Raw genomic sequence first — 52,704 nt, 5'->3', positions numbered from 1 at the left:
GAACATGAACATGTTGATGAAGTCGAGATAGAGACGCAGTGCGCCCATGATCGCCGACTTGCCGAGCCACTCGCTGTCGCCGTGGCGGGCATGTTCAATGTACTCGTTCTTGATCGACTGCGTGTCATACGCGGTCAGGCCCGCGAAGATCAGCACACCCAGCACCGACACCGCGAAGTAGATCGCGGGGCTTTGCAGGAAGATGTTGACCAGCGAGGCCACGACGAGCCCGATCACACCCATCATCAGGAAGGTGCCCCAACCCGACAGATCTTTCTTCGTGGTGTAGCCCCAGAGCGAGAGGCCCGCGAAGGAGATCGAGGTGATCAGGAACACCTGCGCGATGGAAATGCCGGTGAAGGCAACGAAGATCCAGCTAAGCGACAGGCCCATGATCGCCGCGAAGGCGTAGAAGAAGGTCTGTGCGCCTGCAGCGGACAGGCGATTGATGGCTGCGCCAAAGGCGAAGACCATGATCAGCGGTGCGAACATCACGATCCAGCCGAGGATGTTCGGCTGCAGAGTCTCGGGATCGCGGAAGATACCGAGAAGCTCGGGGCTGGAGCCGACGGCCCATGCCACGAGGAACGTGAGGAACATGCCTACGGACATCGTGCCGTAGACCTTGTTCATATGAGCGCGCAGGCCCTCATCGATCTGAGCCGAACGCGCACCGGCTGCGGCGCCGGTCCGAACGGTTCTGTAGTCAGCCATTAATCCCTCCGAATTGAATGATAATCCGGCAGGATCCGCCGGAGTTCTGCTCAAATATCGGCACTCTCCAGGCGCTTTTCAAGAATTTCCGGAGGCGCTTGACGGAAACAATCTGACATCTTTGCGAGCAGATCACGCGGCGGTCACGACGGCCGGGTCAGCGCATGCGCGCGGAGGCGCTCGTAATACGGCATCGCAGCCTCCGCCGTGCGCGCGAAATCGCCCTGCAGATGCGGAAGCGGCCCCTCCTGTCCCGCGAAGCCGCTCGATCGGTGAACGGCGTGGTACCAGACGGGCGCCCAGACTCCATCATAAGGCTTGGGACCGGTGGGCCAGCCGAGCATCGATTGCATAAATACGATATTCAGGCGGTCGCAGAGCAAGCGCAGGACGGCTTCAGGATTCTTCCTTATGTCGTTGGAATCGATGACAATGGGTATGTTTTTGCTCGTTTCTGAGAGTCGGTCGAACAGCTCGGCTTGTTGTACAAAGCCAATATCCGACAATTCCGCGGCCTCATACTTCGAGGCAAAGCTCGCCATGACGCGCGCGGGATGACGGATCAGGAAGACGTTGGTCACATCCTCGATCCAGTCACGTGGCATGTCCGCGATCATGTGCTGACACATATGTTTTTGATAGAACAAAGGCTTGTCGCTCGAAGTTGGAGCGACGCAGGCTGCCGCGACCTGCGCGGGATCGGTTTCTCCCGCGGCGATGATCTCGTCGCGCATGGGATGGGCGAGGCCGGTGCGCGCAAGGTAGGCCGCGTAGAACGGCTCGTCCCAAACCGCGCAATCGCCGCGTGCTGCGAAGGCGTACATCAGCGCTGTCGAGAGATTGCGCGGTCCCGACCACATCGCGATATTCATGCGCCGACCATGTCCTTGTAGGCGGCGCGGATACGCTCCGTCACAGGGCCGATTTCTCCCGTTCCGATCTTGCGTCCATCGATCTCGCTTACCGGTGTCTGCGCCCCGAAGGAGCCCGTCAGGAAGGCCTCGTCCGCAGAATAAGCCTCTACCAGGGAATAGTTTTTCTCTAGGACCGGGATGCCTTCCCTTCGGCAGATCTCGATCACCGCGGCGCGGGTGATCCCGTTCATGCAGTAATCGCCCGTCGAGGTCCAAACCTCGCCCCGCCGCACGATGAAGAAGTTGCAGGCATTCGTCGTGTTCACGAAGCCATGGATATCGAGCATCAGCGCCTCGTCCGCGCCGGCCTTCTCGGCCGCAATACATGCAAGGATGCAGTTGAGCTTCGAATGAGTGTTGAGCTTGGGATCCTGGCTCATCGGCAGGCCGCGGATATGCGGCACCGTGGCAAGCCGGATCGGACGGGGCAGAGCGGGGCGCGAATGCTCCATCACGATCACGAAGGTCGGGCCGCGCGTCGAGAGGGCGGGATGCTGGAAGGGGCGCGCCTTCACGCCGCGCGTGACCATGAGCCTTGCATGAGCATCGGTCTGCATCCCGTTGGCGTCCCGCGTCTTTTCAAGACGTGCGATCACTTCGTCGCGGCTCAGCCCGATATCGAGGTCGATGGCTTTCGCCGCCTCGAACAGTCGATCCATGTGCCTGTCGAGAAACGCCCAGCGCCCGTTGTAGAGGCGCATTCCCTCCCATACGCCGTCGCCGAGCATGAAGCCGGAATCGAAGACGGAGACCTTCGCGTCGGCTCGGGGCACCAGCCCATCATCGACCCAGATCAGCACGTTCTCGTTGCGCGCATCCTCTTCGGCCTGGTGTGTGAACGTGTCCGCCGGCATCGGATTATGCGCTTTCGGCGACCTGGATCACCACCTTGCCGGTCGATTTGCGGAGCCGCAAAAGTTCAAGCCCCTCCTCGGCGCGATCGAGCGACAGCAGGTGGCTGACATGTGGTTTGAGCTTGCCTTCGGCATACCAGCCGAAGAGCGTGCGGAGGCTCTCCGTGACCACCTCGGGGCGGAACGCAAGGTAGCCGCCCCAGTAAACCCCTAGAACTGCAAGGTTTTTCACGAGAAGATGGTTCGCCTTGATCTCCGGGATATCGCCGGATGCGAACCCGATTGGCAAGAGCCGCGCTTCGGGGTTGCAGGCGCGGAAGGCCGCCTTGAATTGATCTCCGCCGACCGGATCGTAGACCACGTCCGCGCCGCCCGCCGCTTTGACCTCTGCGCGCAGGTCTGCGGTTTCCGCGTCGATCAGAATGTCCGCACCAGCGGCTTCCGCAACGGCCAGTTTGTCGGCGCCCCGTGCCGAGGCGATGACCCTGGCGCCCATGAGCTTGCCGATCTCGACCGCCGTCAGCCCGACGCCGCCCGCGGCTCCGAGCACGAGAAGCGTCTCGCCCGGCTGCATCCTCGCGCGATGGTCGAGCGCGAGATGGCTTGTGCCATAGGCAATGAGGAAGGCGGCCGCATCGGCCGAGGGCATCGCATCCGGCAGCACAACCGCGCGGCGAGCATCGAAAACACCGTATTCCGCGAGGCCGCCATGACCGCCGAAGACCGCGACCCTGTCACCTTTCTTGAAGCCCGACACGCCGGCACCGAGTGAATCAACCGTGCCGGCAACCTCCATGCCGAGGGTGAAGGGCAGGGGCGGAGTATCCTGGTATTGTCCCGTCACCATCAACAAATCGGCGAAATTCAGCCCACAGGTTTCAACCCTGACACGAATTTCGCCGTCGGCTGGTTCGGGCGTCTCGATATCTTTCAGGATCGGCGCAGTTTTGTGGTCTTCGACAACGAGAGCTTTCATATTTGCTTTCCTTTACGGGCCTTAGCTTCGGTGATGGGGGCCGTGCCGGAATCCGTCAACAGATGACGCGACGACGTGCGTTTATGTCTCACGCAGCAATGAAATTGCAACTTTTGAAGCTTCAAATGAGTCCCCAGGTGATCTCATCTTGTTTCGGGACGGGAATTCGCTGTACATATTGCTCGCTGCGAATGTGCAAGTGTTGTGGGTTTAAAGGCCGTCTGGACCGCATCATAAGTGGTCAGGTCGGGGGTTCGAACAGCAAAAGGCAAGGTTATGACGCATCCTGTCGACGTCCATGTAGGTAAGCGGATACGCCATCGGCGTTGGCTCGTCGGCATGACGCAGCAGCAATTGGCCGAGAAGGTCGGGATCAAGTTCCAGCAGATCCAGAAATACGAGACAGGGGCAAATCGTGTCTCGGCCTCGCGTTTGTGGGATATTGCCGACGCGCTCAGCACTCCGGTGAGTTTCTTTTTCGAGGGTATGGACGGCGAAGACAGCCTCGAGGTGCCCTCGGACGCGCAGATCGCGAATTCCGTGCCGCGGGACATCCTGGGCGACAAGGAAGCGCTGGACCTGATCCGCTCCTACTACTCCATCCCCGAGCATCAGCGTCGCCGCTTGTTCGAACTGGCCCGTGTGCTTTCCGACGTGGCCTGACCCGGCCCAAACGACCAGGGGTTGATCGCGGGCGCTGAAAGGCGCAACGCTCCTTCGAGCAAGAGGAGCGGGGGATCACGTGCGCGACACGAATATCGACATGACCGAAATCGCGGCCGTCGCCGCTGAGTTGGCCGACGCGGCGCGCGCGGTGATTCTGCCGCATTTCCGTTCGGCCACCCTGGCTGCCGAGAACAAGCAAGACGGTGGCTTCGACCCCGTCACCGAAGCGGACCGCGCGGCCGAGCGCGCGATGCGGGACATTCTGGCAACGCGCAGACCTCAGGACGGCATTCTAGGTGAGGAATACGGGGCCAGCACCGGATCGAGCGGTCTGACCTGGGTGCTGGACCCGATCGACGGGACCCGTGCCTTCATCTGCGGCACACCGACATGGGGCGTGCTGATCGCGCTCTCGGACGCGGGCGGTGTGCGCTTCGGCATGATCGACCAACCCTTTACTGGCGAGAGATTCTCGGGCGGCACCGGTGGTGCGACCTGGATCGGCCGGGAGGGCGAGACGCGGACACTGGCGACGAGCGGTATCAAGGCGCTTTCGGATGCGCGGCTCATGACAACCTTCCCCGAGGTTGGGACCCTCGCGGAAGGGCGCGCCTTCGCGAAAGTGGCCTCGCAAGCCAAGCTGACGCGGTACGGAATGGATTGCTACGCCTATGCGCTTCTCGCCGCGGGGCATGTGGACCTCGTAATCGAAGCCGGGCTCAACCCCTACGACATCCAGGGACCGATCGGGGTCATCGAAGCCGCCGGCGGGGTCGTCACCGATTGGAACGGCGGGGCGGCGCATCACGGCGGGCGCGCCATCGCCGCCGCAACGCCGGAGCTGCATGCAGAGGCGCTGGCCCTCTTGCGAGACGTTGCATGAGCGAGACGCTGATCCGGAACGCGGCACATGTACTTACGATGGATGACGGCGCATGCGAATACGCGGACACCGACATCCTCGTTCGGGATGGCGTCATAGCGGAGATCGGATCGAACCTAGCGACCGGTGGCGAGATCGTCGAGGCGCGGGGCTGCCTCGTGACGCCCGGCCTCGTGAACACGCATCATCATCTCTACCAGACCCTCACGCGCGCGGTGCCGGGCGGGCAGGACGCGCTACTCTTTGGTTGGCTCAAGACACTTTATCCGATCTGGGCGCGGTTCGGCCCGGCAGAAATGCGGGTCTCGGCGTTGACCGGGTTGGCCGAACTGGCACTGTCTGGCTGTACGCTGACCTCGGATCACCTCTATCTTTTCCCGAACGGCGCGCGTCTCGATGACACGATCGACGCGGCTCGGGAGATCGGGCTGCGCTTTCACCCGACGCGCGGGGCCATGTCCATCGGGGAGAGCGCGGGCGGTCTGCCGCCCGACGGTCTCGTGGAGGAAGAGCGGGCGATCCTTGACGATTGCATCCGCGTGATCGACGCCTTTCACGACCCCAAGCAGGGCGCGATGGTGCGCGTCGGGGTCGCGCCGTGCTCTCCATTCTCTGTGAGCCGAGAGCTCATGCGCGACGCCGCCATTCTCGCGCGGGACAAGGGCGTGATGCTGCACACGCATCTCGCCGAGAACGACGAGGACATCGCCTATTCGCTCTCGCAATTCGGCTGTCGGCCCGGTCAATATGCCGAAGATCTCGGCTGGACCGGCGCGGATGTGTGGCACGCCCATTGCGTGAAGCTCGATGGCCAAGAGATTGACCTTTTTTCCAAAACCGGGACGGGCGTGGCGCATTGCCCATGTTCGAACTGCCGCCTCGGATCGGGCATCGCGCCTGTCCGCGCCATGCGGGATGCGGGTGTGAAGGTTGGGCTCGGCGTTGATGGATCGGCGTCGAACGATGCCGGCAGTCTGGTCGCGGAAGCCCGGCAAGCGATGCTTCTCCAGCGCGTCGCGCAAGGCGCGGATGCGATGAGCGCGCGCGAGGCGCTGAGGATCGCAACGCGCGGCGGCGCGGAGGTGCTCGGGCGGGACGATTGCGGCCAGATCGCGCCGGGCTACCGCGCCGATCTCGCCATCTGGGATGTATCTGGCATCGAAAGCGCGGGCAGCTGGGATCCTGCTGCGCTCTTGTTGGCAGGGCCGACCCGCGTGAGGGATCTTTTCGTCGAAGGCCGCCAGATCGTCCGCGATGGTGAGATCGCAACGCTCGATCTGCCAGTTGTCATCGAAGAGCAGACTCGCATGGCCCGCGCCTTGGCGGACGCCTCATGATCCGTTTGCTCGTGATCCTGCTGGTCGCGGCGACGCCCGCACTGGCCGATCCCGGCGTGGAGGCGCTTTCGGCGTTCCGGGTCCAGAACGGTCTGCCGGCGGTCAGGCATTCCGAGAAGTTGGACGCGATGGCCCGCGCGCATGCGCTGGACCTGTCGCGCACGGGGCGGTTCTCGCACCAGGGCTCGGACGGATCGGATATCGGCAGCCGCGCGCGGGGTGTCGGTTACGGCTATTGCCGTCTGGCCGAGAATATCGCCAAGGGTCAGCGCAGTCTCGCCGAGGTGATGCGGAGCTGGGCCAATTCGCCCGGCCATCGCCGCAACATGACGCTGCGCGACGTGACCGAGGCCGCGCTGGTGCGGACAAGCGACGATGTCTGGGTCATGGTGCTTGGCCGGCCGGGCTGTTGAAGCCTCAGATGCGACGCTCGCCCGCCACCCAGACCGAGCGCACCGCGCGGTCGTCACCCATCATGATCGTCGCGAAGACCTCGTCCCATACGGTCTCGGCCTGACGGGTCCGCTGCGCGATGGCCTCCGTGGAGGCAAGGTCGAGCACGCAGATATCCGCCTCCGCTCCGGGCGCGAGCGTGCCGATCCGCCCCTTGGCATGGAGCGCCTCGGCAGATCCTTCCGTTGCGAGCCAGAGAAGCTCGGAGGCATGAAGCGCCCGGCCGCGCAGTTGACCGATCTCGTAGGCTGCGGCCATCGTGCGCAGCATCGAGAAGGACGAGCCGCCGCCGGTATCCGTGGCCAGCCCGAACGGGATGCCGCGCGCGGTCAGCCCGCCCATGTCGAAAAGGCCGGAGCCTATGAAGGTATTCGAGGTCGGACAATGCACGAGCGCCGCGCCGGTCTCTGCGATCCGGTCGATCTCGCGGGGCGTCAGGTGGATCGCATGGCCGAAGAGGGCGCGCTCTCCAAGAAGGCCGACCGCTTCATAGGTGTCGAGATAGTCGCGTGCATCGGGAAACAGCGAGGCGACCCAGTCCACCTCATCGATCTGTTCCGAAAGATGCGTCTGCATCAGGCAATCGGGATGCGCCGTCCAGAGCGCGCCCAGTGCTTCAAGCTGGTCCTGCGACGAGGTGGGTGAGAACCGCGGCGTGATGACATAGGAGGCGCGCCCGCGTCCGTGCCAGCGCTCGATCAGCGCGCGGCTTTCGTCATAGGCACGGATCGCCGTATCGCAGAGCGCGTCGGGCGCATTGCGGTCCATGCAGGTCTTGCCCGCGTAGACGCGCATCTCGCGCCTCTCGGCTGCCTCGAAGAAGGCATCGACGCTGGCGGGATGCGAGGTGCAGAAGCTCGCTACTGTCGTCGTGCCGTGTTTCACCACGAGATCGAGATACTCGCCCGCGACAGCGGCGGCATAGGCCGGATCCTCGAGGCGCATCTCTTCGGGGAAGGTGTAGGTATTCAGCCAGTCTATCAGGCGTTTGCCCCAGCTCGCGATGATCCGCGTCTGCGGGAAATGGACATGCGCGTCGACGAAGCCCGGGCAGATGAGATCGCGGCCATAGGCCGTCTCCGTCACGTCGGGCGCGGCCTGGCGCAGCATGTCCGCGGGCCCCGTCACGGCGATCTGGTTCTCGGCGATGAGAACGCCCCAATCCTCCTCGATTCGCGCGACATCGCGCCCGTCACGCAGAGGCGCGCCGTCCCAGACCAGCACGCGCCCGGTAAGAAGATGATCTGCCTGCATTGCCGCCTTGACGCCCCCGTTTCTCGCCGCGCGACCCTATGCCGGCGAGAGGGTAAGGTAAATCTGCGCCGAGACCTGTTGCTTCTTTGAAGGCTGCCCTAATCTCCGGTGGAAACACGAGACGCGAGGAGAGCAGGATGGCAGAAGACCAGCTCGACGTGGCCCCAGAGCCGGAAAACGCCGAGAGCGACGCTTACGCGCTCGACCCCAAGACCATTTCCGCGATCCTCTACACCGTCGAGGTGCAGGATCGTGAACGGCTCGTCGAGCTGATGGAGCCTCTGCATGCCGCCGATATCGCGGACATGCTGGAGCAGATGAACGCCTACGACCGGATGCGGCTCATCCGGCTCTATGATCTCGAATTCGACGGCGAGATCCTGACCGAACTCGACGAGAGCATCCGCGAGGAGGTCATCCAGATCCTCAAGCCCGAGGTTCTGGCTGACGCCGTGCGCGAGCTCGACTCGGACGACGTGGTCGACCTTCTCGAAGACCTCGAGGACGCGCAGCGCGATTCCATTCTCGAGGCCCTCGAGGACAGTGACCGGGTCGCGGTCGAGCAATCGCTGACCTATCCCGAGTATTCCGCCGGCCGTCTCATGCAGCGCGAGGTGGTCATGGCCCCCGAGCACTGGAGCGTCGGCGAGGCGATCGACCACATGCGTGCGAACGAAGATCTGCCTGACCAGTTCTATCACATCATTCTCGTCGACCCGCGCCTCAAGCCGGTGGGCAAGGTCGCGCTCGGCAAGCTGATGTCGTCGCGGCGCGAGGTGAAGCTGGCCGACATCACCGATACGAGCTTTCACATCATCCCGGCCACGCGCGCGGAGGCGGATGTCGCCTACGCCTTCAACCAGTATCACCTGATCTCGGCCCCGGTCGTTGACGAGAACGAGCGGCTCGTGGGTGTCATCACCATCGACGACGCGATGCTCGTCCTCGAGGAAGAGAACGAGGAAGACATCCTCCGTCTCGCGGGCGTGGGCGAGGAAAGCTCGCTTTCCGACACCGCGATCCAGACGACGCGGCAGCGCTTTCCCTGGCTTGCCGTGAACCTTGCCACCGCGATCCTCGCCTCGCTGGTGATCGCGCAGTTCGAAGGCGCCATCGCGCAGGTCACGGCGCTGGCCGTGCTGATGCCGATCGTCGCCTCGATGGGCGGCAATGCGGGCACGCAGTCGCTCACCGTCGCGGTGCGCGCGCTCGCGACACGCGACCTTACCGGGTCGAACGCGGTCCGTGTCATTCGCCGCGAGGCGACCGTGGGCCTTATCATGGGCGTGGCCTTCGCGGTGGTGATGGGCATCGTCGGTGTCGTCTGGTTCGGCTCGACGCAGCTCGGCTGGGTGATCTTCGCAGCGATGATCATCAACATGGTCGCGGCGGCCCTGGCCGGGATCGGGATTCCCATCCTTCTCGAGAAGATCAAGGTAGACCCCGCGCTCGCCTCGGGCACCTTCGTGACCACAGTGACCGATGTCGTCGGCTTCTTCGCCTTCCTCGGCCTTGCGAGCCTGGTGCTGCTGTGAGCCTCGAGGACCGAAAGGCAGCGGCCCGGAAGGCCGCCTTCGCCCGTAGGAAGGCCGCGCATGCGGCGCGCGGGCCCGGCGATGCAGGGCACTTGAGCCAGGTGCTCGCCGGGTATCGCGGGGTGCCGGTGTCAGGGTATATGCCGATCCGAACCGAGATCGACCCGATGCCTTCGATGGAGGAAGCGGCCGCGCACGGCCGCGTCTGCGTTCCGGTGATCGAGGCGAAAGGCCTGCCGCTCCGCTTCGCGCGGTGGGAGCCCGGATCGGAGATGGTCGAAGGCACCTTCGGCGCACTTGTCCCGAGGGATATCGAATGGGTCGAGCCGGAGATCCTGATCGTGCCGCTTGTCGCCTTTTCGCGGCGCGGGGGGCGGCTTGGCTATGGCGGGGGGTTCTACGATCGCACGCTCGAGATGCTCCGCAGAAGCCGCGCGACGCTGGCCGTGGGCTTCGCGTTTGCCGCGCAGGAGGCGGACGATCTGCCGCTCGAGCCTACCGATCAGCCGCTCGATCTGATCGTTACCGAGCGCGAGGTCATCGAGGTCTGAGCGCCGCTCACTCCACCGGGCAGCGCTCTATCGTGCGGAGCGTGATCTCGCGGCTCGTCTCGTCCCCGCCGTAGATATAGGCTTCAACCATCAATGCACGGCTGTCGGCCTCGGCGGCGATGAACCGGTCAAGAGTGTCAGCATCGGCACCGGCGGCGATGGCCCGGTCCCGATACTGGCGGATGGCAGCTTCGGAGAGGCCGTCATCGCTTAGCGCCGTAAGGCGTGCCGCAGCGATGCCGTAGCCGGCCCAGAACGCGGCGCATTGTATGTCGGGATTATCGGAAAGACGCGGCGCACGCGCGGGAGTGTCGGAGGGTGTCGCCAGGGCAGGCGCCGCGGCGAGAAGAAGGCAGAGCGCCCCGCCTCTCACCCCATGCTCACCGAAGCAGCGCTTTCGGGCAGTTCCTCGTCGAAGCAGCGCTGGTAGAACTCGGCCACGGTTTGCCGCTCGAGCTCGTCGCACTTGTTGAGGAAGGAAAGACGGAAAGCGTATCCCATATTTCCGAAGATCTGCGCGTTCTGCGCCCAGGCGATCACCGTCCGCGGGCTCATCACCGTCGAGAGATCGCCGTTCATGAAGGCGGTGCGCGTCAGTTCGGCTACCGTCACCATCTGCCGCACCGTCCGGCGGCCCTTGTCGGTGTTGAAGGACGGGTTTTTCGACAGAACGATCTCGACCTCGGCATCGACCGGCAGGTAGTTCAGTGTCGCAACGAGGCTCCAGCGGTCCATCTGGCCCTGGTTGATCTGCTGCGTGCCGTGATACAGCCCGGTCGTATCCCCGAGGCCCACCGTGTTCGCGGTTGCGAAGATCCGGAAGTAGGGATGGGGGTGGATCACCTCGTTCTGGTCGAGCAGCGTCAGCTTGCCGTCGACTTCCAGAACACGCTGGATCACGAACATCACGTCCGCGCGGCCCGCGTCGTATTCGTCGAAGACGATCGCGGTGGGGTTCCGCAGCGCCCAGGGCAGGATGCCTTCCTGGAACTGCGTTGTCTGTTTGCCGTCGACGAGACGGATCGCGTCCTTGCCGATAAGGTCGATCCGGCTGATGTGGCTGTCGAGGTTCACGCGCACGGCGGGCCAGTTGAGACGGGCCGCGACCTGCTCGATATGGGTCGACTTGCCGGTGCCGTGATAGCCTTGGATCATCACGCGGCGATTGTGCTCGAACCCGGCCAGGATCGCGAGCGTCGTGTCGGGATCGAACTTGTAGGTGGAATCGATATCCGGCACACGATCGCTGCCGTCCGAAAAGCCATGCACGACCATATCGGTGTCGATACCGAAGGTCTCGCGTACCGAGATTTCCTCGGTCGGTTTCGCATTGATATCCATCGATCCGTCCGCCATGCTTTCCGCGTCCTCCTGATCGGCTGCGTTGCGCGTCGTGGTGCAACATATTCCGGGGAGGAGCAAGGGAAAGCGCGGCGTGATCTCGCGCTCTCCCCAATGGCAGGGGTATCGAGGCGAGTTGATGCAGGATTCAGGCGGGCCCGGGGCCTCGGCGGCCATGAGCCCACAGGACGAGATCGAAGCTTTCATCGCGCGCATCGTGATGAAGGACCGCGCGGCATTTTCCGCATTATACGACCGCACCAGCGCGAAACTCTTCGCTGTGAGCCTGCGTGTCTTGAACGATCGCGCCGAAGCCGAGGAAGCCTTGCAGGAGGCCTATCTGCGGGTGTGGCACCGCGCCGAGCTGTATCGGGCCAACGGCTACTCGCCGATGACGTGGCTCATCACGCTGACACGGAACGTCGCCATCGATCGGCGGCGCAAGAAAAAACCGTCGACGGGCGAGGCGCTCGATGCGGCGGACACGATGCCTGACCAGGGACCAGGTCCCGAAGCGCAGGCCGCTCTGAATTCAGAGGCACGCGCATTGTATGGCTGTCTCGGGGAACTGCCGCCGGACCGGGCCGAGATGGTCCAGAAGGCGTATCTGGATGGCTGGACCTATGCCGAGCTTTCCGATGCGACAGGGGTCAAATTGAATACGGTCAGAACCTGGCTGCGCCGGGCCCTGATCCAGTTGAAGGAGTGTCTCTCGCGATGAGCGACGAGCGCGACGATATCATGCCGGGCAGTCCAGAGGACGATGCCGCGCGCGCTGCCGAATATGCCTTGGGTCTTATGCCCGAGGAGGAAATCGCTGCGTTCGAGGAGCGTCTCCTGCGCGAGCCCGAGCTCGAGGCGACCGTCGTCAGCTGGACCGAGTATTTCGCGTCCCTGGCCGACGCCTTGCCGCCCGTCGCGCCACCACCGCAGCTCAAGCGCCGGATCGAGGCGCTCGCATTCGGAGAGACGAAAGATCGTCCCTGGTGGCGGAGCCTCGTTCCCTACGCACTCGGCGCGGTCGCGGCGGCCCTCTTCGGCTGGGCCGTCATCACCACCGGAATGCTGGACATGGGGGGCACGACGCCGACCTATGTGGCCGACCTCGCGGCAGAAGAAGGATCGGAGCTGCTGGTCCATGCAGGATATCTCGAGGAAAGCAACGAATTCCTGATCCGCCGCGACGGCGGCACCGTGCCAGAGGGGCGCGACAACGAGATGTGGCTTGTCCCGGATGACGGACCGCCCATCTCGCTCGGCCTTGTGCCGCGCGAGCAGGGCGTCATCGGCCGGCAAGTGCTGGCCGAAGAGCTGATCCCGCTTCTCGAGGGCGGCACGCTCGCCGTATCCGAAGAGCCGGCTGGCGGTTCGCCCGACGGCACGCCAACCGAGGTTCGCGCGGTCGGTCCCATCGTGCCTTTCACGGACACGTGACCGCCGCCTCGCCCGAGATTTTGAAACTCCGATTTTGCGCTCCACGTGGGTCAGTGTGATCCCGGCCAAAAGGTCGGGGCACATGAATGACAGGAGTTTGAAGATGACCATCAAGACCACTTTCGGAGCCCTCGCCGTCGCAGCAAGCGCAGTTGCCTTCGGCGCCAGCACCGCGTCCGCTCAGGACAACCCGACCGTTGGCGGCGCGCCGATGATGGCCGACATGACCATCGTCGAGAACGCGGTTAACTCGCCCATCCACACCACGCTTGTTGCCGCCGTACAGCAGGCTGGCCTCGTCGACACGCTGAACTCCGAAGGCCCGTTCACCGTCTTCGCGCCGACCGATGATGCTTTCGGGATGCTGTCCGAGGACAGCCTCAACGCGCTGATGATGGACGAGAACCAGGAACAGCTCGCGCAGATCCTGACCTGCCACGTCGTCGCGGCGGAAGCCTTCTCCACCGCCATCGCGGGCATGATCGCCGACGACATGGGCAACCACCCGGTCGAGACCGTTGGCGGCTGCACGCTGCAGGCGATGATGGACGGCGACGAGATCACGCTGACCGACGAGAACGGCCGCACCGCGACCGTGACCATCGCCGATGTCGACCAGTCGAACGGTGTCATTCACGTGATCGACCGTGTGCTCCTGCCGGCCGGCCAGGCAGGCTGAACCCTGTAAACGCGTCCTGAAACCCCTATATTTCAGCGCAATGGGTCCGGACCGATCTCCGGTCCGGGCCTTTTTATTCGCCGAACGATTGGAGGCCGACATGATGAGCCGACGCACTTTCATCGGAACCACTGCCGCCGCCTTGGGGCTGGGCTCGGGTGCCGCGCGGGCGCAAGAGGGCAACTTTCCCGTGACCCGCAGCGAGGCCGAATGGCGCTCCATGCTGAGCGACGCCGAATTCACCGTCATGCGCGAGGAAGGCACGGAGCGCGCCTTCAGCTCGCCGCTGCACGATCTCAAGACGCAAGGCACCTACATTTGCCGCGGCTGCGATCAGGAGCTTTATTCCTCCGAGCACAAATACGACAGCGGCACGGGCTGGCCGAGCTTTTACAAGCCGATCTCCCAGGAGGTGATCGGCACGAAGCCAGACCGGTCGCTCTTCATGACCCGGACCGAGGTTCATTGCTCGCGCTGCGGCTCGCATCTCGGCCACATCTTCGATGACGGGCCTCAACCGACGGGCAAACGTCATTGCCTGAACGGCGTCTCGCTGACATTCGTCGAAGCGTAAGGCCAAGCTGACATGAAAAAAGGCGCGCGTCCCACGGGGCGCGCGCCTTTTTCGTTGTGCCGTTGGATTACTTGAAGAAGCGGCTGTCCTTGAGCTGATCCCAGGCCCACATGACAAGCTGCAACTGCTCTTCCTGGCTGCGGTCGCCGCCGTTCATGTCCGGGTGCAGCACCTTGATAAGCGCCTTGTACGCCTTCCGCACGTCGGTCTTGGTCGCATCCTCGCGCACCTCGAGAATATCCGCCGCGCGCTTTTCCGTCGGGGGCAGGCGGCGTCCTCCCGTCTTGCCAGCCTTGCCGGGATTACGGGTCGCGTTGTCGCCCAGAACCTGGTGCGCGTCCTCGATGCCGAGCCGCGCCCAGGCGCGAGCCTCGGGATCGCGCCAATCCTTGGTGCGTCGCTCCCAGACCTTGTCGGCGCTCGACTGAGCGTTCATCTCGGCTTCCGTCTTGCCCTCGAAGAAGCTCCATTGCGCGTTGTACTCGCGCACGTGGTCCTTGCAGAACCAGTAGAAGTCATCGAGCACGTCCGGCGCTTTCGGCGCGCGGAACTTGCCCGGCTCCTGGCAGCCCTCGTGGTCGCAGACGCGGGTGGAGGTTTCGGATTCGCCTGACATGCCCCGCCGTCCGCGCGGGCTCTTTTTCTTGGCCGATTTCACGGACATGTCGAATCCGAAGGGATCTGATCTGCTCATGTTTGAACACCTTTTCGACTCGGACGGTGCAGTTTAGACAAAACCGAACCGGATCATAGGGGGCGAAGCGTATAAAAATGTCGCGGACTGAATTGATGGAAACACGCCTGCGCGAGGCGTTCGAACCGCACGAGCTTGTCGTGCGGGATGACAGTGAGCGGCACCGCGGACATGCCGGATTTCAGGAGGGTGGTGAAAGTCACTTTCATGTCGTCATCCGCTCGGAGGCGTTCAAGGGCCAGAGCCGCATCGCGCGGCACCGTGCCGTTCATCAGGCCTTGGGCGCGGATCTCGTCGGCGCGATCCACGCGCTGTCGCTCGACCTCGGCGAATAGGGCAGGGCGTCAGGCCTTCTGCGCCTCTGCCGTGTCGGTCTTGTCACCCTCTGAGGCGGTTTTTTCGTCCTCTGTCTCATCGGGGCGATCCTCGCTCGCGGGGATCAGCCGCCCGGCGCGTTCGCGCAGAAGCGCGCCAAGGCCGCCTGTCGATGTCTTTTCAGGGTCGCGCTCGCCCTTGGCGTCCGCGTCGGGCTTCTCCGGAGCGCTTGCCGCGACCTTCGCCGGGAAGAGCGGTGCGGACTCGTTCTCGTCGTCATCGTCCGGCCCTTCGATCATGGGAACGGCGAAATCCTCGGCCCGGGCGAGCCGGGGACGCCGGAACACCAGCAGAGTGCGCCATTCCGTCACGCTCGAGCCGAGCCCCGCGCGTTCTTCGGAGGGCAGCGTGTCGGCGCGGAGATACTCCCAGCCGTCTGCGCCCATCTCGTTCATGAGCTCCTCGACCGCATGGGCGAACCGCGCTTTTGCGCCCTTCACCCCCTTGGCTTTCTTGCCTTTTTCGGGGGCAGGCAGAATGCGGTATTGATAGCGGGTCATGGGATCGGGGGCTCACTTCTTCAGGTCGGTCGGAACTGTACTGTCAGGCGCCCTGGAAGGCCAGCGCTGGCGGGGAGCAGAGCGAAGACTTGCTGACCAGCAGGACGAACCGCCGGTCATCCACCTTACAGGCCGAGCTTGGCCGAGACAATCTCGTTCACGGCCTTCGGATTGGCCTTGCCGCCCGTCGCCTTCATCACCTGGCCGACGAACCAGCCCGCAAGCTTGGGGTTCTGCTTGGCCTTCTCGACCTGATCGGGATTCGCAGCGATGACCTCGTCGACCGCGGTCTCGATCGCGCCGGTATCCGTGACCTGCTTGAGGCCCTTCTCCTCGACGATGGCCGCCGGATCGCCGCCTTCGGTATAGACGATCTCGAAGACGTCCTTGGCGATCTTGCCCGAGATGTCGCCCGACTTGATGAGCTTGACGAGCCCAGCAAGTTGACCGGGAGACACGGGGCTGTCCGAAATGTCGCGATCGTCCTTCTTCAGCCGGCCGAACAGCTCGTTGATGACCCAGTTTGCCGCCATCTTGCCGTCGCCGCCCTCGGCCGCGACCTTTTCGAAGTAGACGGCATTCCGCAGTTCAGCGGTCAAGACGCCCGCATCGTATTCCGAAAGGCCGAAATCCTTGACGAACCGCGCCTTCTTGGCATCGGGCAGTTCCGGCAGGCTCTCGGCGATGCCGTCCACCCAGGCCTGCTCGATCTCGAGCGGCAGGAGGTCGGGGTCGGGGAAGTAGCGATAATCGTGTGCCTCTTCCTTGGAGCGCATCGAGCGTGTCTCGTTCTTGTCGGGATCGTAGAGGCGCGTTTCCTGCACCACTACGCCGCCGCCCTCGATAATCGCGATCTGGCGGCGGGCCTCCACGTCGATGGCCGCCTGGATGAAGCGCATGGAGTTCATGTTCTTGATCTCGCAGCGCGTGCCGAGATGGCTGAAATCCTGCGTTTCCTGGTATTTTTCGTAATCTCCGGGACGGCAGACCGATACGTTCACGTCCGCGCGCAGGTTGCCGTTCTGCATGTCGCCATTGCAGGTGCCGAGATAGCGCATGATCTGGCGCAGCTTTGCGATATAGGCCGCCGCCTCCTCCGGCCCGCGGATATCGGGGCGCGAGACGATTTCCATCAGTGCGACCCCGGTACGGTTGAGATCGACAAAGGACATCGCCGGGTCCATGTCATGGATCGACTTGCCGGCGTCCTGCTCCATGTGGATGCGCTCGATCCGCACGCGGCGGGCGATGCCGGGCTCCATGTCGACGATGACTTCGCCCTCGCCGACAAGCGGATGATAAAGTTGGGAAATCTGGTAACCCTGAGGCAAGTCGGGGTAGAAGTAATTCTTCCGGTCGAACGCCGAGGAAAGGTTGATCGCCGCCTTGAGGCCGAGGCCCGTCCGAACGGCCTGCTCGACGCAGAACTCGTTGATGACCGGCAGCATGCCCGGCATGGCCGCATCGACGAAGGAGACGTTGGAATTGGGCTCTGCGCCGAATTCGGTCGAGGCACCCGAGAAGAGCTTCGCCTTGGAGGCAACCTGGGCATGGACCTCCATGCCGATCACGAGTTCCCAATCGTGCTTTGCCCCGGCGATGACCTTGGGTTTCGGAGCCTCGAAGCTCAAATCCAGCATGAGATGCGTCCTCTGGCGGCCTTGGAATTCAGGTCTTGCGTTTAGGACAGGGCCGGGCAGGGGGCAAGAGCCGGCAGCTCTTTGCCGCCGCAAGACGCACGCGGACTTGCATCGAGGCGCGAAAGACAGGCATTCTCGCGAGCGATGCTGCTCAGAACACTCATAGCGTCATTGGCGATCAGCTGCACCGCCGGGATGGCCGCGACCTCAGATACCCTCGACCTGATGCAAAAGGCCGAGGATCTGCCGCTTTTCGTGAAGCCCGATCCCAGCCCGCAAGCGGTTGCCGCCTCGCCCCGTCCAAAGGCGCGGCGCGATCAATTGCCAACCGCGCGATGGGGCAAGACCGGGCAGCGTGCCATCTGGACACGCGCCACCTTGTCGGCCCTGAACGGCCACGCCTCGCGCCTGCCCGAGATCGTCCCGCGCGATATCGAGGAATGGTGTCCGGCCTATCCCGAGGCGAACCGCCGCGACCGCGAAGCGTTCTGGGTGGGCCTTGTCTCGACGCTGGTGAAGCATGAAAGCACCTACCGGCCGACGGTGATCGGCGGCGGCGGGCGCTGGCACGGGCTCTTGCAGATCCTGCCGTCAACCGCGCGCCTTTATAACTGCCGGGCGACGACGGGGGCGGCGCTGCTCGACGGTCCGGCGAACCTCTCCTGCGGACTGAGGATCATGGCGCGCACCGTCTCGCGGGATGGTGTCGTCAGCCAGGGGATGCGCGGTGTCGCGGCCGACTGGGGTCCCTTCCATTCGGGCAGCAAGCGGCGGGACATGATGGCCTGGACGCGCGAGCAGACCTATTGCCAGCCGATCTTCAACACGCGCCCCGTGGCTCGGCCCGCACCGCCGATCGAGGTCGCGGAAGACGGCTGACGCCTCAGGTCGCGGTCAGGGCCTTCAGCCAGGACGGCCGCGCCGAATTGTCGAGAAGCGATACCGCTGGAGCCCGAGGACCGCCAAGCGCGAGGGTTGCGCGGCGCAGCATCTCGATCCCGTCTTCGGACTTCTGCGGCAGCGCCGCTGCCGAGATCGGCTCCCCGACGGTGATGCGATAGGGTTGACGGCCCTTGTTCAGCGTCTCGTGGAAGAGCGTGATGTCGCGCAAGGACGGGTGGATGAAGTCGAAGAGATAAAACAGGACCGAGTTGCGAGCCCGGATGTTCAGGGGAATGATAGGCAGTTCGAACTTGCGCGCGATCATCGCGGCCGAGCCCATCCATTCGCGTTCGTGCAGACAGAGGCCGCGCCGCTTGGCCAGACGGCCGGACGGAAATATGATGCCGAGCCGGTCCGCCTCGACCGCTTTGCGGGTATAGGCCATCGTCTCGCGGGTCTTGCCGTGGCTGCGCTTGTCCTTGCGCCACTCCACCGGGGCGATCATGTCCTCCATCTGCGGCAGCACACGCAATATGTCGTGGTTTGCAAAGAAATAGAGGTCTGGACGGATATCGCGCAGCACGTGGTTGAGCATGATTCCGTCGGCGATACCCGTCGGATGGTTCGCCACGATCAGAGCAGGCCCGCTGCGCGGCACGTTTGACAGACCGGAAACCTCGACATCCCGCGCAAGCATGTCGCCCAATTCGCGCATCAATTCCGCGCTCGGCATGTCACGAAACCGCTCGCCGAGGGCAATCGTCTTGCGATAGCCAAGCATGGCATTGAGGATACGACGCGCATGGCGCGTGCCGAGCTTGTCGCTGAAGAGCCAACCAGCGCGCTCTTCGATCAAGGGGTCGATGCGGTCCTTCATCTCGCTCGGCATCTTCAGTTCCGTCTTTTTATTATCCCATGACATGACACTCGCATGAAGGGAAGTGCGAATGGCCGCCTCAGACCGGCGACCCTCTGCCGAAAAACGGCTAAAGCATAGCGGAACGCGCAGACCCGGCCAAGAGTTCCGCGCGCACGGACTTCAAGCCGCGAGAAGGCGCGAGACCATCTCGCTCATGTCGCGGCTGAGATCCGGCGTAGCGGCGATCCGCTCGAGCGCGGCCTTCATGCTGGCGCGGCGATCCGCATCGTAGCGCGTCCAGCTCTGGAACGGCGCGCACATCCGGGCCGCGGTCTGCGGATTCTTCGCATCGAGCGTGATGAGCCAGCCGGCAAGGAAGTCGTAGCCTTCGCCGTCGGCGCGGTGGAAGCCCGCATGGTTCATTGCGAAGGCGCCTATAACTGCGCGGAAGCGGTTGGGGTTCTTCAGGTCGAAGGCCGGATGTTCGGTCAGGTGACGGGCGCGGGGCAGGGCGTTTTCTGGCGCGGTTGCCGCGATCTGCATCGCGAACCACTTGTCCATGACCAGCCGGTCGTCCTTCCACTGCGCCTCGAACGCTGCGAGCGCGTCTTCGTCAGCGCCCGCGCGGACAAGGCAGGTCAGGGCGGCAAGCTGGATCGTCATGTTGTCCGCGCTCTCGAAGGCGGCCGTTGCGGCAGCGCCGCCGTCAAGCCGCGTCTCGAGGCTGAGTGCCGCCGACCAGAGCGCCCGCTTGCCTGCCTGATCGGCATCGGGGCTGTAGGGCGCGCGGATCTCCGTCGCGTCCTTGATCGCAGGCAGAAGATGCTCAAGCCGCGCCGCCTTCGCATCCCCGAGCGCCTCCGCCGAGGTGAAGATCGCGTCCGGGTCGGGGGTATGGCGGCGCTCATGCAGGATCTGCGCGATCTCCGACTGTGTCGGTCCCGAGAGCATCAGGGCGCGAAAGGCCGGGTCGAGCGCTTCGTCGGAGACGAGCGTCGCGATCCCGTCGAGATAGCTCGCATCGGGCGCGGCACCTTCGGTGATCTGCGCGACAAGGCTCTCGCGCGCGAGCTGCCGCCCGGCATCCCAGCGATTGAACGGGTCGGTGTCATGCGCCAGCAAGAATGCCGTGCGCTCCGCATCCCAGCATTGCTCCAGCACGACCGGCGCGGAGAAACCGCGCAGGATCGACGGGACGGGCCTTTGCGCCATGTTCGGAAAGTCGAAGCTCTGCTCGGCCTCGCTCATCTCCAGAAGCGTGGTCGGCACGATCTCTTCGCCGTTCTGCCCCAGAAGTCCGACCGCGATGGGCAGGACTTGAGGAGCTTTCTGGTCCTGTCCGGGCGTCGGCGGCGTGTGCTGGCGGAAGGTGAGGGTATAGGTGCCGTTCTCGTAGCTGTCCGCGACCGAGAGCCGCGGCGTGCCCGCTTGGCTATACCACCGCTTGAACTGGCTCATGTCACGGCCCGTTGCGTCCTCGAACACGCGCAGCCAATCCTCGATCGTGCAGGCCTGCCCGTCATGCCGCTCGAAATGGAGATCGAGCGCCTTTGCATAGGCCTCGTCACCGACGAGCCGCTTGAGCATGCCGATGACTTCGGCGCCTTTCTCGTAGACGGTCGCGGTGTAGAAGTTGTTGATTTCCTGGAAGCTCTCGGGCCGGACCGGATGGGCGAGCGGGCCCTGATCCTCGGGGAATTGCCGTGCCCGCAGATCGATCACATCCGAGATGCGCTTGACCGGGGCAGAACGCATATCCGCGGTGAACTGGCTGTCGCGGAAGACGGTCAGCCCCTCTTTCAGACAAAGCTGGAACCAGTCGCGGCAGGTGATCCGGTTGCCCGTCCAGTTATGGAAATATTCATGCGCGATGATCGCCTCGATCCGCTCGAAATTCGCGTCGGTCGAGGTCTCCGGGCTTGCGAGAACGGCGGCGGAGTTGAAGATATTCAGCCCCTTGTTCTCCATCGCGCCCATGTTGAAGTCGTCGACGGCGACGATGTTGAAGACGTCCAGATCGTATTCGCGCCCGTAGACCTCTTCGTCCCACCGCATGGATTTCTTCAGCGCTTCCATCCCGAAGGCGCATTTGTGCTCGTCTCCGGGCCGGACCCAGAGGTTCAAGTCGACGGCGCGGCCCGAAGCCGTGGTGAAACGGTCCTCATGCGCGACAAGCTCGCCCGCGACCAGCGCAAAGAGATAGGAGGGTTTCGGCCAGGGATCATGCCATTCGGCCCAGCCCTCGCCCGATGCGGCGGGATTGCCGTTCGACAACATGACCGGCAGGTCGCCCTCGATCCGCACGGTGAAGGTCGCCATCACGTCGGGGCGGTCGGGATAATAGGTGATCTTGCGAAACCCCTCGGCCTCGCATTGCGTGCAATACATGCCGTTCGACATGTAGAGCCCCTCAAGCGCCGTGTTCTCCGCAGGGTCGATTTCAACCTCGGCCTCGAAGGTGAAGGGGGCATCGGGAGCGTCCTCGAGGCGCAGACCGTCCGCCGTGATCTCGGGCGCAACGCCCGCTCCGTCGATCTTTGCCGAGATCAGCGTGACGTTTTCGCCGTTGAGAAAAAAATCGCGGGTCTTCGTCGCCGGGTTCGGCGCGAAGCGAATACGGCTCAGAACGCGCGTCGCGTTCGGCGCAAGACGGAAGGTGAGATGAACATCCTCGACCAGATATCCGAAGGGCTCGTAGTCCTTGAGGTACACGGTCGTCGGGCTGGCATCTTTCAAGATTTCATCTCCTGTGGTCAGGTGTCGCAGTGCAGCATTCGTCTGTGCCGGGCCGGGAACCGCCCTATTTGGCAGAGTGTTATGCCTTCAGAGCCGCTGCGGCAAGTAAGGCTGCCGCAGCGTAGATAACAGTTCCGAGGTACTCAAATGTCCGCACCTGATACCGATGTCGAAAAGCAGGAGAAGAAGCATCGCCCCTCGCTTCTCGGGATCAAAGCATCCCTTTTCTACGGGGCGGCCCTTCTGTTGATCTTTGTTCTCTATGTCGCCTTCGTCGGCAGCAGCGACGAAGAGCAGGGCGTGGCAGGGGACGACACGGCCGGTTCCTCGATGGTCGAAGGCGAGACCGAGGCGACGACACTCGAAGGCTATGAGGCAGAGAGCTACGAGCCCGGCGGAAATTCGACCGGCAGCGTGACGATCGACGGCGAAGGCGAGAATGCGCCGTCCGGCGGCGACAATGCCGCGGGTCAGAACTGACGAGACCCTGTCTTGGCCCGGATGCGTAAGAAATCCGACTTGCCCCAGAAGGTCTGCGCGGTCTGCGCGCGGCCTTTCACATGGCGCAAGAAATGGGCCGATGTCTGGGATCAGGTCAAATATTGCTCGGACAGGTGCCGCCGTGATGCACGCGGCGGCAAGCCGTCATAGCTCCCTGATCCAGAACTGAAGCCGGTGAGTGGTCTCGTCCGGCTGATCGACATCTTTCCAGGCAAACTCCGCTTCTACGCCGGGCAACGGCGCATAGCCGCGTTTACGCCAAAATCCGTTGAGCGGCCTGTACTCGGCGGGTCGCATCGGATGATCTTCCGGCCGAAGCACGGCGCAGAAGCAGGCATGGCTGGCACCGAGCCGGCGCGCGTGCTCCTCGCGCATATCGAAGAAAAGATGTCCGATCCGAAGGCCACGATATTCGGGCAGCAAGACCGACTCCGCGCAGTAGAAAATCGACTCGAGCGAATATCCGGTCTGCGCGAAGGGTTTCGCGAAATCCTCGGCATGATCGGCCATGGGCGTTCCGGTGGCGGCACCGACGAGCCGATCGCCGTCGAAAGCTCCGACGAGGATCGCATCGTCGCTTTGACGGTAGATCTCGAGATAATCCCGCTCATATTCCGCATCGCCATCGTAGAGATAAGGCCAGTCGCGAAACACCTCGATCCTGAGCCGCGCCACGTCGTCGAGCGCCGCGTCAAGCGCCTCTCCGGTCAGCACGTCTACCCGCATCAGGAGACCTGCCGGATCCAGTCGCTCAGGTTGTAATAGGTGACGATGCGGATGATCCGTTCCTCGGAGAGCGTGAAGAACGATCCCGCAGGCAGCCGGTAGGTCTGGCCGTTGGCTTCGGGCAGGCCCTCATCCGTCTTCAGATAGGTGCCGTTCACCATGTATTCGGCCGCACCGCGCGTGCCGCCCTCGGCCTCGAACAGAACCAGCTCGGTCAGCCGCTCATCATAGCACTCGGCCATGTGATCGCAGAAGCCGCGAAACGCATCCTTGCCCGTGCGGATATCGCCTTCGTTGACGTAATGCGCGACCTCGTCGCTCAGGCAGTCGAGCATCCCCTCGATATCCTTGCGATTGAAGGCGTCGAAGTACCGGGAAAGCACGTGTTGGCTCATGGTGTCCCCCATTTCTCTGTCATGGCTCGGGTGATCGCGTCGCGCGCCTCGCGATAGGCGGCAAGTTTGGTGGCGCGGGTCTCGCCGGTGCCGGAGGGATCCGGGATCGGCCAGTATTCCAGCGTCATGTCGTAGAGGCGGGTCATATCGGTGGCGATGGCCTGCGCCTGCGGCGTCATCGCGACGATCAGATCAAATCCCGACAGCGCCTCTCCCATGCGTTCAAGCTCGGTCAGATCGCGGACCTTGTGGCGGGATAGCTCGACGCCGATCTCCTCGCAGACCGCGATGGCGAAGCCGTCCACGTCGGCATCGTGCATGACACCGGCCGATTGCACGTAAGGGTCCGCGCCGTAGAGCTTTTTCATGATGCCCTCGGCCATCGGAGAGCGGACCGCGTTGTGATCGCAGCAGAAGAGAACCGAGCGCGGCAGGGGTTCGGTCATTCAGCCCCCGTAATGCAGGACGGAGACGAGGGTGAACAGGCGCCGGGCCGTGTCCTCGTCGATGTCCGCCTTGCCCGCAAGGCGGTCCTGCAGGATCCGCGCCCCTTCGTTGTGGATGCCGCGCCGCGCCATGTCGATGGTCTCGATCTGGCTTGGCGGCGAGGTCTTGACCGCGTCGAAATAGCTTTTGCAGATCTGGAAATAGTCCTTCACCACCTGACGGAACGGCGAGAGCGACAGGTGAAATTCAGAGACCGGCGCACCGTCCTCCGAGGCCACGTCGAAAACCAGCCGTTTCTCGCGGATCGACAGCTTCAGCCGGAACGGCCCCTCCGGCGCGGGCGCATCGCCACGCGCGGGCAGCGAGAAGCTGTTGGTTTCCATCAGATCGAACATCGCGACACGGCGCTCTTGCTCGATCTCCGGGGTCGGGGGCGGCAGGTTTCCGTCTTCTAGGTCGATATGTACGATATGGCTCATGGGCCGGGTCTCGGATGCAGATGTATCTTTCTGCGTAGCGGCAAAGGGATGTCCGGGCAACGTCACTTTGCGTCCGAGCCTCAGCGATTGAGCTTCCGAAGCCGCGCGGTCACGGAGAGACCGTGGGCTTCGAGGCTTTCCGCCCGCGCCAGGGTTTCGGCGGCGGGGCCGATGGCGCGCAGCGCGTCGGGCGTCATCTTGGCAAGCGTCGTGCGTTTCACGAAGTCCATGACCGACAGCCCCGATGAGAACCGGGCAGAGCGCGCGGTCGGCAGAACGTGGTTCGGACCGCCGACATAATCGCCGATTGCCTCGGGCGTCCATTGGCCGAGGAAAATGGCCCCGGCATGGGTGATTTTCTCGGACAGGGCATCGGGATCAGCGGTGCAAAGCTCCAGATGCTCGGGCGCGATGCGGTTCGAGAGCGCGGCGGCCTCGGCCAGATCGCGCACCGTGATGATCGCGCCGAAGTCGCGCCAGGAGGCACCCGCAATCGCGCGGCGCTCCAGCGTCTCGAGCCGCGCCTCGACGGCGGCAGCGACCTCGCGGCCGAACGTCTCGTCGGTGGTGATCAGGATCGATTGCGCGCTTTCGTCATGTTCGGCCTGGCTCATCAGGTCGAGCGCGATCCAGTCGGGATCGTTGTCGCCATCCGCGATCACGAGGATCTCGGACGGGCCCGCGATCATGTCGATGCCGACGCGTCCGAAAACGCGGCGCTTGGCGGCGGCAACGAAGGCGTTGCCCGGCCCGGTGATCTTGTCGACCGGCGCGATGGTCTCGGTGCCGTAGGCAAGCGCCGCGATGGCCTGCGCGCCGCCGATCCGGTAGATCTCGTCCACGCCGGAGAGGCGCGCGGCGAGCATGACCAGGGGATTGATGACGCCGTCCGGGGTCGGCACGGTGATCGCCAGTCGGGACACGCCGGCGACCTTGGCCGGAATCGCGTTCATCAGAAGCGAGGAGGGGTAGGAGGCGAGCCCGCCCGGCACGTAAAGACCCGCGGCGGAAACCGGCGTCCAGCGCCAGCCGAGTTCCGCGCCTTCGGGATCCGTCCAGCGAGCATCCTCGGGTATCTGACGGGCGTGATAGGCACGGATGCGTTCGGCAGCCTGTTCCAGCGCCGCGCGGTCGGTGTCATCGACTTTCGCGATCTCGGCGTCGACTTCGCTTGCGGAAATCGCCAGTTGGTCCGCGGTCAGGTCGAGCCGGTCGAACCGTGCCGTGTAATCCAGAACCGCTTCATCCCCTCGCGCCCGCACATCCGCGATGATCGCGGCGACGGTGTCGTCCACGTCGGGGCTGTCCTCGCGCTTGGCGGTCAGCAGCGCGGCGAAGGCGTCCTCGAAATCGGGCGCGTTCGTGTCGAGGAAGACGGGCATGGGGCCTCTCCGTTGATCCTGCGCCGGGGTTCTAGTGATACGCGCAGGAGGCGCAAGCCGAAGCGGCGCTCATTCCGGGTGCTGCGGCCGTTTGCCGGACGGCGCGCGGTAGGGGCGGGTGACATCCTTCAGCCGCAGCTCGAGCGCTTCGACCTCGACCCGGATCGCGCCGTCCCCGGCAAAGGCGATCTCCACCGCGCCGGAGCCGTCGTCTCCGGGCGCAAAGGTGATGGTCAGGATCTGCAGGATCATGTCGCGATCCGAGCGATCGATGCCCTGGCTCGAGACGTGCAAGGCGTTCTCCACGACGAGAAGCGACTGAACGCGTTCCACTTCGGGCGTGCGATCCTCGTGCCGCAGGCGGTTGATCAGCAGCGCGACCTGTCGATCGCGCGCCCGCCAGGCAATCTCGGTCACTGGAAGGACGGCATCCTGTGCAAGCGCCGAGAGCACCGCGAGATCGTCGGGATCCATCGCGCCGAGATTGAGCGGCTGCGGGCCGGCATCTTCGAACCGTGCGTCCTCGCTCATGCTTCCTTGATCCTTTCGATCTTCGCGCCGACGCCCGAGAGCTTGGCAACGACGTGTTCGTAGCCCCGGTCGAGATGATAGACGCGGTTGACGGTCGTCTGACCCTCCGCCGCGAGCCCGGCAAGGATCAGCGAAACGCTTGCTCTGAGATCCGTCGCCATGACCGGCGCCCCCTTGAGACTGTCCACGCCGGTCACGCGGGCGGTGCCGCCATTAACCTCGATCTTCGCGCCCATCCGCATCAGCTCGGGCGCGTGCATGAACCTGTTCTCGAAGATCTTTTCTTCAAGGACGGATGTGCCTTCGGCAGTGCAGAGCAGGGCCATCATCTGCGCCTGCAGGTCGGTCGGAAAGCCCGGGAACGGCTCTGTCGTCACATCGACGGCCGAGACGCGTCCGTTCCGGCGGGAGACCGTGAGGCCGCGCTCGGTTTCGGTCACGTCGATACCCGCTTGCTCCAGCTTGTCGACGAAGGCCGAAACGAGGCGTTTCTCGCCGCCAAGGCAGGTGACTTCGCCGCCGCAGATGGCCGGGGCCAGCATGTAGGTGCCAAGCTCGATCCGGTCGGTCACCACCCGGTGCGTCGCGCCGCCGAGGCGATCGACGCCCTGAACCGTGATCTCGTGCGTGCCGTCGCCCTCGATCTGCGCGCCCATGCGGCGGAGGCATTCGGCAAGGTCCACGATCTCGGGTTCGCGCGCGGCGTTCTTGATGACCGTCGTGCCCTTGGCGAGCGTCGCGGCCATGAGCGCGTTCTCGGTCGCGCCCACCGAGACGAGCGGGAAGTCCACGACCCCGCCCTTGAGCCCGCCCGGCGCCTTGGCGTGCACGTACCCGTCCCGCAGGTCGAGCTCCGCGCCCATCGCCTCGAGCGCCCGCAGATGCAGATCGACGGGCCGCGCACCGATGGCGCAGCCGCCCGGAAGGGAGACCACAGCGTGCCCGTCGCGCGCCAGCATCGGACCCAGGACAAGGATCGAGGCGCGCATCTTGCGGACGATGTCGTAATCGGCGCAGTGATTGTCTATGGCATGGCTCGATAGCGCGAGGACATGGCCGTCCTGCAGCGCCGTCACCTCGGTCCCGAGCGATTGCAAGAGCGTCGTCATCGTGCGGATGTCCGACAGGCGCGGCGCGTTCATCAATGTCAGCGGCTCTTCGCTCAGGAGCGTCGCCGGCATCAGCGTCAGGCAGGCATTTTTCGCGCCTGCGATAGGGATGTCCCCCGATAGAGGGCCATTGCCCGTCACCACGATCGAATCCATGCCCTCAATCCTTGTTATCTGTCCCGCTCGGCGCGTCGTCTTCGCGCGCCTTCGCCTGACGCTTGCGACGCGCCAGGTTCGCCTTGAGCGCGGCCTTGAGCCGGTCCTCTCGACCGGTGTCGCGGCTGCCTTTCTGCGGGGGTTTCTGCTCCATGACGGGTGTCTATATGAGGTGGCCGAAAGCGTCCAGATTCATGCTTGCACCCTTGTGAGTTTGACATTAGAGACCCGCCCACACCGCACGTCGCGGCGGGCTGCTGTAGCTCAGTGGTAGAGCACTCCCTTGGTAAGGGAGAGGTCGACAGTTCAATCCTGTCCAGCAGCACCATTCCCTCCGACATATCGAGCCCGATCTGGCGCGCCCCATGGGCCGCGATGACGCGCGGCGGGAACCTACCGGTCGTTCCAGGGGTTTCTGTCTGGCGTCCCGGCTCCGCAACGCGGCTCCGGGCTTTTTTTCGAGGGTAGGGTATGACCGACGACACCGAACGCCAAGAGATGAACGATGGCGAGAAGCACGCAATGTATTCGCGCGAAGAAGCACTTCAGATCGCGCGACATCGTGCGTTAGCGCCGCGCGCCGTTTACGAGGTGATCGACCTCGAAGGGCGGGAAGAACTCAAGCGCCCGCTCTGGTCGCTCTGGTGGTCAGGCATCGCGGCTGGCATCTGTATTTCGACCTCGGTTCTGGCCGAAGGCATTCTGCACACGATCTACGAGGGCCATCCGTATCAAGGCCCGATCGAAAACATGGGCTACACGGTCGGCTTCATCCTCGTGATCCTGGCCCGTATCCAGCTCTTTACCGAGAACACGATCACTGTCGTCCTGCCGGTTCTGAAGGATCGCTCGCGCAAGATGCTGACTTGCACGATGCGTCTCTGGGCCGTGGTGTTCGCCGCGAACCTCGTGGGCACGTTCTTCGTAGCCTTCTTGAGCGTCCACGGCGGCACCGTGGTGCCCGAATACGTCGAAGGCATGAAGGCGATTTCCGAGCATTTCGCGGAATACACGCCTTGGGAGACCTTCAAATACGGCGTCCCGGCCGGGTTCTTCATCGCCGCGATCGTCTGGATGCTGCCTTCCGCCGAAGGGTTCGAGATCTTCCTGATCTTCCTCTTCACGTATCTCATCGCGATGGGCGAGTTCACGCACGTGGTCGCGGGCTCCAAGGAGGCGTTCCTCTTGATGCTTTCGGGCGACATTTCGGTCAGCAAGGCGATCTTCGGGCTGATCCTTCCGGCCTTCGCGGGGAACGTCCTTGGCGGCACCGGCCTTTTCGCTCTCCTGGCCTACGGTCAGGTCGCCCATGAGATCGATCCGGAGCTGAACGGTGAGGCAAAGAAAAAGGGGAAAGGCTGAGCCTTTCCCCCTCGCGACCTTGATCAAGGTCTCGTCGATCAGTCTTCGAGCGAATCCTCGCGCTTTTTGTCGACGAGACCCTTTTCCTTCTCCTTGCGCTCCCGGAACGCCTTGCCGTAGCCCTCGATCTCGTCATCCGGGATGACCTCGCGGGCGCGGCCGAAGACCTCTTCCTCTTCCTCTTCCATGTGGTGCTCGTAATCGTGCTTGAGCGTGTTGAACTTGTTGAGCCAGCCGGGGCTCGACATGTCCATCTCGTTCAGCTCCTCCATGAGATCGTCCATTTCGGCGTGCTCTTCGACGGAGTGGCGCGCGGAATCCTGGCCCCAGGTCTTGGACATGAGCTTTGAATAGAAGGTTTCCTCTTCTGCAGCGGCGTGGCTCTTCACGTCGTAGAAGAACTCATTCCACGCGGTCTTGCGCTCTTCGCTGTCGCCGGTCGTGTCGGCGATGCGGTTGAGCAAATCGCGATGATGTTCGTGGTCGGCAATGATCGCGTCATAAATCGACATTGGGGCGGATCTCCGTGGCTATCTGGCTGGGGCGGGTTGCAAAGCGGACCCGGAACATGATCGCCGGCGGACGCTTGAGCGCACGAGGTTAGCGGGCCGCCCAAGGCGCACGCCAGCGATGCGCTGGTCTAACGTGTGGCAAGCGGTCAGGTTCCAGGGCTTATGGCAGAAGCGACAGCCAGACCCATGTGGTCAGCACGGAAAGCGCGGTTGCCAACAGAACCGAGGACGCCGCGACCCGGCGCGCGCGTCCGTACATGTTCGCGAAGACGTAGGCGTTGATGCCCGGCGCCATTGCCGCGGTAATGACCGCCGAGCGGAACTCGTTGATATTGAGTGCGAAAGCGGTTCCGAGCGTCCAGGTGATCGCGGGATGCACGATCAGGGTGACGCCGCAGACGAAGGCGATGATCCTGAGATCGCCTTCGGGCCGGTAGCGGTAGAGGACGCCGCCCATCCCGAAAAGCGCTGCCGGCAGCGCGGTTCGGACCATCATGTCGAGCGCGTCCACTACCGGGCCGGGCAGGCCGAGACCGAAGATGTTGAAGATCGCCCCGAGCGCGATCCCGATCACCAGCGCGTTGCGGAACATCGCCTTCAGAACGGTGGCGGGCAGCGCCTTTGCCGAAGTCCCGCGCGCGCGGGCAATCTCCATCGCGGTGATGCCGAGCCCATAGCAGATGGGCGAATGCAGCGCGATGATCGCGTAATTGGCCTCGAGCGCATCGGAGCCATACGCCCGCTCGGTGATGGCGAGCCCCAGAAGCAGCGAATTGGCGAAGAGGCAGCAGAACCCGATCGCGACAGAATCCTCCCAGTCGCGTTTGAAAAGGTAGCGCCCCGCCAGAAGTCCGAGCGCGAACCCGGTCACGGAGCCTGAATAGAAGCTGATCAGCAGCGCCGGATGGAAGTTCTCGCCCAGATCGAGCGTCCATATCGCCTGGAACAGCAGACAGGGGATCGCGAATTGCTGGGTGAAGATCATCAACCCGTCGACCGCGGTGTCGGGGAAGAGCTTGCGCCACGTTGCGAGATATCCGGCGCCGATCAGAACGAAGACGGGGAGGATGACCCCGAGAAGTGCCTGCATCTATTCAGACCTACAGCGCATAGCGGATGACCATGCCGTCATAGGCCGGCGTGATATGCTCCGCCGTTTCCGCCTCGAGCGTGGCATAGTCGAGATCGATATGCATATTTGTCAGCACCCCGCGACGTGCGCCGGAGGCCGCGATCCAGTCGAGTGATTGCGCGAGATGCGAATGGGTCGGGTGGGGGTCACGGCGCAGCGCGTCGAGCACCCAGCAATCGAGGCCCTGCAGCGTCGCCCAACTCGCCTCGGGGATCGAGGAGACGTCCGGCAGGTATGCCAGATCCGCGATCCGGAAGCCTAGCGCGTCGATCGAGCCGTGTTCGACCTCGAAAGGCGTCAGCGAGATCTCCCCGCCCGCGCCGTCGATGGCGAAAGGGCCCTTGATCGTGTGCATGTCGAGGATGGGCGGGTAGGGGCTGTCCTCGGGCTGGGTGAAGGCATAGCCGAACCGCGAATAGAGGCTGTCTTGCGTGCCGCCATCGGCCCAGACCGGCAGACGCGCCTTCATGTTGAAGACGATCATCCGCAGATCGTCGATCCCGTGGACATGATCGGCGTGGGAGTGCGTGTAGACGACCGCATCGAGCGCCCCGACGCCTGCGTCGAGAAGCTGCCCGCGCAGGTCGGGCGAGGTGTCGATCAGAACGCGCGTGATGCCGCCTTCGCCTTCGCGCTCGATCAGCATGGAGCAGCGGCGGCGGGCGTTGCGCGGGTTCTCGGGATCGCACGCGCCCCAGAGATTGCCGAGACGCGGCACGCCGCCCGACGATCCGCAACCGAGGATGGTGAAGCGCAATTCGCCGGTCATGCCGCCTCCGCCCAGGCGGCTGCTTTCCAGAAAAGCCGTTCGAAATTGGCTTCGGTCGCGGCGGCGAACTCGGCGTAGGACAGCCCGAACAAGTCCGCGCCAACTTCGGCGGTATGAACCGTGTAACCCGGCTCGTTGCGCTTGCCGCGATAAGGGGGCGGGGCGAGGTAGGGGCTGTCGGTTTCGACAAGGATCCGCTCGAGCGGAGCTTCGGCGAAAATCGCGCGCAGTTCGCTGCTTTTCTTGAACGCGGCGATGCCGGACATCGACAGGTAGAAATCCATTGCAAGCGCCCGCCGCGCCAGATCCGCGCCCGAGGAGAAGCAGTGCATCACGCAGGTATAGGGCTTTTTCGCAAACCCTTCCTCCAGGATCCCGGCCATGTCGTCGTCGGCATCGCGCGCATGAATGATGAGCGGCAGGCCGGTTTCCTGCGCCGCCTCGATATGGATGCGGAGCGAGGTCTGCTGCACGCCGGCGCTCTCGGCGGTGTAGTGATAATCGAGCCCGGTCTCTCCGAGCGCCACGAATTTGGGGTGTCGCGAGAGCTCAACGAGTTCCTCGACGCTGGTCATCGGCTCGTCTGCGGCGCTCATCGGATGCGTGCCCGCGGCATAGAAGACCGACGGATGCGCCTCCGCGATGGCGCGGACCCGTGGCTCCTGGCGAAGGCGCGTACAGATCGTCACCATCCGGTGCACGCCGGCTTCGTGGGCACGCGCGACGATGGCGTCCCGTTCATCGTCGAAATCGGGAAAGTCGAGATGACAATGGCTGTCGGTAATCTGCGGCGCGCTCATCGCCCATCCTTCGGCTCGGTGCGGCTGGTTGCACTCGGGGTATCTAGGATGGGGCAGGGAGGGTCAAGACGGGCTCAGGCCCGAACCCGCGCAGAGGCCTCGCGCATCTTCATGACCGTATCAAGGACGAGCGAGGCCGCGTCGACATTTACCGCACGGCCGTGCCGCGACCTGTCTCCTGCGATCTGCGCGACCTCCGCCCAGGCGCGTCCGGTCACGACATCGGGCGCAAGGCGGCGCAAAAGCGCGGCTTCCTCAGGGGCGGCCAGCCGGCCCGGCGGTTGCCCGGTGACGCCGGTGCGCGCAAGGCGGGCCATCGCCGTGTCCGCAAGCCAGAAGAACAGATCGAGCCGCTCTTCCCGGCCGCGCTGGGCAAGGCTGTCAGCCAGGGCCAGCGCCTTGGGACGATCGAGGTCCGGCATCGTGCCCATCACCTCGAGAAGATTGCGGTAGAGCGTCAGCCCCTCGAGCCCCGCAACCCGCATCGCCGCGCCGACGGAGCCGCCGGACAGCTCCGCAAGCGCGTCCGCCTCGGCGCCCGACAGCTCCGCCCCCGCCTGGTCGAGCGCAGATTTCATGACATCGGGGGACAGCGGCGACAGGCGCAGCTCGCGGCAGCGCGACCGGATCGTCGGCAAAAGCCGCGAGGGCTGATGGCAGACGAGCAGCATCACCGTGCGCGCGGGCGGCTCCTCGAGGAGTTTCAGAAGCGCGTTGGCCGCGTTCACGTTCATCTCGTCGGCGGCATCGACGATCACCACGCGCCGCCCACCATCGGCGGAGGAGAGAGCAAAGAAGGATTTCAGCTTTCGCACCTGGTCGACCCGGATCTCGGCGGCAATCCGGTCGCCCTTGTCGTTGGGGCCGCGTTTCAGCACGAAAAGGCCGGGCTCCGCCCCGGCACGCGAGCGGCGCGTGACGGGATGATCCTCCCCGATATCGAGGGTCTCTGGCGGTGGCGGCGCGCCGAATAGTCCATCTTCCTCGGCATCCGGGGTCGCCAGGAGGAACCGCGCGATCTTCCAGGCGAGGGTTGCCTTGCCGACGCCCTTCGGTCCGATCAGCATCCAGGCATGGTGCAGGCGCCCGCCGGAGAACGCGTCGAGAAACGCACGTTCCGCGGCGGTCTGACCGAGCAGCCTGCGCGTTTCCGCAGGGTGCGGTGCGCCTTCGACCTGGGTCGGATCGGGAAGCGCCTGATCGCTCATTCCAGCGTGTCCAGGAAACCATGCGCGATGCGGGTGACATCTGCGGCGATCTCCGCTTCGGTGCGGTTGCCGTCCACGATGCGGAAGCGGCGCGTGCGATGTGCAAGGTTCAGGAACCCGGCCCGCAGGGTCGCGTGCAGCTCCAGCCCGAAATTCTCGAACCGCGCCTCGGAGCCTATGCGCTTCGTCGCCCGTGCGTGGGCGACGCCGGGATTCATGTCGATCAGGAAGGTCAGATCCGCCTCGAGTCCGATCATGAGCGCGTGAAGCGCATCGACCGTGCCACGCAGGTCGCCGCGGGTGATGCCCTGATAGACCCGCGTCGAGTCGACGAACCGGTCGCAGATCACGACCTTGCCGGCTTCGAGCGCGGGCCGGATCGTCCGCTCCACGTGATCGCGCCGCGCGGCGGTGAACATCAAAAGCTCGGTCTCTGCCGACCAGCGATCGGGGTCGCCGTGCAAGAGAAGATTGCGGATCTCTTCGGCGCCGGGGCTGCCGCCGGGTTCGCGGGTCAGCACGACGTCATGCCCCGCCTGGCTGAGCGTTTCCGCCAGATGCCGTGCCTGGGTGGACTTTCCGCTGCCGTCGATGCCCTCGAATGTCAGAAATGCGCCGAGACGTCGGGGTGAGACCATTACATCACGTCCTGAGGAGGTTGTCCGATTCTCCTGAACAATACGCTCGCAACGGTCATCACCCGATTAACGAAGCCCGCGCCGGCTACGGCATTCTCCGCGAAAAGCGGGACGCGATGCTCGGGCAAACCCTCGGGGCGCACGATGAGCTCGGCCAATTGCTGCCCGGCCGTGATCGGTGCCTGCAGCGGTCCGGTATAGACGACCTCGGCCTCGAGCGGCCCGCCGGTCAGGGTCGGCAGCAGCAGCGTGACATCCTCCTCGGCCACGAGGCCCACGCCATCCTCTGCCCCCATCCAGACATCGGCGCGCGCGACGGCTTCACCTTGCTCGGCGATGGTACGCTCGGCGAATTGGCGGAAGGCCCAGTTGACGATGGCTTCGCTTTCCTCGGCGCGGGCGCGGGTGCTCTCGAGCCCGGTCAGCGCGAAAATCACACGGCGCTCGCCCTGCTTGGCCGATCCGGTCAACCCGTAGCCCGCTTCCTGGGTATGGCCGGTCTTCAGCCCGTCCGCGCCAATGCCGAGACCCAGAAGCGGGTTGCGGTTCGAGACATTCTGCGGCGCGCGGCCGTCGAATTCGAAGCGCTCCTCCGAGAACATCTCGTAGAATTCGGGGTAGTCCGTGATGATCCGGTTCGAGAGAAGAACCAGGTCGCGCATCGACATCACATGGCCCTCGGCAGGCCAGCCATTGGAGTTCTTGAAGGTCGAACTGGTCATGCCGAGTTGCTGGGCGCGGCGCGTCATCAGCTCTGCGAAGCCGCGCTCCGTGCCGTTCGGCGACAGCGCCTCGGCGATCACGGCGCAGGCGTCGTTGCCCGACATGACGATGATCCCGCGCAGGAGGTCCTCGACCCGGACACGATCCGTCGTGTCAAGGAACATCGTCGAGCCGCCATAGGACATCGCGTGCTGCGAGACCGGCAGCCGCTCGTCGAGGGACAGCCGTCCCTCACGGATTGCTTCGAAGGCCATGTAGAGCGTCATCAGCTTCGACATGGAGGCGGGCGGCAGGGCCTCGTCGGCATTCTTCGACAGAAGAACAGTGCCGGTTTCCTGGTCGAGCACGAAAGCGGCCCGCGCGGTTGTGTCGAAGGCGGCGGCTGTCTGCGCGGCAAGAACGAGCGTCAGTGCCGCGGCGGCGATGCGTTTGATGAGAACGGTCATGGGGCAGCTCCAGAACCTGAAGGGGGCGGTAAGGCGGGGCCGCCGAGCGCCCCCGATCGGATATCTAGTTTGACACCGCATAGGCGTCAGAGAAACCCGTCGCTTTGATCTTCGTGAGGAGATTGTCGATCTCTTCCTTGCTCTGGGCGGGGCCTACGACCACGCGCCAGAAGGTCTTGCCGGACGAGCTCTGCTTCTTGACGGTCGGAACCATACCTTCCTGCCGCATCGCGGTCGCGGTGTTCCGGGCATTTTCCTCGACCGAGAAGATGCCGATCTGCACGAAGGGCTTGGCAAGCGGTGAGCTTTGCGGAGACGGGGTCGGGCTCGGCGCCGGAGCCGCCGCAGCTGGCTCGGCAGGGGCAGGGGGCGCTGCGGCGGCAGGCGCGCGGTCAAGCGCCGCAGCCGCGTTGTTCGCGACGGGATCGAGCGTCGAGGTCTCCACCTCGGAGGCGCCCGGCAAGGGTGCGCCTTCGGTCGGCGCCTCGGCCTCGCTGATCGCCGCGGGCGGGGCGACCGGCCCCTCTTCGCGGCGAAGGGCGACGACGTGCAGGTTCGCCGGCGCGCCGGCGAGCATCTCCAGCGACGCGGCCGCGTCTGAGGAGACCTGGATTCGTGGCCCCGGCGTCTCGCGTTCGCGCTTGAAGAGCGCGCCGATCACGTATTGACCATTGCTTTCGTTCCGAATGACGACGCGTTCCGGTTCGGACACATCGGGATGCGCCACCCAGACGCCGCCGAGCGAGGGACGTCCGTCCCAGAGACCGGCCTCCTTGGCTTCGAAGACTTCGGGCGACTCGACATCGCGCTCTCCCGTGGCGGCGCGCGTCACCGTGTCCTCGCCTGCCGCCGCGCCAGATTGAGAGCCACCGCCTTGCAGAAAGCCCGGCATGGAGGCGCTGTCGCATCCGCTGAGGGCGAATGCGCAGACACAAATCGCAGCAGTGCCGCCGATCCGCGAAATTCGAAATGACATGACCTGCTCCGCCTTGCCTGTCCTGCGCCTGGGATCTTGGCCGTCCCGGTCGCATGTCCTCGTAGGACGCTGCCTCAGCGCCCGATTGGGGCGACAATAGCCATGCTTTGGCCTTATGGGAAGCCCGGCGCGGCGCGTCGGCGAATTTTCCCCGCAGCCGCTTCCAGAATCGGAGCGGCGCGGCTAAGCGAGCCGAACCGGAGGAGTGGCAGAGTGGTCGATTGCACCGGTCTTGAAAACCGGCGTGCGTGAAAGCGTACCGTGGGTTCGAATCCCACCTCCTCCGCCAGAACGATTTTCCGCCAAATTCCGAAGTTCTCCATTTTTGTCCGCCAAAGGCTTGAAAAATATGCCTCTTGGCGCGATAAATATATCCGCAAGCCGCCGTGAATTTCCGCTGATTTCCTCGTGAAGCCACGAGCCCGGTGGGGGTAGCCGGTGGGGAAGGCGGAAAATTAGCGTAGAGCCGGTGGGGAAGAGATCGCATGGCACAGCTTCACAAACTGACCTCGAAGCAAGTCGAGCACGCACGACAGCCGGGGCGAATCTCGGATGGCGGAGGCCTCTATCTGACAATTTCCAAGGCGGGGTCTCGATCCTGGCTTTTTATGTTTCGGGTCAACGGCAAGCGGCGCGAGATGGGGCTGGGGTCCGCTGCGCCGGGTGGCGTGACGCTCGCTCAAGCCAGAAAGAAGGCCGCCGAAGCGCGGGATATCCTGCAAGATGGTGGCGACCCACTGGAGCAAAGACAGGCAGCCCAGCGCGTGGCCTTGGCCTCTTCGACGACATTCGGCGAGTTCGCCGATCAATTTGTCGAGGATCAGCGTGGAGGATGGTCGAACCCGAAACATGCCGCGCAGTGGGCAATGACCCTCGGACCGGCATACTGCAAGAAGATCCGCACCCGTGCGATTGCGGATGTCGATATTGAGGATGTCGTCGCCGTGCTTCGGCCGGTTTGGCTGAAAAAGCCGGAGACCGCGCGTCGCATCCGGATGCGCCTCGAGCGCGTTCTCGACGCGGCCAAGGTGCGCGGACTTCGGTCGGGCGAGAACCCGGCGCGATGGCGCGGCAACCTGGAGCTCCTGCTACCGAAACAGCCAAAGGCAGATGGTCACCATGCGGCGATGCCCTGGGCTGACGTCCCAGCCTTCATGGAACAACTGGCGGCGCGTGAGGGCGTTGCGGCTCTGGCCCTTCGATGGACAATCCTTACGGCGGCCAGGACATCCGAGGTCCTGTACGCGACTTGGGACGAAATAGACGTAGATGCCGGGATCTGGGAGGTGCCGGCGGAGCGCATGAAGGCGCGCCGGCCGCACCGGGTGCCGCTGTCCGACGAAGCTCTCGCGGTCCTTGAGGAGGTCAAAGGGCTCGATCCCGAGCTGGTCTTTCCGGCAATTCGAGGATCGGGGCCGATGTCGAATATGGCAATGTCGGTGCAGCTGCGCCGAATGAAGGTGACCGGCGCCACCGTCCACGGCTTCCGGTCATCGTTCCGCGATTGGGCCGCCGAGGCGACGAGCTTTCAGAGCGAGGTCGCCGAGATGGCTCTGGCCCACGTCATCGGCAATCGCACGGAAGCCGCGTACCGGCGCGGAGATCTCTTCGAAAAACGGCGACGGCTGATGGAGGCTTGGGGCCGATATTGCACAAGCTCGCGAAAAACGGATGTGGTGAGCCTAGCTCGAGGAGCAGGCCGCTCATGAGCCTCGACGCGCTTCTAAACTTTGATCTTTCGCCAGTCCTGCGCGCTATCTCCAATGACCTGGAAGGAAGGTGCGAGACGGAAGCACGGTGCGCCTTCGAAAGGCTTTGCCAGGAGCCTCATCGGTCGGCAAACCTATCCGACGCGATGAAGCTATTCATTGTCAGGCGCGCGAACCTGTCGGGTGCAGTCTCGAGCTTTCTGAAGCCCGGAACTCATCCTCCGGTGAGGTCCAGGCTTGCCGCCGTATCTGAGCGTGTTCAAAGGATCGAAGGTGAACTGGCTCTTATCGAGGCGGAGCTCATTGTCGTGTCGATCGAGGTCCTGGAAAAAGCTCCCGGATCAGAGGACATGCTCCTCATGCTTGACCGCGCCCGCGGCGCGCTCCGTACCTTAAATGGTTCGCTGGAAGATGCATCAACGGTGATCGGTTCCGCTGGCCCCGGACGTCAGCCAAGCCCCGAAAAGGCGGCTCGCGAGCTTCTGGCGATCTTGTTGGCAAGGACGTTCATTCACGCCGATTTTTCAGTCTTGGATTATCGGTTCTTCGAGATTTTAAGAGCAATGCTGGACGCATGTTCGCCTGGGCAAGAGGTCTTCGAAATCCCGGCCGAACGCGACCTGCGGAAATTTCTGAAAGAAAATTCTTTCGAGATTATATAGGTTTGCGCGTAATTACCGTGAAATCTAGGTAATTACGAAATAGCGCCGCAAGCAAACACGCTCCTATCCCTCCGTTACGTTCCGCAATTTTGCGAAATCTACGGAGTAGTATCATGGCAAGCACTAATGTAACGCCCGCGCTTCTGACCGCCGATCAGGCGTGCGACTATCTCGGCATTCGAAAGTCGAAATTATATCAGCTGATGGCTGATGGTGAGATCCGCGGAGGGAAGCTCGGTCGCCGCCGTATGTTCCGGGTCGCCGATCTAGAAGCATACGTGGCGAGCATCTTTGATGACGAGACCTCGGCATGATCGTGGTCTCGAAAAATGCTCGCGAAGAGCTGCGCGTCACCATTGAGCCACATCCGACCTCGGGGCGTCCGCTTCTACGCATCTGGGAATTCTTCCAGGGCCGCGACGGGGATATGCGCCCTGGAAAACGTGGGCTCGCCATCCGTGCAGATTTGGCCGAGCCCCTTGTAGAAGCCATCCGGGCTGAGATCGCGCGGAATGAGGGATGACGCGACCACAAGGCGCAGTCGGTTCTATCAAGCGTCCGAGATCGATATCGATAACCCTTCGGAGCGTGTCTGGCTCGCGCCAGATTTGATTCCGAGCGGTACTGTGACGCTTCTGGCCGGCGACGGAGGCACCGGAAAAAGCTTGCTGGCACTTCAGCTGGCCGTCGCGGTGACTGCGGGTGGTGCCTGGTTGGGCAAGAGCGTGCGTAAGGGGCGCGCGATCTTTCTGACCGCGGAGGATGACGACGCAGAGGTGCATCGTCGCCTGCACGACATCACACGATCCGAGCCTCGCGCAGTGGAAGGCATGTCAGACCTCACTCTTCGCTCTCTGGCGGGCGAAGATGCCCTCCTGGCTCGCGATGGGCCATGTCTCACGGCAAGCCCGCTTTTCGATGAACTGGAGCAAGAGGCGAATTTCGAGGCCCCGGAACTGATCGTGATCGACACGTTGGCCGACGTTTTTCCGGCCAATGAGAACGATCGAGCGAAGGTCCGGCAATTCGTGGGTATGCTACGCGGTCTCGCTTTGCGCCAAGAGTGCGCGCTACTCGTCATCTCTCACCCGTCATTGACCGGCCTTTCGTCGGGCACCGGAACGTCGGGTTCAACGGCGTGGAGCAATAGCGTCCGCTCGAGGTTGTATCTGTCACGGATTTTGGATGACGGCTTCGAGGCCGACCCTGACAGGCGTGTTCTGACAACGAAAAAAAACAATTACGGCCGCATCGGCGCAGAGACGCGCATGACTTGGCGGGACGGTGTCTTTGTGCCCGAGGTGTCCGATCACGGGCTCGATAAGAGGGCAGCAGGTGACAAGGCGCAGCGCGTCTTCTTGAAGCTTCTGGCTAAGCGAATTTCCCAAGGGAGGTTCGTAAATGCCGCAGGGGGGCCAACCTACGCGCCCAAGGTATTCGCGGAAGACCCCGACGCTGAAGGCATGACGAAGCGCGCCATGAAGGGCGCGATGGAGAGCCTTTTCGCAGCCGGGAAAATCAAAATCGAGAGCCATGGACCTGCCTCGAAACGTCGCTCTCACATCGTGGAGGCCGATCAATGATCGACGTTCCAACCCCCTTCCAACCCCCAATTCCAACCCGTTCAATAGTTACTTCCAACCCCCTTCCGGACCCCATTCCAACCCCTGGGTTCCACTATCCCTATAACCCTATAGGGCTGGAAGCCCGCCCTTGGGGGGCGGCTTCCCGCCTTTCCCTACGGAAGATGTCCTCTGATGGAGGGCGAACATCTGGGCCGGACGAGGTGGACGGGCGGCGCGCATCACGCGCCGATCCGGACGCCGCGCGTCCCCCCCGGATCAGGGACCGTACCCCTGATCCAACGCCGCGCGATGCCGCAGCAGCCCGAAATTTTGGCGATTTTCTCGATTTTCAAATCTGGCTTCCGTTCCAGTGGGAGACACTCCGACCAATGGCGAGCACGAAGAAACCGCTGGGCGAGATGAGCATCACGAACAGTCAGGCTGCCGATCTCGATCGCATTCGCCGAAGAGCGGAAAAACGCTCAGCGGATCTTGTGAATGATACCGACGATGCCGACTGACCCGAAAACCGAGCTTGCTTTGTGTGACCCGCGCGAATGGCTCATGCGCTTGGCCAGAGCGTTGCGTGCCGGCCGGATGCCGGCCCGCGACGCCCAGGTTCTGGCCGAGAGGCTCGAAGGCGTGGCGCAAGGCCACCTGACGGCAGAGCAGGCGCTCGGCGTGCAGCGAGCACCCGGTCAACGATCAATATCGTTGCAAGCTACCATAGACGCCCGAAACGAGGCGCTACGCCAAGTCGCGAAACTTTATTTTCCTGACGAGACATGCGCCGCTGCGGCCCGCTTCATCGCGAGTGGTCTGACAGACTATCAGCGTCGTATCTGGCCACGCGAGAGGGCATTCGACGCTGTTCCAGAGAGAAACCTAGGACGTATAGAGGGCGATTTTTGGTATATTTTGAAGTTACGCGATCACGCTCCTTCAGCTCGACATATGCGCAGAATCATTGCCGGTTGATCGCATTTCACCTCCAATCCGTTGTACCTGAACGAGAGAAGAGCTCTGTTTGTCTGAGCTCAATTGACGAATCTGGGCGTTAGCGCCTAGCTGGCACGACAACTAAGGGGCTTCGCTATGAACGATAAACGAACGGTAAAGGGTGATGTTGTGGTGCTGGACTACGCAGACCTGCGCAACACCCGATATGAGCGTTGTAAGATGATCTACCGGGGTGGAAGGCCGCCTACCTTGGTGAATAACGACTTCGTTGAGTGTGAATGGATATTCGAAAATGAAGCACAGAATACTTTAAGGTTTTTAAAGGCTCTAGTCGAAGGTGGAGGCGAGGATTTAGTATTAGCCTCACTTGGGGTGAGTCAAAATGGCTGACAATGTTTTCGAGGCCAATACGACTTTTTCGTCAGGATCAACCATTACCACTAGTTATGGTACAATAAACCAAGAGGTTGTCCCTGTGACGAAAGATCAATTAATCGAAATGAAAGAATCCTCCGTCGAGGAGTTCTGGCAATTTGCGGTAGCTGAGTTCGTTGTTGCCGGAGCCTTATGGCTCGCCATAGAGAAGTTGCTGGATAGATCCGAAGGAGAGCCGCTTTCGCCTATTTTTTGGGTTTGTCTAGTCGCCGTTGCGTTGGGTGCGGTTGTTGGCTGGGCTGGTTTTAGGCAGCTGCAGAGACGAAAGACAAAGATTGATAAGATTCTAGAGAGTTTTGATAGTGAAAAGTCTTAGGGCGGACCATAATCTTTGAAAACATACCAACCTTGTCATAGGGTCAAAGCGGGGCTGTGGATCTCTGTTTTTTGACCTTCAATAGTTATTGGACGCACAAATCGATAATTTTTGATAGAGCTATTGCTCTGCGACTTCGACTCTTTTGAATATTTCGATGCTGATCGACGCTATAAAAGTGGCATAAAACTTGATAGCTCAAGCGTCCGAAAAATGCGTCAGAGGCCATCTTTCCGTACATTCACGTGGTCGAGCGAATTGGTATGGTACGGCTCAATAGGTTTGCCTAAAGCGAGCGTAGGTTTATCGATGTCACATGAATTGAGGTTGATGGCCCCTGAGGCGCCAGGTCAATAGCATTCTTTTTTGGCCACGAGCTACCCAGATTTTATGGCCATGCCTGTTCCCTAGAGTGGAAGAGACACCTAGGAGATCATGCCCCATGCCCGAATTACTGTCCACCGAGCGCCCAAGCGCAAATTTCAGCCAGTGGCCACGGGTCGCGCAGGATCGCTACGCCATGATCTCGGAGGCGGCCCGCGAAGCCTACGCGATGGTGTCTGCCGCATCTGATCGGCGCAGCGATGGCTATCGCGCGTTGGAGCGTGCGCAGGCGGAGGTGACGCGGCTTGAGAATGCCGAAGCTCCCGCTCCGAAGCGGTTTCAGCATCCCGGCGTGAACACCCAGCTTGAGCGCTTGGCCGATGCGCAGCGCGAGCTGGAGCGCACGCAGAAAGCGTCCAATGAGCTCTCCGATCGTGCCGAGCGCGCCGAACGTCGGTACAATGAAATCCGGACGCTCCAAGATCGGCTGGCAAAGTTCATCGCCAATGAGCCGGGAATCCCTGTGATTGCCAAGGCCAAAGCGGTTCGGCACGTCGAAGCGGCACAAACCCTTGTCGATGACCTTCGCGCGGAAATTCATCACGTCATGTCCGCGCCGATCCCGCTGAAAGAGGTTGAGGAGACGCTTCGCGATTACGTCGCGGAGCTGGCCGAAGTGGGTCGGCCGGATCTTACAGGAACGGTTTCCGGCGGTCTGATACCCAGATGGAGTGGCGTCCCCTCCGCGCAAGCATGGTCGCAATCGAACGACCCTTCGCAAGGCGCGGCCAAGATCATGCCGGTGGCAATCGCCGCATGGCTGGACCCCGATGGTTTGCTCGCGCGCCTTCTCGATGAGGCCCGCGAGATTGCCGACGATGACGTGGCGATCGATAAAGCAACGCGGGCCAAGCGGATCACAAAGCTCGAAGCGGAGCTCATCGCGGCGCACCGCGCAGAGGCTGAGACGATCATCGCGAAGAGCGATGACTTTGCGTTCCGGGATAAAACACCGCCCGAAGCAATCCTCGGCGTTCAACTGACCGACGAATGATCGAATCCACGGTTTCGAGATGAAGGGAGATGCAATGTCACAGGGCAAGAAGATGGCGGCCGGATCAGGAGAGGGCACGGCCAATGAGGTCAGCATCTCCCGACGCAGCCATGTCGTGATCCCGGAATACCCGAGCCGGAAATCGATCGCCCAGGCGAAGCGCGAAAAGGAGAGGCAGAAAAACAAGGACCTCTGGAAAATCCTAATCGCAGCTGAACTCATGCGGGGCCTGCGATGAACCGCAAAGAACTGCTGAATCGAGCTACTGCCTCAGTAGACCGGCACATGGGTGAGGCGCTTCGACATTTCCCGCTCGAGAACGGGCTTACAGACAACTCACGGGACGTGATCGACCTCACTGCGGTACTCCGTGTCGGCAACGCTGAGCCCTCATCGGTCGGAGGCTCGACATGGAATAGCAGGCTCGCCGTCGATAAGGCCCAGGCGCACGTCTCGCATTCCGCGTACCCCGAACTCGAAATCAAGGTCGGGGACAAGTTGCGAGCCGTCGAAAGACCAGGCGAGCCGTGGTTCGAAGTTCTAAGCATCAACGATCGCATGCAAGGCCGTCTCATCGTTGAGCTCGGCGAAGCATGAGCGGGTAAGGAGGTCAATTTGGCAGAGGGAAAGATTATGGGGATAGCTTACGGCCTAATCGTCGCGGCTTGGCTGTCTATCATCCTGATTTTGGTCAGGGAAATCATCGAAGATAGCGGCGGAAAAGGCTTTCAGCCCGACGCCTCGCCCTTTTCAAACGCTTCGAAAGGGGAGCCGTTGCCGTGATGGCAACACCCTGACCATCCACCAAAGACATCGCAAAAGGAGAGCGATCATGAAGACCAAAACCGTAGATCTCGCAGAGCCCATCGTCGTGAAAGACGAGACCTATACCTCTCTCACCTTCCGGCGCCGCAAGGCGAAAGACCTGGCCGTGATGGATCTCGTACAGGGTGAGCAGCGAAAGTTCCTCGCGATGCTTGCATCGATGGCCGACGTCGCACTGCCCGTGATCGAGGAGCTCGATGCAGATGACTACGAGCGTGTCGTCTCGGAGGTGATGCCCCTTATGGGAAACTCGGTGGCCGGCGCGCTCCAGCGCGCGGAGGGTCAGGCCAAAGCACCGAACCCCGCACATACCACGGGATGATCGCGGAGATCGGCCGATACCTACATCAGCCGATCGACGCAGTTCTTGAATGGGACGACGACGAATTCTTCGCGTTCCACGATGAAATTGACCGGATCTTGGGGTCCGAACGACCGAAGGAAAAGTAGACGATGGCGCAAATGAAGTCAGAACTTATCCTCTCATTGGTCGATCGGGTGACCGGGCCCGCGCGTCGCGTCCACGGCGCGATGCGCGGGATCGAGGAGGCACAGCGGAGAAATCGCCTCGCGGTCGATGAGACCAGGTCCGCCATGATCAATACGGCCGGTGTCGCGGTGGCCGCCGCCGCCGCGCTCTCGCAGCCGGTACGCGCCGCGATGCGGTTCGAAGAGGTCATGGCCGACGTCCGCAAGGTTGTGGATTTCCCAACGCCTGAAGGTTACGCCGAATTTCGCGAAGAGTTGCTGGCCCTCTCTCGCGAGATTCCGCTCACCGTGCAGCAGCTCGGCGAGATTGCCGCGGCTGGCGGGTCTTCTGGTCTGGATGGCGAACAGCTGATCCAATTCACACGGCTTACAGCGCAGCTGGCTACGGCTTTCGACGTACCGGCCGAGGCAGCGGCTGATTTCACGAATGCGATGCGGAACTCGCTGGGCCTGACGCTGGACGAGGTCAACGAGCTTGCTGACGCGGTCAACCATCTGACGAACAGCATGGCCGCCGAAGCGCCGGCAATGGCTGAATTCATGGCCAGCATCGCGGGCACCCTGAAGACTGCGGGTTTCACGCCTGAGGAGGCAGCGGCCTTCGGTGCTGCGATGCAGGCTCAGCAGTTTTCGGCCGATGTGTCCGCAACCTCCTTCCGAAATATGGCGAAGGCTCTGACGCGAGGGGAGAGCGCCACAAAGAGGCAATCCGACGCCTACAAGAAACTTGGGCTCGACGCCGAGGACGTCGCGCGCCGGATGCAGGAGGACGCGGTCGGTACAACGCTCGAGGTGATCGATGCGATCGGCAAGCTGCCGAAGGAAGTGCGGGCCGCGGTCTCGTCCGATCTCTTCGGCGACGAGGCGCGCGCGCTCAACGGTCTCATCTCGAACGTGGACCTTCTGCGCGAGGCGCTGGGCTACGTCGACGATGAGGCGGAATACGCAGGCTCGGCGCTGAAGGAATACATCGCGCGCAGCGAGACATTCGCCTCCGACCTTCAGCGATTTCAGAACGTGGCGGCCGAGCTTTCGATCACGATCGGCGAGGCGCTGCTTCCGTCACTGGCAAACGGCATGGATGCGATGACGCCTATCATCCGCCGGGCCACGGAATGGTCGAAAGAGAACGCCGATCTAATCCAGACCATCGTTCGCCTCAGCGGCGCGCTGATCGGCCTGCGCTTCGGCCTTCTGGGCCTGAGGCTGATCGGATTGACCGGCAAGGGTGGCGTCCTTTGGGCCGCGGCCTCGGGCCTACGCGCCCTCAACGCGGCGGCGCAGGGGTCGCTTCTCCTCGGCAGTGCTGCGGGCGAAGCCATGCGACTGCAGGCAGCGCTTGCCAGAATGCAAGGGCTCAAGCCCAGCCGGATTGAAAAGATAGGGGCGGCGCTACGCGGGATATCTGGCGCGTCCGGACTGACTGCGGTGGCGGGCGCAGCGTCGAGCTTGGTCTGGCCCGTGACCTTGGCTGCACTCGCCGTAGGCGCGACGGTCAAGTGGTTCGATCGATTGAAGGCCATCGCCTCGGGGGTTGTGGGTGCGATCAGCGATGAATTGGCACCTGCCTTCGAGGCACTCGAGCCGATCTTGGGTCCGGTAAAGTCGGTCCTTTCCGGAATAGCCTCGGCGGCCGGAGACGTGATTTCCTCCATCGGAGGCTTCTTTACCGGCGGTCTGTTCGAGCGCGAGATCCTGCCGGACGCAGAGGCGGCGCGGATCGAGGCTCGAGCGAGGGAGATGACGGAGAACATCATCGCGGCGATCAAGGCGCTTCCCTCGAAGATGAAGGATCTGGGTGCCGACGCGATCCAAAGCTTGATCGACGGCATGAAGGACCGCCTCGCAGCGCTCCTCGATTGGGTGCGCGAAATCCCGAGCCAGGTCATGGAAGCGATTGGCACCATCAATCTCGGCGCCGCGGTAACGGGCCCAGGATCTTCGGGCCGTGCCGCGAATCGGACAGAGCCGCCGGCGGATCAGCCACCTGCCAACGCGACCGGGTCAGCTGGTCGCCTCGAGGCCCGCGCGCTGGGCGGCCCGATCACGGCCGGGGTTCCGTACCTGGTCAACGAGGACACGCCTCGATCCGAGGTGATCGTCCCGAGCGTTTCAGGTGCGGTGCTGAACGTGGCTCAAGCGCAGCGCGCGATGGCTCTCGCTCTTCGGGGCAGCCGTCCCGCCAAAGCCCCAGATATTCGCATCCCGGCCATCCGTTCCGAAGCGCCGCAATCGGTCAGCCCTACGGCGGCCACGGAGCGCCTGGCCGAGGTGAACACTGACCCCGAAATTGGGGACAGAGTTCCCGATGTCTCTCAAGTGCAGTCCTCTGCGCTGGCAATCCTGAGACGCGCCGCGTCGCGGCCCGGCAGCGACATTGATGCCGTGCGAAAGCGCACCGTCGAGCGCCTGGTCGAGCGCAGCGTGATTGTCCAACCACCAACGGTGGACGTGTCCGGACCCCCGACGTCCCCCATTGGCGGGCGTCGAGCGATGGCCATGCTGCCCCAGATACTCGCGCAGAGCCACTCTCCTGCGCTCTCGCCAGCCCCCGCAAGCATCCCTCAGCCGCGACCGGCACCTGGGCAGGCGAGGCAGGTTGAGAACCCCTCCCTTGAGGCCCCCAAGCCCGTCGCTCAGAACTTCAGCGTGTCGTTCGGCGATATAGTCATTCCCGGCGGGGCGAATGCCTCCGCCTCGGATATCGCCCGCGACCTTGGCCGAGAGGTCGAGGCCCTGCTCGGCGCTCATTTCTCGGATGCGGGGATCTGATGATGAACTTCGAAATCCTCAAGGTATCCTTGCCCGACGAACCGATCCAGGTTGGGGGAACGGAGGTGCAAATGCACTTCGCGGTTCGAATTGGCGCGGTCGAGCTGCATAGCTGCAGGCTGGAAATGCGTCCGGGTAGCGGACGGCGCGTGGCCTGGCCGAACCGGCAGGTAAAAGTCGATCCGAAGATGCAGTCTGAAATCAAGAGGGTGATGTGCGCTCTGTATCTAGCGGCGATCGGCACGTAGACAGACGCCGACGCCGCCGCCTTTCGCATCGATGAATGATACCCCGTGCTTTTCAAGTGTCGCGCGCAGGGCATTGATCGAGGCAGCTGAAACCTGTCTGCGCTCGCGCTCGAAGTCGATCACTGTGGACTGCCCGAGACCGGCCGCCGCGGCTAGATCCTTCTGGCTCATCGAGATCAGGGCGCGAGCCGCACGACACTGCGCCGGGAGGATTTCACCGTTTTTCATTGACGATCGGTATCCGTTCGCTATCAACTGAAAACGTTGATAGCTCATAACTGGAGGCCGAGGCAATGCTGGCAGAGATCGAACAGGTTTTCACTACCTACAAAGGGCATGCGATCGAGGTGCTCGACGACAGTCATGCATTGCGCCTGTCCAGGGGAGATATCCTCATCGTGCGTTCCGAGCTCGGCTTTCGCGGCGACGGATTGCACGTTCTCCGCTCTACTGAGGTCGTACGGCTACAGCAATTGCCGCGAGGAGAGGTTCGCCTTGTTCGGGGCGACGGTGGCGAGGAGATCATGATGAGATCCGAAATCGAGGCTTCGGCGATCGGATTTGTCACTAAAACTGTTCGGCCGGCCTGACCGGTATCTTGCGCCGGTCCAGCACGATAGAGAGCATCACGAGCGCTCTGTCTTTCAGGCGGTAGGCCGAGGAGCGGGCAATGCCACGCTCCTCGAGCAAACGCCGAAATGATACGCGCCGCGCCTTTGCCTGGATATGGAGACCCAACACGCGCGCGGCGGTCGGGTCGAGTGGCGCGATGATCGCCGGAACCCACGTCAGAGCCAATTCCATGTCGGCGATGTGCTTGCGATCCGTCACACCCGCAAGAGGATCCGGCTCGACATCGTCTTCGGGCGGTACAGCGTCCCACCCCTCGGCAAGCCTTTCCTCCATGTCGAGCGCCATGGTCGGGATGCTGCTTGTCGAGCGTTGTGGGGCCCCTGAACCGCGCGTCAGGTGCAGCCATCTGATCGCCTCGATCAATCGGCCCTCCACAAGCTCCGGTGTCCATGTTGCGGGCGTACTTTGGGCGCGGTTAGATGCGGGCAAATCAGTCTCCTAGCGGGCGGAATCGTCCGACAAACCCACGGGCTAGGTGGGGTAGGCGGTGGGGTCATTTCTACCCGGTCCGAATAAGCATTCAATATCAGAGCGTTGGTGGGTGGAAGAAATCCCACCTCCTCCGCCACCGACACCTGTCTGATTTTCCCATGTCCGAAATCCGCGAAATTCCCTCGGAATTCCGGCTCCTTGTGCGTTCCGGTTCTTTGAAGAGACGGACTGCATGCACCGGACCGGTGTCGGTTTGGGCCTAATCTCAAAGCGCCAAAATGTGGGGTCCGCTTTTGCGCGTTTTCCCTGTTCTGAGCTGATTTACAGGGTATTCGAACGATTTGAGGCCAAAACCGCCCTCCAGTTTTGGGAATCGTATAGCAAAAGCAGAGGGTTACAGGTGATTTCCCTACGCGCATGAACAGGGAATGTTTTTTGGTGAACAGGGAAAGGCGAGGGCTTGATCAGGGGAAGCCCGAATTAGAGCAGGGAAGTGATCTTAGGTGGGAATTCCAAACTGCCGCTCCTGCGTGTCCCAGTCGAGAGGGAGACTTGTACGAAGGAGGGTCTGCAGGGTCAGGTCGACCGGTTGTCCGCCTCGAACGATAGAATCTTGAATCTTCGGCGACAGACCCTCGAGATGGATGATGCGCGCTATGTAGCGCTCGGAGAGGCTTTCGGTTCGGGCGAGGACGCTGAGCGATGTGCCGGTGCGGATACGATCTGCCCAGTGATGCGCGTTCCGAAGCGCGCGGATCAGCGTGGCATCTGGGGAAGGGCGTCTCTGGCCAGCGACAATTTTCATCTCGACGCCGCGCCGCCGGCAATGAAGGGGTCGTTCGATTTGGAGCAGTGACAGATCGAGATCTGCGCCCGGCGTCTTTGCCGCTTCGTTGACGGCGCAAGCATCGAGATCAATGCGGATTTTTCCAGAGGCGATGCGGCACTCGCGCACCAAAGATGCCGCAGAGAGGATCCCATCCTTCTCAATCCGCTCGGCGAGCGCCGCGACTTGGCCCGAAGCGGTCGCAGTGTTGATCGCGTCGCCGGAAGCGAGAACGGCATGCCGCTTCGCATGATCTGCAAGATGCGTTGCGATTATCCCCGTCACGGCTGCCTCGAAGTCGCGCGCCGGGAGCCGCCAGCCGGACGGATCGGGCCCGCCGGAGATCAGCCGATTAGAAACGTAGTATCGCAGCCGCTTGCCCCGGCAGTTGGTGTGGGTGGGTGTCAGGTGATCTCCGGTCTCGTCGAACATCTTGCCTTTAAGGGGGGCGGCCTCCTCTACCGCTGTTCCGGGCTTCGCGCCACGCCGTCGCGCGCTGGCCGCTTGCAGGCGCTTCTGCACCTCTAGCCAAAGATCCTTGTCGATGATCGCGGAATGACTGCCCGGGTAGGTCTTCTCCTTGTGCCGGATCAGGCCGCGGTAGACGGGGTTGGTCAGTATCCTGTGTATTTGGCCACGGCTCATCCGGTTGCCGCCCTGGCTGCGACCCGTCGAAAAAAGATGCTGCTTCGAACGGAGGCCCATTTGATCTGCCGCGCGGGTGATGGCGTTGAGACAGCCATGCTCGACGTAAAGGTCGAAGAGTTGCCGGACGGTGGCGGCTTCCGGTTTATTCACAACGAGTTCCCGACGTGTCGGGTCCGGATGCGGATCATAGCCAAGGGGCGGAATACCGCCCATCCAAAGCCCCTTCTTCTTCGAGGCGGTGATCTTATCGCGGATCCGCTCGGCCGTTACTTCCCGCTCGAATTGCGCGAAGGAGAGAAGCACATTCAGTGTTAGTCGCCCCATCGACGACGAGGTGTTGAAGGCCTGGGTGACAGAGACGAAGCTGCAATCCGCCGCGTCGAACTGATCGACGAGCTTTGCGAAGTCCGCCAGCGAACGTGTGAGACGGTCGATCTTGTAGACCACCACCATATTGACCCGGCCGGCCTCGACCTCCGACAAAAGACGCTGCAAGGCCGGGCGCTCCAGCGTACCGCCCGATAGGCCGCCGTCATCATAACGGGTTGGTAGTTGTTTCCACCCCTCATGGCGCTGGCTCGCGATGTAGGCCGCGCACGCCTCGGCCTGCGCATCCAACGAGTTGAAGTTTTGGTCGAGCCCCTCATCAGATGATTTACGCGTATAAATCGCGCATCGGATCGCAGGCATCGTCATGATCGGGACTTGCGGTTAAGCCCGAAGAAGCGAGGGCCCGACCAGTTGGTGCCCGTGATCTCGCGGGCGATAGCTGAGAGCGAGCGCCAAGTCGTTCCGCGCCAGCGATAGCCGTTCTCGGTCACCTCCACGACATGGGTCACACCGTTCCAGTCGCGGATCAGCCTTCCGCCTGACTCCAGCATTGGGCCGCGCGATAGATCGGAGCGGTCCGTACTTTTGGTCAGCGCAGCGCGGGTCTTTCTTGTCACGCCACCCCTGCGGCGGGACTGGATCTCGATCGCGATGAATCGGCGGAGAAATGCCTGACTGAGGCTTTTGGGGGCAGGTTTGCCGAAGGTGTCCAACCAGGCCGCGACAAGCGCGGCCCGGTCCATGGTCTCAAGATCGACGATCCGGATCATGTCGCCATCTCGGGCGAGGCGGTGATCCGGTAGACCGACCTGGTCTTGTTGTTTTTGCCATCGGTGCTGCGCACGACCGTGTATCCAGCCTTCCGGAACCCGCTTAACACAGCACGGGCCGAATGGGACTGCCAGCCTGTGGCCTTGCAGATCGACTCGAGGCTTGAGCCTTGGGGCCGCGAGAGCATCTCGCGCACCTTGTCGGTCTTTGTTTGTCTGGACTTCGCCATGTGTCTTCTCCTCGTTCATTGGGTCGGTGGCATGCCGCACCCGGTACCGAGGAGCGCCCGGGGTTGCCGGGCGTGGGTCCAATGACGCTCTCTTCGCCGCACTAGTCCAGTAGGGTCTTGTAGCAGTGACGAAGAATCTGGGGTAAGCTACTGATGTAAATGATATATTGCTAAGGACTCCTTGCTGGGGTATGGTTTCTTATCGGGTCTTTTTAGGAATGCCATTTTCTATGACCCGTGCTCGTGGGGCGTTTAAACGAGCGGAAAGCATAGGGACAACTTAGTCGGATCTTAGGGTCCGGAGAGTGTTCCTGTGCCCTCTCCAGTGACCTTACAAGATCCATTCAAACAACTGCGCCTAGGCGCTCATTTGGATGGAGGCATCTATGCCCCAAAAGCTAACCGATCGCCGGAACCAGCCCGTGTGGACAGCTACACAAATTTCTCAGACATCGGTCGAAGATCTCAATCCTTATACCAACAACGTCAAAACCCATTCGGATAAGAGCATCACGCGACTTGCCGAGGCCATCTCGGAATTCGGGTTCGTGGTCCCGGTCGTGGTCGACACTGCATTGAATGTGGTTGCGGGCCACGGCCGTGTTGAGGCCGCCAAGCGCCTGCGTTTGGCAACGATCCCCACCGTTTGCGCTGACCACCTGACGCCAGCGCAAGTGAAGGCCTACCGCATTGCCGAAAACCGGCTATCCGAACTTTCGGATTGGAACCGGGACGCTCTCGCCATCGAGTTCGCAGATCTGGGGGAACTGCGCCTCGATGGTGTGATCGATTTCGACCTAACCATCACCGGTTTCGAGGCTCCAGAAATCGACCTGATCATCGAAGGCGCTGCAGATGAGCCGCCCTCCGAGGTTGAAACGATCGCCGATCCAGATCCTGAGGCGTCCCCGGTAACAAGGATCGGTGACCTCTGGAATCTGGGACACCACCGGATCCTCTGCGGCAACGCACTTGAGGATACGAGCTACGAGACTTTGCTCGCGGATCACAAGGCCCGAATGGTGATTACGGATCCGCCCTACAACGTCGCAGTGAACGGGCATGTGCGCAGCGGGAACGGCAGCAAACACCGCGAATTTGCCATGGCGTCAGGAGAGATGTCAGACAGCGCGTTCCGGGCCTTTTTGAAGGGCGCGCTCAAGTGCTTGGGTGCCCGCCTCGTGGACGGCGGTGTCGCGATGGTCTTCATGGACTGGCGGCACATTGAAGAGCTGATTTGACCTGCCCCTTTTTTCAGGGCCACTCGTAAGTCGAGCCTGTTCTCCTTTTGGGTGCCATCATTCGGCGGCGTGAGCAATGGGCGCAGGCGCGG

General features: G+C 62.8%; 66 protein-coding genes and 2 tRNA genes (1 of these 68 only partly in view). 35 read left to right on the top strand and 33 right to left on the bottom strand.

Annotation, left to right across the window (positions count from 1 at the left end):
• From BM171_RS13765 to BM171_RS13750, 4 genes are all read right to left on the bottom strand, one after another.
• A protein-coding gene (locus BM171_RS13765) for a Bax inhibitor-1/YccA family protein (protein ID WP_093013507.1) crosses the window boundary here: on the bottom strand, nucleotides 1-714 show its 5' portion. Its footprint begins 30 nt before the window's first position; the window shows 714 of its 744 coding nt (coding positions 1-714); the start codon lies at nucleotides 712-714; its stop codon lies beyond the left edge, outside the window.
• 143 nt (nucleotides 715-857) lie between these two features.
• On the bottom strand, nucleotides 858-1,586 hold the full coding sequence (locus BM171_RS13760; RefSeq protein WP_093013504.1) for a sulfotransferase-like domain-containing protein: 729 nt from the start codon (nucleotides 1,584-1,586) through the stop codon (nucleotides 858-860).
• A complete protein-coding gene (locus BM171_RS13755; protein ID WP_093013501.1) occupies nucleotides 1,583-2,482 on the bottom strand; it encodes a D-amino acid aminotransferase in 900 nt (299 codons plus the stop codon). Before BM171_RS13755 ends, BM171_RS13760 begins: the two co-directional genes overlap by 4 nt.
• 4 nt (nucleotides 2,483-2,486) lie before the next feature.
• Nucleotides 2,487-3,458, bottom strand: coding sequence for an NADPH:quinone oxidoreductase family protein (locus BM171_RS13750; RefSeq protein WP_093013497.1), 972 nt, complete (start codon nucleotides 3,456-3,458; stop codon nucleotides 2,487-2,489).
• 276 nt (nucleotides 3,459-3,734) lie between these two features.
• Between BM171_RS13750 and BM171_RS13745 the strand changes: the two genes are divergently transcribed.
• The 4 genes from BM171_RS13745 to BM171_RS13730 all read left to right on the top strand — a co-directional run bounded on the left by BM171_RS13745 (nucleotide 3,735) and on the right by BM171_RS13730 (nucleotide 6,757).
• A complete protein-coding gene (locus tag BM171_RS13745) occupies nucleotides 3,735-4,121 on the top strand; it encodes a helix-turn-helix domain-containing protein (RefSeq protein WP_093013494.1) in 387 nt (128 codons plus the stop codon).
• A 100-nt stretch (nucleotides 4,122-4,221) separates the two neighbouring features.
• The gene (gene hisN / locus BM171_RS13740) at nucleotides 4,222-5,007 is read left to right on the top strand and encodes a histidinol-phosphatase (RefSeq protein ID WP_093013723.1); all 786 of its coding nucleotides are present in this window, start codon (nucleotides 4,222-4,224) and stop codon (nucleotides 5,005-5,007) included.
• On the top strand, nucleotides 5,004-6,344 hold the full coding sequence (locus BM171_RS13735; RefSeq protein ID WP_093013491.1) for an 8-oxoguanine deaminase: 1,341 nt from the start codon (nucleotides 5,004-5,006) through the stop codon (nucleotides 6,342-6,344). Before hisN ends, BM171_RS13735 begins: the two co-directional genes overlap by 4 nt.
• Nucleotides 6,341-6,757: a CAP domain-containing protein gene (locus tag BM171_RS13730; RefSeq protein ID WP_093013488.1), complete on the top strand. Its 417-nt coding sequence runs from the start codon at nucleotides 6,341-6,343 to the stop codon at nucleotides 6,755-6,757. The genes BM171_RS13735 and BM171_RS13730 overlap by 4 nt, the downstream gene beginning before the upstream one ends.
• 4 nt (nucleotides 6,758-6,761) lie before the next feature.
• Here the strand turns inward: BM171_RS13730 and guaD are convergent, their stop codons facing one another.
• Nucleotides 6,762-8,051 (bottom strand): guanine deaminase, encoded by a 1,290-nt coding sequence (gene guaD / locus BM171_RS13725; RefSeq protein WP_093013485.1) that lies wholly within the window; start codon nucleotides 8,049-8,051, stop codon nucleotides 6,762-6,764.
• Nucleotides 8,052-8,188: 137 nt separating this feature from the next.
• Between guaD and mgtE the strand changes: the two genes are divergently transcribed.
• Complete coding sequence (gene mgtE / locus BM171_RS13720) at nucleotides 8,189-9,586, top strand: magnesium transporter (RefSeq protein WP_093013482.1); 1,398 nt, start codon at nucleotides 8,189-8,191, stop codon at nucleotides 9,584-9,586.
• Entirely contained in the window at nucleotides 9,583-10,137 is a 555-nt protein-coding gene (locus BM171_RS13715; RefSeq protein WP_093013479.1) for a 5-formyltetrahydrofolate cyclo-ligase, read from the top strand. Before mgtE ends, BM171_RS13715 begins: the two co-directional genes overlap by 4 nt.
• 7 nt (nucleotides 10,138-10,144) lie before the next feature.
• Here the strand turns inward: BM171_RS13715 and BM171_RS13710 are convergent, their stop codons facing one another.
• Nucleotides 10,145-10,510: a hypothetical protein gene (locus tag BM171_RS13710; protein WP_093013476.1), complete on the bottom strand. Its 366-nt coding sequence runs from the start codon at nucleotides 10,508-10,510 to the stop codon at nucleotides 10,145-10,147.
• The gene (cobS, locus tag BM171_RS13705) at nucleotides 10,507-11,493 is read right to left on the bottom strand and encodes a cobaltochelatase subunit CobS (protein WP_093013720.1); all 987 of its coding nucleotides are present in this window, start codon (nucleotides 11,491-11,493) and stop codon (nucleotides 10,507-10,509) included. The genes BM171_RS13710 and cobS overlap by 4 nt, the downstream gene beginning before the upstream one ends.
• A gap of 160 nt (nucleotides 11,494-11,653) precedes the next feature.
• On the opposite strand from cobS, the gene BM171_RS13700 reads away from it, so the two are divergent.
• The 4 genes from BM171_RS13700 (at nucleotide 11,654) to msrB (ending at nucleotide 14,165) form a co-directional block, all read left to right on the top strand.
• On the top strand, nucleotides 11,654-12,199 hold the full coding sequence (locus tag BM171_RS13700; RefSeq protein WP_093013717.1) for a sigma-70 family RNA polymerase sigma factor: 546 nt from the start codon (nucleotides 11,654-11,656) through the stop codon (nucleotides 12,197-12,199).
• Nucleotides 12,196-12,912, top strand: coding sequence for an anti-sigma factor (locus BM171_RS13695; RefSeq protein ID WP_093013473.1), 717 nt, complete (start codon nucleotides 12,196-12,198; stop codon nucleotides 12,910-12,912). The genes BM171_RS13700 and BM171_RS13695 overlap by 4 nt, the downstream gene beginning before the upstream one ends.
• Before the next feature lie 103 nt (nucleotides 12,913-13,015).
• Nucleotides 13,016-13,591, top strand: a complete 576-nt coding sequence (locus BM171_RS13690; RefSeq protein ID WP_093013470.1) for a fasciclin domain-containing protein — start codon at nucleotides 13,016-13,018, stop codon at nucleotides 13,589-13,591.
• Nucleotides 13,592-13,694: 103 nt separating this feature from the next.
• Nucleotides 13,695-14,165, top strand: coding sequence for a peptide-methionine (R)-S-oxide reductase MsrB (gene msrB, locus BM171_RS13685; RefSeq protein ID WP_093013714.1), 471 nt, complete (start codon nucleotides 13,695-13,697; stop codon nucleotides 14,163-14,165).
• Nucleotides 14,166-14,232: 67 nt separating this feature from the next.
• Here the strand turns inward: msrB and BM171_RS13680 are convergent, their stop codons facing one another.
• The gene (locus BM171_RS13680) at nucleotides 14,233-14,859 is read right to left on the bottom strand and encodes a J domain-containing protein (RefSeq protein ID WP_093013467.1); all 627 of its coding nucleotides are present in this window, start codon (nucleotides 14,857-14,859) and stop codon (nucleotides 14,233-14,235) included.
• 77 nt (nucleotides 14,860-14,936) lie between these two features.
• Here BM171_RS13680 and BM171_RS13675 point away from each other — a divergent pair, with 77 nt between their 5' ends.
• Entirely contained in the window at nucleotides 14,937-15,194 is a 258-nt protein-coding gene (locus tag BM171_RS13675; protein WP_093013464.1) for a BolA family protein, read from the top strand.
• Nucleotides 15,195-15,203: 9 nt separating this feature from the next.
• On the opposite strand, the gene BM171_RS13670 is transcribed toward BM171_RS13675, so the two are convergent.
• Nucleotides 15,204-15,734, bottom strand: a complete 531-nt coding sequence (locus BM171_RS13670; protein ID WP_093013461.1) for a hypothetical protein — start codon at nucleotides 15,732-15,734, stop codon at nucleotides 15,204-15,206.
• Between the two features lie 125 nt (nucleotides 15,735-15,859).
• On the bottom strand, nucleotides 15,860-17,374 hold the full coding sequence (gatB, locus tag BM171_RS13665) for an Asp-tRNA(Asn)/Glu-tRNA(Gln) amidotransferase subunit GatB (protein WP_093013457.1): 1,515 nt from the start codon (nucleotides 17,372-17,374) through the stop codon (nucleotides 15,860-15,862).
• 144 nt (nucleotides 17,375-17,518) lie between these two features.
• Between gatB and BM171_RS13660 the strand changes: the two genes are divergently transcribed.
• Nucleotides 17,519-18,253: a transglycosylase SLT domain-containing protein gene (locus tag BM171_RS13660; protein WP_093013454.1), complete on the top strand. Its 735-nt coding sequence runs from the start codon at nucleotides 17,519-17,521 to the stop codon at nucleotides 18,251-18,253.
• A gap of 4 nt (nucleotides 18,254-18,257) precedes the next feature.
• Here BM171_RS13660 and BM171_RS13655 read toward each other — a convergent pair whose 3' ends face one another.
• Nucleotides 18,258-19,145: a 1-acyl-sn-glycerol-3-phosphate acyltransferase gene (locus BM171_RS13655; protein WP_093013451.1), complete on the bottom strand. Its 888-nt coding sequence runs from the start codon at nucleotides 19,143-19,145 to the stop codon at nucleotides 18,258-18,260.
• Nucleotides 19,146-19,295: 150 nt separating this feature from the next.
• Nucleotides 19,296-21,851 (bottom strand): aminopeptidase N, encoded by a 2,556-nt coding sequence (gene pepN / locus BM171_RS13650; RefSeq protein WP_093013448.1) that lies wholly within the window; start codon nucleotides 21,849-21,851, stop codon nucleotides 19,296-19,298.
• 147 nt (nucleotides 21,852-21,998) lie between these two features.
• Between pepN and BM171_RS13645 the strand changes: the two genes are divergently transcribed.
• Nucleotides 21,999-22,331, top strand: a complete 333-nt coding sequence (locus BM171_RS13645) for a hypothetical protein (RefSeq protein ID WP_093013445.1) — start codon at nucleotides 21,999-22,001, stop codon at nucleotides 22,329-22,331.
• 21 nt (nucleotides 22,332-22,352) lie between these two features.
• A complete protein-coding gene (locus tag BM171_RS13640) occupies nucleotides 22,353-22,502 on the top strand; it encodes a DUF2256 domain-containing protein (protein ID WP_217646713.1) in 150 nt (49 codons plus the stop codon).
• Here BM171_RS13640 and BM171_RS13635 read toward each other — a convergent pair.
• From BM171_RS13635 to BM171_RS18985, 8 genes are all read right to left on the bottom strand, one after another.
• Nucleotides 22,497-23,078 (bottom strand): GNAT family N-acetyltransferase, encoded by a 582-nt coding sequence (locus BM171_RS13635; RefSeq protein WP_093013439.1) that lies wholly within the window; start codon nucleotides 23,076-23,078, stop codon nucleotides 22,497-22,499. The genes BM171_RS13640 and BM171_RS13635 overlap by 6 nt on opposite strands.
• Nucleotides 23,078-23,473: a ketosteroid isomerase-related protein gene (locus tag BM171_RS13630; RefSeq protein WP_093013711.1), complete on the bottom strand. Its 396-nt coding sequence runs from the start codon at nucleotides 23,471-23,473 to the stop codon at nucleotides 23,078-23,080. The genes BM171_RS13635 and BM171_RS13630 overlap by 1 nt, the downstream gene beginning before the upstream one ends.
• Nucleotides 23,470-23,919, bottom strand: a complete 450-nt coding sequence (locus BM171_RS13625; RefSeq protein WP_093013436.1) for an arsenate-mycothiol transferase ArsC — start codon at nucleotides 23,917-23,919, stop codon at nucleotides 23,470-23,472. The genes BM171_RS13630 and BM171_RS13625 overlap by 4 nt, the downstream gene beginning before the upstream one ends.
• Nucleotides 23,920-24,399: a UPF0262 family protein gene (locus tag BM171_RS13620; protein WP_093013433.1), complete on the bottom strand. Its 480-nt coding sequence runs from the start codon at nucleotides 24,397-24,399 to the stop codon at nucleotides 23,920-23,922.
• Between the two features lie 80 nt (nucleotides 24,400-24,479).
• A complete protein-coding gene (hisD, locus tag BM171_RS13615; RefSeq protein ID WP_093013430.1) occupies nucleotides 24,480-25,781 on the bottom strand; it encodes a histidinol dehydrogenase in 1,302 nt (433 codons plus the stop codon).
• Between the two features lie 69 nt (nucleotides 25,782-25,850).
• A complete protein-coding gene (locus BM171_RS13610) occupies nucleotides 25,851-26,312 on the bottom strand; it encodes a DUF2948 family protein (RefSeq protein WP_093013427.1) in 462 nt (153 codons plus the stop codon).
• The gene (murA, locus tag BM171_RS13605; protein WP_093013424.1) at nucleotides 26,309-27,577 is read right to left on the bottom strand and encodes a UDP-N-acetylglucosamine 1-carboxyvinyltransferase; all 1,269 of its coding nucleotides are present in this window, start codon (nucleotides 27,575-27,577) and stop codon (nucleotides 26,309-26,311) included. Before murA ends, BM171_RS13610 begins: the two co-directional genes overlap by 4 nt.
• Nucleotides 27,578-27,581: 4 nt before the next feature.
• A complete protein-coding gene (locus BM171_RS18985) occupies nucleotides 27,582-27,731 on the bottom strand; it encodes a hypothetical protein (protein WP_172974949.1) in 150 nt (49 codons plus the stop codon).
• A 99-nt stretch (nucleotides 27,732-27,830) separates the two neighbouring features.
• Here BM171_RS18985 and BM171_RS13600 point away from each other — a divergent pair.
• Together BM171_RS13600 and BM171_RS13595 are read left to right on the top strand one after the other, a co-directional pair.
• Nucleotides 27,831-27,905 (top strand) — tRNA-Thr (locus BM171_RS13600).
• A 143-nt stretch (nucleotides 27,906-28,048) separates the two neighbouring features.
• Nucleotides 28,049-28,939, top strand: a complete 891-nt coding sequence (locus BM171_RS13595; RefSeq protein ID WP_245760272.1) for a formate/nitrite transporter family protein — start codon at nucleotides 28,049-28,051, stop codon at nucleotides 28,937-28,939.
• Between the two features lie 38 nt (nucleotides 28,940-28,977).
• Here the strand turns inward: BM171_RS13595 and BM171_RS13590 are convergent, their stop codons facing one another.
• From BM171_RS13590 to BM171_RS13555, 8 genes are all read right to left on the bottom strand, one after another.
• Complete coding sequence (locus tag BM171_RS13590; RefSeq protein WP_093013421.1) at nucleotides 28,978-29,451, bottom strand: hemerythrin domain-containing protein; 474 nt, start codon at nucleotides 29,449-29,451, stop codon at nucleotides 28,978-28,980.
• A 160-nt stretch (nucleotides 29,452-29,611) separates the two neighbouring features.
• On the bottom strand, nucleotides 29,612-30,541 hold the full coding sequence (locus tag BM171_RS13585; RefSeq protein WP_093013418.1) for an AEC family transporter: 930 nt from the start codon (nucleotides 30,539-30,541) through the stop codon (nucleotides 29,612-29,614).
• 10 nt (nucleotides 30,542-30,551) lie between these two features.
• Nucleotides 30,552-31,352 carry an MBL fold metallo-hydrolase gene (locus tag BM171_RS13580; protein ID WP_093013416.1) on the bottom strand — a complete coding sequence of 267 codons (801 nt, stop codon included), beginning with the start codon at nucleotides 31,350-31,352 and terminating at the stop codon, nucleotides 30,552-30,554.
• On the bottom strand, nucleotides 31,349-32,152 hold the full coding sequence (locus tag BM171_RS13575; RefSeq protein WP_093013413.1) for a TatD family hydrolase: 804 nt from the start codon (nucleotides 32,150-32,152) through the stop codon (nucleotides 31,349-31,351). Before BM171_RS13575 ends, BM171_RS13580 begins: the two co-directional genes overlap by 4 nt.
• A gap of 74 nt (nucleotides 32,153-32,226) precedes the next feature.
• Nucleotides 32,227-33,360: a DNA polymerase III subunit delta' gene (locus tag BM171_RS13570; RefSeq protein WP_093013410.1), complete on the bottom strand. Its 1,134-nt coding sequence runs from the start codon at nucleotides 33,358-33,360 to the stop codon at nucleotides 32,227-32,229.
• On the bottom strand, nucleotides 33,357-33,998 hold the full coding sequence (gene tmk / locus BM171_RS13565) for a dTMP kinase (RefSeq protein WP_093013407.1): 642 nt from the start codon (nucleotides 33,996-33,998) through the stop codon (nucleotides 33,357-33,359). The genes BM171_RS13570 and tmk overlap by 4 nt, the downstream gene beginning before the upstream one ends.
• Nucleotides 33,998-35,167, bottom strand: a complete 1,170-nt coding sequence (locus BM171_RS13560; protein ID WP_093013404.1) for a D-alanyl-D-alanine carboxypeptidase family protein — start codon at nucleotides 35,165-35,167, stop codon at nucleotides 33,998-34,000. The genes tmk and BM171_RS13560 overlap by 1 nt, the downstream gene beginning before the upstream one ends.
• Nucleotides 35,168-35,231: 64 nt before the next feature.
• The gene (locus tag BM171_RS13555; RefSeq protein WP_093013401.1) at nucleotides 35,232-36,143 is read right to left on the bottom strand and encodes an SPOR domain-containing protein; all 912 of its coding nucleotides are present in this window, start codon (nucleotides 36,141-36,143) and stop codon (nucleotides 35,232-35,234) included.
• Between the two features lie 199 nt (nucleotides 36,144-36,342).
• On the opposite strand from BM171_RS13555, the gene BM171_RS13550 reads away from it, so the two are divergent.
• The 17 genes from BM171_RS13550 (at nucleotide 36,343) to BM171_RS13485 (ending at nucleotide 47,502) form a co-directional block, all read left to right on the top strand.
• Nucleotides 36,343-36,432, top strand: a tRNA-Ser gene (locus BM171_RS13550).
• Between the two features lie 196 nt (nucleotides 36,433-36,628).
• Entirely contained in the window at nucleotides 36,629-37,852 is a 1,224-nt protein-coding gene (locus BM171_RS13545) for a tyrosine-type recombinase/integrase (RefSeq protein WP_093013398.1), read from the top strand.
• Nucleotides 37,849-38,514 carry a hypothetical protein gene (locus BM171_RS13540; RefSeq protein ID WP_093013395.1) on the top strand — a complete coding sequence of 222 codons (666 nt, stop codon included), beginning with the start codon at nucleotides 37,849-37,851 and terminating at the stop codon, nucleotides 38,512-38,514. The genes BM171_RS13545 and BM171_RS13540 overlap by 4 nt, the downstream gene beginning before the upstream one ends.
• Before the next feature lie 113 nt (nucleotides 38,515-38,627).
• Entirely contained in the window at nucleotides 38,628-38,828 is a 201-nt protein-coding gene (locus tag BM171_RS13535) for a helix-turn-helix domain-containing protein (protein ID WP_093013392.1), read from the top strand.
• A complete protein-coding gene (locus BM171_RS13530; protein WP_093013389.1) occupies nucleotides 38,825-39,037 on the top strand; it encodes a transcriptional coactivator p15/PC4 family protein in 213 nt (70 codons plus the stop codon). Before BM171_RS13535 ends, BM171_RS13530 begins: the two co-directional genes overlap by 4 nt.
• Nucleotides 39,027-40,097 (top strand): AAA family ATPase, encoded by a 1,071-nt coding sequence (locus tag BM171_RS13525; protein WP_093013386.1) that lies wholly within the window; start codon nucleotides 39,027-39,029, stop codon nucleotides 40,095-40,097. Before BM171_RS13530 ends, BM171_RS13525 begins: the two co-directional genes overlap by 11 nt.
• Before the next feature lie 371 nt (nucleotides 40,098-40,468).
• Entirely contained in the window at nucleotides 40,469-40,600 is a 132-nt protein-coding gene (locus BM171_RS19355; RefSeq protein ID WP_281244605.1) for a hypothetical protein, read from the top strand.
• Nucleotides 40,590-41,057, top strand: coding sequence for a hypothetical protein (locus BM171_RS13520; RefSeq protein WP_093013384.1), 468 nt, complete (start codon nucleotides 40,590-40,592; stop codon nucleotides 41,055-41,057). Before BM171_RS19355 ends, BM171_RS13520 begins: the two co-directional genes overlap by 11 nt.
• A 117-nt stretch (nucleotides 41,058-41,174) precedes the next feature.
• On the top strand, nucleotides 41,175-41,429 hold the full coding sequence (locus tag BM171_RS18715) for a hypothetical protein (RefSeq protein ID WP_139218705.1): 255 nt from the start codon (nucleotides 41,175-41,177) through the stop codon (nucleotides 41,427-41,429).
• Complete coding sequence (locus BM171_RS13515; RefSeq protein WP_139218704.1) at nucleotides 41,422-41,790, top strand: hypothetical protein; 369 nt, start codon at nucleotides 41,422-41,424, stop codon at nucleotides 41,788-41,790. The genes BM171_RS18715 and BM171_RS13515 overlap by 8 nt, the downstream gene beginning before the upstream one ends.
• A 442-nt stretch (nucleotides 41,791-42,232) precedes the next feature.
• Entirely contained in the window at nucleotides 42,233-43,168 is a 936-nt protein-coding gene (locus BM171_RS13510; protein ID WP_139218703.1) for a hypothetical protein, read from the top strand.
• 34 nt (nucleotides 43,169-43,202) lie between these two features.
• Nucleotides 43,203-43,406: a hypothetical protein gene (locus tag BM171_RS13505; RefSeq protein WP_093013375.1), complete on the top strand. Its 204-nt coding sequence runs from the start codon at nucleotides 43,203-43,205 to the stop codon at nucleotides 43,404-43,406.
• Nucleotides 43,403-43,765 (top strand): hypothetical protein, encoded by a 363-nt coding sequence (locus BM171_RS13500; protein ID WP_139218702.1) that lies wholly within the window; start codon nucleotides 43,403-43,405, stop codon nucleotides 43,763-43,765. Before BM171_RS13505 ends, BM171_RS13500 begins: the two co-directional genes overlap by 4 nt.
• An 18-nt stretch (nucleotides 43,766-43,783) precedes the next feature.
• On the top strand, nucleotides 43,784-43,951 hold the full coding sequence (locus BM171_RS18980) for a hypothetical protein (protein WP_175497560.1): 168 nt from the start codon (nucleotides 43,784-43,786) through the stop codon (nucleotides 43,949-43,951).
• Nucleotides 43,952-44,000: 49 nt separating this feature from the next.
• On the top strand, nucleotides 44,001-44,315 hold the full coding sequence (locus BM171_RS13495) for a phage tail assembly protein (RefSeq protein ID WP_093013368.1): 315 nt from the start codon (nucleotides 44,001-44,003) through the stop codon (nucleotides 44,313-44,315).
• A 140-nt stretch (nucleotides 44,316-44,455) separates the two neighbouring features.
• The gene (locus tag BM171_RS13490) at nucleotides 44,456-47,254 is read left to right on the top strand and encodes a phage tail tape measure protein (RefSeq protein ID WP_175497559.1); all 2,799 of its coding nucleotides are present in this window, start codon (nucleotides 44,456-44,458) and stop codon (nucleotides 47,252-47,254) included.
• Between the two features lie 2 nt (nucleotides 47,255-47,256).
• Nucleotides 47,257-47,502, top strand: a complete 246-nt coding sequence (locus tag BM171_RS13485) for a hypothetical protein (protein WP_093013362.1) — start codon at nucleotides 47,257-47,259, stop codon at nucleotides 47,500-47,502.
• Here the strand turns inward: BM171_RS13485 and BM171_RS13480 are convergent.
• Nucleotides 47,482-47,778, bottom strand: a complete 297-nt coding sequence (locus BM171_RS13480; RefSeq protein ID WP_217646708.1) for a helix-turn-helix domain-containing protein — start codon at nucleotides 47,776-47,778, stop codon at nucleotides 47,482-47,484. The genes BM171_RS13485 and BM171_RS13480 overlap by 21 nt on opposite strands.
• Nucleotides 47,779-47,795: 17 nt before the next feature.
• Here BM171_RS13480 and BM171_RS13475 point away from each other — a divergent pair, with 17 nt between their 5' ends.
• Nucleotides 47,796-48,092: a hypothetical protein gene (locus BM171_RS13475; RefSeq protein ID WP_093013357.1), complete on the top strand. Its 297-nt coding sequence runs from the start codon at nucleotides 47,796-47,798 to the stop codon at nucleotides 48,090-48,092.
• On the opposite strand, the gene BM171_RS13470 is transcribed toward BM171_RS13475, so the two are convergent.
• The 4 genes from BM171_RS13470 to BM171_RS13455 form a co-directional block, all read right to left on the bottom strand.
• Nucleotides 48,070-48,498: a hypothetical protein gene (locus BM171_RS13470; RefSeq protein ID WP_139218701.1), complete on the bottom strand. Its 429-nt coding sequence runs from the start codon at nucleotides 48,496-48,498 to the stop codon at nucleotides 48,070-48,072. The two genes, BM171_RS13475 and BM171_RS13470, sit on opposite strands and share 23 nt — an antisense overlap.
• 568 nt (nucleotides 48,499-49,066) lie before the next feature.
• Nucleotides 49,067-50,737 (bottom strand): recombinase family protein, encoded by a 1,671-nt coding sequence (locus tag BM171_RS13465; protein ID WP_093013351.1) that lies wholly within the window; start codon nucleotides 50,735-50,737, stop codon nucleotides 49,067-49,069.
• Entirely contained in the window at nucleotides 50,734-51,141 is a 408-nt protein-coding gene (locus BM171_RS13460; RefSeq protein WP_093013348.1) for a DUF2924 domain-containing protein, read from the bottom strand. Before BM171_RS13460 ends, BM171_RS13465 begins: the two co-directional genes overlap by 4 nt.
• Nucleotides 51,138-51,371: a DUF3489 domain-containing protein gene (locus BM171_RS13455; RefSeq protein ID WP_093013345.1), complete on the bottom strand. Its 234-nt coding sequence runs from the start codon at nucleotides 51,369-51,371 to the stop codon at nucleotides 51,138-51,140. The genes BM171_RS13460 and BM171_RS13455 overlap by 4 nt, the downstream gene beginning before the upstream one ends.
• A 386-nt stretch (nucleotides 51,372-51,757) precedes the next feature.
• Here BM171_RS13455 and BM171_RS13450 point away from each other — a divergent pair, with 386 nt between their 5' ends.
• Nucleotides 51,758-52,612, top strand: a complete 855-nt coding sequence (locus BM171_RS13450) for a ParB/Srx family N-terminal domain-containing protein (RefSeq protein WP_175497558.1) — start codon at nucleotides 51,758-51,760, stop codon at nucleotides 52,610-52,612.
• Nucleotides 52,613-52,704 lie beyond the last annotated feature (92 nt).

The sequence above is a fragment of the Roseivivax halotolerans genome (assembly GCF_900115815.1).
Taxonomy (GTDB): domain Bacteria; phylum Pseudomonadota; class Alphaproteobacteria; order Rhodobacterales; family Rhodobacteraceae; genus Roseivivax; species Roseivivax halotolerans.
The sequence above is the reverse complement of the archived record's forward strand: the minus strand, read 5'-3'. Positions and strand labels throughout refer to the sequence as shown.

Bases quoted from the DNA above. Each gene is read 5' to 3' on its own strand.
- BM171_RS13525 (WP_093013386.1), top strand. From the start codon at position 39,027: ATGAGGGATGACGCGACCACAAGGCGCAGTCGGTTCTATCAAGCGTCC.
- cobS (WP_093013720.1), bottom strand. From the start codon at position 11,493: ATGGCGGACGGATCGATGGATATCAATGCGAAACCGACCGAGGAAATC.
- BM171_RS13595 (WP_245760272.1), top strand. From the start codon at position 28,049: ATGACCGACGACACCGAACGCCAAGAGATGAACGATGGCGAGAAGCAC.
- BM171_RS18715 (WP_139218705.1), top strand. From the start codon at position 41,175: ATGAACGATAAACGAACGGTAAAGGGTGATGTTGTGGTGCTGGACTAC.
- BM171_RS13590 (WP_093013421.1), bottom strand. From the start codon at position 29,451: ATGTCGATTTATGACGCGATCATTGCCGACCACGAACATCATCGCGAT.
- BM171_RS13680 (WP_093013467.1), bottom strand. From the start codon at position 14,859: ATGAGCAGATCAGATCCCTTCGGATTCGACATGTCCGTGAAATCGGCC.
- BM171_RS13465 (WP_093013351.1), bottom strand. From the start codon at position 50,737: ATGACGATGCCTGCGATCCGATGCGCGATTTATACGCGTAAATCATCT.
- BM171_RS13630 (WP_093013711.1), bottom strand. From the start codon at position 23,473: ATGAGCCAACACGTGCTTTCCCGGTACTTCGACGCCTTCAATCGCAAG.
- BM171_RS13760 (WP_093013504.1), bottom strand. From the start codon at position 1,586: ATGAATATCGCGATGTGGTCGGGACCGCGCAATCTCTCGACAGCGCTG.
- BM171_RS13555 (WP_093013401.1), bottom strand. From the start codon at position 36,143: ATGTCATTTCGAATTTCGCGGATCGGCGGCACTGCTGCGATTTGTGTC.
- BM171_RS13670 (WP_093013461.1), bottom strand. From the start codon at position 15,734: ATGACCCGCTATCAATACCGCATTCTGCCTGCCCCCGAAAAAGGCAAG.
- BM171_RS13690 (WP_093013470.1), top strand. From the start codon at position 13,016: ATGACCATCAAGACCACTTTCGGAGCCCTCGCCGTCGCAGCAAGCGCA.
- BM171_RS13490 (WP_175497559.1), top strand. From the start codon at position 44,456: ATGAAGTCAGAACTTATCCTCTCATTGGTCGATCGGGTGACCGGGCCC.
- BM171_RS13695 (WP_093013473.1), top strand. From the start codon at position 12,196: ATGAGCGACGAGCGCGACGATATCATGCCGGGCAGTCCAGAGGACGAT.
- BM171_RS13620 (WP_093013433.1), bottom strand. From the start codon at position 24,399: ATGAGCCATATCGTACATATCGACCTAGAAGACGGAAACCTGCCGCCC.
- BM171_RS13580 (WP_093013416.1), bottom strand. From the start codon at position 31,352: ATGACCGGCGAATTGCGCTTCACCATCCTCGGTTGCGGATCGTCGGGC.
- murA (WP_093013424.1), bottom strand. From the start codon at position 27,577: ATGGATTCGATCGTGGTGACGGGCAATGGCCCTCTATCGGGGGACATC.
- BM171_RS13625 (WP_093013436.1), bottom strand. From the start codon at position 23,919: ATGACCGAACCCCTGCCGCGCTCGGTTCTCTTCTGCTGCGATCACAAC.
- gatB (WP_093013457.1), bottom strand. From the start codon at position 17,374: ATGCTGGATTTGAGCTTCGAGGCTCCGAAACCCAAGGTCATCGCCGGG.
- BM171_RS13510 (WP_139218703.1), top strand. From the start codon at position 42,233: ATGCCCGAATTACTGTCCACCGAGCGCCCAAGCGCAAATTTCAGCCAG.
- BM171_RS13455 (WP_093013345.1), bottom strand. From the start codon at position 51,371: ATGGCGAAGTCCAGACAAACAAAGACCGACAAGGTGCGCGAGATGCTC.
- BM171_RS13610 (WP_093013427.1), bottom strand. From the start codon at position 26,312: ATGAGCGAGGACGCACGGTTCGAAGATGCCGGCCCGCAGCCGCTCAAT.
- BM171_RS13585 (WP_093013418.1), bottom strand. From the start codon at position 30,541: ATGCAGGCACTTCTCGGGGTCATCCTCCCCGTCTTCGTTCTGATCGGC.
- mgtE (WP_093013482.1), top strand. From the start codon at position 8,189: ATGGCAGAAGACCAGCTCGACGTGGCCCCAGAGCCGGAAAACGCCGAG.
- BM171_RS13500 (WP_139218702.1), top strand. From the start codon at position 43,403: ATGAACCGCAAAGAACTGCTGAATCGAGCTACTGCCTCAGTAGACCGG.
- BM171_RS13480 (WP_217646708.1), bottom strand. From the start codon at position 47,778: ATGAGCTATCAACGTTTTCAGTTGATAGCGAACGGATACCGATCGTCA.
- BM171_RS13745 (WP_093013494.1), top strand. From the start codon at position 3,735: ATGACGCATCCTGTCGACGTCCATGTAGGTAAGCGGATACGCCATCGG.
- BM171_RS13530 (WP_093013389.1), top strand. From the start codon at position 38,825: ATGATCGTGGTCTCGAAAAATGCTCGCGAAGAGCTGCGCGTCACCATT.
- BM171_RS13755 (WP_093013501.1), bottom strand. From the start codon at position 2,482: ATGCCGGCGGACACGTTCACACACCAGGCCGAAGAGGATGCGCGCAAC.
- BM171_RS13750 (WP_093013497.1), bottom strand. From the start codon at position 3,458: ATGAAAGCTCTCGTTGTCGAAGACCACAAAACTGCGCCGATCCTGAAA.
- BM171_RS13660 (WP_093013454.1), top strand. From the start codon at position 17,519: ATGCTGCTCAGAACACTCATAGCGTCATTGGCGATCAGCTGCACCGCC.
- BM171_RS13575 (WP_093013413.1), bottom strand. From the start codon at position 32,152: ATGAGCGCGCCGCAGATTACCGACAGCCATTGTCATCTCGACTTTCCC.
- BM171_RS13495 (WP_093013368.1), top strand. From the start codon at position 44,001: ATGAAGACCAAAACCGTAGATCTCGCAGAGCCCATCGTCGTGAAAGAC.
- BM171_RS19355 (WP_281244605.1), top strand. From the start codon at position 40,469: ATGGCGAGCACGAAGAAACCGCTGGGCGAGATGAGCATCACGAACAGT.
- BM171_RS13460 (WP_093013348.1), bottom strand. From the start codon at position 51,141: ATGATCCGGATCGTCGATCTTGAGACCATGGACCGGGCCGCGCTTGTC.
- BM171_RS13505 (WP_093013375.1), top strand. From the start codon at position 43,203: ATGTCACAGGGCAAGAAGATGGCGGCCGGATCAGGAGAGGGCACGGCC.
- BM171_RS18985 (WP_172974949.1), bottom strand. From the start codon at position 27,731: ATGGAGCAGAAACCCCCGCAGAAAGGCAGCCGCGACACCGGTCGAGAG.
- BM171_RS13735 (WP_093013491.1), top strand. From the start codon at position 5,004: ATGAGCGAGACGCTGATCCGGAACGCGGCACATGTACTTACGATGGAT.
- BM171_RS13450 (WP_175497558.1), top strand. From the start codon at position 51,758: ATGCCCCAAAAGCTAACCGATCGCCGGAACCAGCCCGTGTGGACAGCT.
- hisN (WP_093013723.1), top strand. From the start codon at position 4,222: ATGACCGAAATCGCGGCCGTCGCCGCTGAGTTGGCCGACGCGGCGCGC.
- guaD (WP_093013485.1), bottom strand. From the start codon at position 8,051: ATGCAGGCAGATCATCTTCTTACCGGGCGCGTGCTGGTCTGGGACGGC.
- BM171_RS13540 (WP_093013395.1), top strand. From the start codon at position 37,849: ATGAGCCTCGACGCGCTTCTAAACTTTGATCTTTCGCCAGTCCTGCGC.
- BM171_RS13475 (WP_093013357.1), top strand. From the start codon at position 47,796: ATGCTGGCAGAGATCGAACAGGTTTTCACTACCTACAAAGGGCATGCG.
- BM171_RS13545 (WP_093013398.1), top strand. From the start codon at position 36,629: ATGGCACAGCTTCACAAACTGACCTCGAAGCAAGTCGAGCACGCACGA.
- BM171_RS13535 (WP_093013392.1), top strand. From the start codon at position 38,628: ATGGCAAGCACTAATGTAACGCCCGCGCTTCTGACCGCCGATCAGGCG.
- BM171_RS13560 (WP_093013404.1), bottom strand. From the start codon at position 35,167: ATGACCGTTCTCATCAAACGCATCGCCGCCGCGGCACTGACGCTCGTT.
- BM171_RS13485 (WP_093013362.1), top strand. From the start codon at position 47,257: ATGAACTTCGAAATCCTCAAGGTATCCTTGCCCGACGAACCGATCCAG.
- BM171_RS13520 (WP_093013384.1), top strand. From the start codon at position 40,590: ATGCCGACTGACCCGAAAACCGAGCTTGCTTTGTGTGACCCGCGCGAA.
- msrB (WP_093013714.1), top strand. From the start codon at position 13,695: ATGAGCCGACGCACTTTCATCGGAACCACTGCCGCCGCCTTGGGGCTG.
- BM171_RS13730 (WP_093013488.1), top strand. From the start codon at position 6,341: ATGATCCGTTTGCTCGTGATCCTGCTGGTCGCGGCGACGCCCGCACTG.
- hisD (WP_093013430.1), bottom strand. From the start codon at position 25,781: ATGCCCGTCTTCCTCGACACGAACGCGCCCGATTTCGAGGACGCCTTC.
- BM171_RS13640 (WP_217646713.1), top strand. From the start codon at position 22,353: ATGCGTAAGAAATCCGACTTGCCCCAGAAGGTCTGCGCGGTCTGCGCG.
- BM171_RS13515 (WP_139218704.1), top strand. From the start codon at position 41,422: ATGGCTGACAATGTTTTCGAGGCCAATACGACTTTTTCGTCAGGATCA.
- BM171_RS13700 (WP_093013717.1), top strand. From the start codon at position 11,654: ATGAGCCCACAGGACGAGATCGAAGCTTTCATCGCGCGCATCGTGATG.
- BM171_RS13645 (WP_093013445.1), top strand. From the start codon at position 21,999: ATGTCCGCACCTGATACCGATGTCGAAAAGCAGGAGAAGAAGCATCGC.
- BM171_RS13570 (WP_093013410.1), bottom strand. From the start codon at position 33,360: ATGAGCGATCAGGCGCTTCCCGATCCGACCCAGGTCGAAGGCGCACCG.
- tmk (WP_093013407.1), bottom strand. From the start codon at position 33,998: ATGGTCTCACCCCGACGTCTCGGCGCATTTCTGACATTCGAGGGCATC.
- BM171_RS13655 (WP_093013451.1), bottom strand. From the start codon at position 19,145: ATGCCGAGCGAGATGAAGGACCGCATCGACCCCTTGATCGAAGAGCGC.
- BM171_RS13635 (WP_093013439.1), bottom strand. From the start codon at position 23,078: ATGCGGGTAGACGTGCTGACCGGAGAGGCGCTTGACGCGGCGCTCGAC.
- BM171_RS13675 (WP_093013464.1), top strand. From the start codon at position 14,937: ATGTCGCGGACTGAATTGATGGAAACACGCCTGCGCGAGGCGTTCGAA.